At 73.7% G+C, this 57,671-nt stretch carries 40 protein-coding genes and 1 pseudogene (2 of these 41 running past the window's edge); 10 read left to right on the top strand and 31 right to left on the bottom strand.

The annotated features are described in order from the left end of the window. The 3 genes from AC5K6T_RS28335 to thyX all read right to left on the bottom strand — a co-directional run. Nucleotides 1-1,180, bottom strand: the 5' portion of a protein-coding gene (locus tag AC5K6T_RS28335; RefSeq protein ID WP_493213443.1) for a ribonuclease J. 506 nt of this gene lie to the left of the window's left edge; 1,180 of the gene's 1,686 nt are visible here — the first part of the coding sequence; the start codon lies at nt 1,178-1,180; its stop codon lies off the left edge, out of view. A 159-nt stretch (nt 1,181-1,339) separates the two neighbouring features. Further along, nucleotides 1,340-2,239 (bottom strand): 4-hydroxy-tetrahydrodipicolinate synthase, encoded by a 900-nt coding sequence (dapA, locus tag AC5K6T_RS28330; protein WP_493213441.1) that lies wholly within the window; start codon nt 2,237-2,239, stop codon nt 1,340-1,342. A 210-nt stretch (nt 2,240-2,449) separates the two neighbouring features. Then, on the bottom strand, nt 2,450-3,190 hold the full coding sequence (thyX, locus tag AC5K6T_RS28325) for an FAD-dependent thymidylate synthase (protein ID WP_493213440.1): 741 nt from the start codon (nt 3,188-3,190) through the stop codon (nt 2,450-2,452). A gap of 176 nt (nt 3,191-3,366) precedes the next feature. Here thyX and AC5K6T_RS28320 point away from each other — a divergent pair, with 176 nt between their 5' ends. Both AC5K6T_RS28320 and AC5K6T_RS28315 read left to right on the top strand, forming a co-directional pair. Continuing rightward, a complete protein-coding gene (locus tag AC5K6T_RS28320) occupies nt 3,367-3,603 on the top strand; it encodes a hypothetical protein (protein ID WP_493213438.1) in 237 nt (78 codons plus the stop codon). 91 nt (nt 3,604-3,694) lie between these two features. Then, nucleotides 3,695-4,249 (top strand): SCO5741 family PH domain-containing membrane protein, encoded by a 555-nt coding sequence (locus tag AC5K6T_RS28315; RefSeq protein WP_493213436.1) that lies wholly within the window; start codon nt 3,695-3,697, stop codon nt 4,247-4,249. A gap of 325 nt (nt 4,250-4,574) precedes the next feature. Here the strand turns inward: AC5K6T_RS28315 and AC5K6T_RS28310 are convergent, their stop codons facing one another. The 5 genes from AC5K6T_RS28310 to rpsO all read right to left on the bottom strand — a co-directional run bounded on the left by AC5K6T_RS28310 (nt 4,575) and on the right by rpsO (nt 10,160). Further along, on the bottom strand, nt 4,575-5,027 hold the full coding sequence (locus AC5K6T_RS28310; protein WP_493213434.1) for a tetratricopeptide repeat protein: 453 nt from the start codon (nt 5,025-5,027) through the stop codon (nt 4,575-4,577). An 18-nt stretch (nt 5,028-5,045) separates the two neighbouring features. Next, nucleotides 5,046-5,798 (bottom strand): 4-hydroxy-tetrahydrodipicolinate reductase, encoded by a 753-nt coding sequence (dapB, locus tag AC5K6T_RS28305; protein ID WP_493213432.1) that lies wholly within the window; start codon nt 5,796-5,798, stop codon nt 5,046-5,048. A 170-nt stretch (nt 5,799-5,968) separates the two neighbouring features. Then, a complete protein-coding gene (locus tag AC5K6T_RS28300) occupies nt 5,969-7,348 on the bottom strand; it encodes a M16 family metallopeptidase (RefSeq protein WP_493213431.1) in 1,380 nt (459 codons plus the stop codon). Beyond that, on the bottom strand, nt 7,345-9,564 hold the full coding sequence (locus tag AC5K6T_RS28295) for a polyribonucleotide nucleotidyltransferase (RefSeq protein ID WP_493213429.1): 2,220 nt from the start codon (nt 9,562-9,564) through the stop codon (nt 7,345-7,347). Before AC5K6T_RS28295 ends, AC5K6T_RS28300 begins: the two co-directional genes overlap by 4 nt. 308 nt (nt 9,565-9,872) lie before the next feature. Then, complete coding sequence (rpsO, locus tag AC5K6T_RS28290; protein WP_437072480.1) at nt 9,873-10,160, bottom strand: 30S ribosomal protein S15; 288 nt, start codon at nt 10,158-10,160, stop codon at nt 9,873-9,875. A 267-nt stretch (nt 10,161-10,427) separates the two neighbouring features. Here rpsO and AC5K6T_RS28285 point away from each other — a divergent pair, with 267 nt between their 5' ends. The 3 genes and pseudogenes from AC5K6T_RS28285 (at nt 10,428) to AC5K6T_RS28275 (ending at nt 16,231) form a co-directional block, all read left to right on the top strand. Further along, nucleotides 10,428-10,715 (top strand): DUF397 domain-containing protein, encoded by a 288-nt coding sequence (locus tag AC5K6T_RS28285; RefSeq protein WP_493213428.1) that lies wholly within the window; start codon nt 10,428-10,430, stop codon nt 10,713-10,715. Between the two features lie 1,148 nt (nt 10,716-11,863). Then, nucleotides 11,864-11,992: pseudogene (locus AC5K6T_RS28280) on the top strand (hypothetical protein); the annotation flags it as partial. Between the two features lie 1,974 nt (nt 11,993-13,966). Beyond that, nucleotides 13,967-16,231, top strand: coding sequence for a MinD/ParA family ATP-binding protein (locus AC5K6T_RS28275; RefSeq protein ID WP_493213510.1), 2,265 nt, complete (start codon nt 13,967-13,969; stop codon nt 16,229-16,231). 123 nt (nt 16,232-16,354) lie between these two features. Here AC5K6T_RS28275 and AC5K6T_RS28270 read toward each other — a convergent pair whose 3' ends face one another. From AC5K6T_RS28270 to rimP, 9 genes are all read right to left on the bottom strand, one after another. Beyond that, nucleotides 16,355-17,302, bottom strand: a complete 948-nt coding sequence (locus AC5K6T_RS28270; protein ID WP_493213426.1) for a bifunctional riboflavin kinase/FAD synthetase — start codon at nt 17,300-17,302, stop codon at nt 16,355-16,357. Between the two features lie 130 nt (nt 17,303-17,432). Next, nucleotides 17,433-22,352, bottom strand: coding sequence for a hypothetical protein (locus tag AC5K6T_RS28265; protein WP_493213425.1), 4,920 nt, complete (start codon nt 22,350-22,352; stop codon nt 17,433-17,435). 659 nt (nt 22,353-23,011) lie between these two features. After that, entirely contained in the window at nt 23,012-23,917 is a 906-nt protein-coding gene (gene truB, locus AC5K6T_RS28260; protein WP_493213423.1) for a tRNA pseudouridine(55) synthase TruB, read from the bottom strand. Beyond that, nucleotides 23,914-24,369 carry a 30S ribosome-binding factor RbfA gene (rbfA, locus tag AC5K6T_RS28255; RefSeq protein WP_493213421.1) on the bottom strand — a complete coding sequence of 152 codons (456 nt, stop codon included), beginning with the start codon at nt 24,367-24,369 and terminating at the stop codon, nt 23,914-23,916. Before rbfA ends, truB begins: the two co-directional genes overlap by 4 nt. A gap of 33 nt (nt 24,370-24,402) precedes the next feature. Next, a complete protein-coding gene (locus tag AC5K6T_RS28250; RefSeq protein ID WP_493213419.1) occupies nt 24,403-24,696 on the bottom strand; it encodes a DUF503 domain-containing protein in 294 nt (97 codons plus the stop codon). A gap of 132 nt (nt 24,697-24,828) precedes the next feature. Continuing rightward, a complete protein-coding gene (infB, locus tag AC5K6T_RS28245; RefSeq protein WP_493213417.1) occupies nt 24,829-27,861 on the bottom strand; it encodes a translation initiation factor IF-2 in 3,033 nt (1,010 codons plus the stop codon). Between the two features lie 145 nt (nt 27,862-28,006). Further along, nucleotides 28,007-28,303, bottom strand: coding sequence for a YlxR family protein (locus AC5K6T_RS28240; protein WP_493213416.1), 297 nt, complete (start codon nt 28,301-28,303; stop codon nt 28,007-28,009). A 90-nt stretch (nt 28,304-28,393) separates the two neighbouring features. Then, nucleotides 28,394-29,404, bottom strand: coding sequence for a transcription termination factor NusA (gene nusA / locus AC5K6T_RS28235; protein ID WP_493213415.1), 1,011 nt, complete (start codon nt 29,402-29,404; stop codon nt 28,394-28,396). A gap of 2 nt (nt 29,405-29,406) precedes the next feature. Beyond that, a complete protein-coding gene (gene rimP, locus AC5K6T_RS28230) occupies nt 29,407-29,916 on the bottom strand; it encodes a ribosome maturation factor RimP (protein WP_493213413.1) in 510 nt (169 codons plus the stop codon). Between the two features lie 414 nt (nt 29,917-30,330). Between rimP and AC5K6T_RS28225 the strand changes: the two genes are divergently transcribed. Genes AC5K6T_RS28225 through AC5K6T_RS28215 form a run of 3 tightly spaced genes read left to right on the top strand, consistent with a single transcriptional unit; the run spans nt 30,331 to nt 32,368 of the window. Beyond that, nucleotides 30,331-30,978, top strand: a complete 648-nt coding sequence (locus AC5K6T_RS28225; protein ID WP_493213411.1) for a hypothetical protein — start codon at nt 30,331-30,333, stop codon at nt 30,976-30,978. Next, entirely contained in the window at nt 30,975-31,436 is a 462-nt protein-coding gene (locus AC5K6T_RS28220; RefSeq protein ID WP_493213410.1) for a ferritin-like domain-containing protein, read from the top strand. Before AC5K6T_RS28225 ends, AC5K6T_RS28220 begins: the two co-directional genes overlap by 4 nt. 32 nt (nt 31,437-31,468) lie before the next feature. After that, nucleotides 31,469-32,368, top strand: a complete 900-nt coding sequence (locus AC5K6T_RS28215) for an aminoglycoside phosphotransferase family protein (RefSeq protein WP_493213408.1) — start codon at nt 31,469-31,471, stop codon at nt 32,366-32,368. Nucleotides 32,369-32,440: 72 nt separating this feature from the next. Here the strand turns inward: AC5K6T_RS28215 and AC5K6T_RS28210 are convergent, their stop codons facing one another. The 11 genes from AC5K6T_RS28210 to AC5K6T_RS28160 all read right to left on the bottom strand — a co-directional run bounded on the left by AC5K6T_RS28210 (nt 32,441) and on the right by AC5K6T_RS28160 (nt 50,816). Continuing rightward, nucleotides 32,441-34,141 carry a proline--tRNA ligase gene (locus tag AC5K6T_RS28210; protein WP_493213406.1) on the bottom strand — a complete coding sequence of 567 codons (1,701 nt, stop codon included), beginning with the start codon at nt 34,139-34,141 and terminating at the stop codon, nt 32,441-32,443. A gap of 483 nt (nt 34,142-34,624) precedes the next feature. Then, nucleotides 34,625-35,509 (bottom strand): IS982 family transposase, encoded by an 885-nt coding sequence (locus AC5K6T_RS28205; protein ID WP_493204867.1) that lies wholly within the window; start codon nt 35,507-35,509, stop codon nt 34,625-34,627. 62 nt (nt 35,510-35,571) lie between these two features. Beyond that, the gene (locus AC5K6T_RS28200) at nt 35,572-36,102 is read right to left on the bottom strand and encodes a GNAT family N-acetyltransferase (protein ID WP_493213405.1); all 531 of its coding nucleotides are present in this window, start codon (nt 36,100-36,102) and stop codon (nt 35,572-35,574) included. A 25-nt stretch (nt 36,103-36,127) separates the two neighbouring features. After that, complete coding sequence (locus tag AC5K6T_RS28195; protein WP_493213403.1) at nt 36,128-36,976, bottom strand: GNAT family N-acetyltransferase; 849 nt, start codon at nt 36,974-36,976, stop codon at nt 36,128-36,130. Between the two features lie 767 nt (nt 36,977-37,743). Next, nucleotides 37,744-38,901, bottom strand: a complete 1,158-nt coding sequence (ispG, locus tag AC5K6T_RS28190) for a flavodoxin-dependent (E)-4-hydroxy-3-methylbut-2-enyl-diphosphate synthase (RefSeq protein WP_493213402.1) — start codon at nt 38,899-38,901, stop codon at nt 37,744-37,746. A gap of 239 nt (nt 38,902-39,140) precedes the next feature. Further along, nucleotides 39,141-40,433 (bottom strand): M50 family metallopeptidase, encoded by a 1,293-nt coding sequence (locus tag AC5K6T_RS28185; RefSeq protein WP_493213508.1) that lies wholly within the window; start codon nt 40,431-40,433, stop codon nt 39,141-39,143. 8 nt (nt 40,434-40,441) lie between these two features. Then, the gene (gene dxr, locus AC5K6T_RS28180) at nt 40,442-41,716 is read right to left on the bottom strand and encodes a 1-deoxy-D-xylulose-5-phosphate reductoisomerase (protein WP_493213400.1); all 1,275 of its coding nucleotides are present in this window, start codon (nt 41,714-41,716) and stop codon (nt 40,442-40,444) included. 73 nt (nt 41,717-41,789) lie between these two features. Continuing rightward, nucleotides 41,790-43,721, bottom strand: coding sequence for an acyl-CoA dehydrogenase family protein (locus tag AC5K6T_RS28175; protein WP_493213398.1), 1,932 nt, complete (start codon nt 43,719-43,721; stop codon nt 41,790-41,792). A gap of 674 nt (nt 43,722-44,395) precedes the next feature. After that, nucleotides 44,396-45,841 (bottom strand): aldehyde dehydrogenase family protein, encoded by a 1,446-nt coding sequence (locus AC5K6T_RS28170; RefSeq protein WP_493213397.1) that lies wholly within the window; start codon nt 45,839-45,841, stop codon nt 44,396-44,398. A gap of 420 nt (nt 45,842-46,261) precedes the next feature. Further along, nucleotides 46,262-47,989 carry a PucR family transcriptional regulator gene (locus AC5K6T_RS28165; protein WP_493213395.1) on the bottom strand — a complete coding sequence of 576 codons (1,728 nt, stop codon included), beginning with the start codon at nt 47,987-47,989 and terminating at the stop codon, nt 46,262-46,264. 580 nt (nt 47,990-48,569) lie between these two features. Then, nucleotides 48,570-50,816, bottom strand: coding sequence for an ATP-binding protein (locus AC5K6T_RS28160; RefSeq protein WP_493213394.1), 2,247 nt, complete (start codon nt 50,814-50,816; stop codon nt 48,570-48,572). A gap of 260 nt (nt 50,817-51,076) precedes the next feature. Between AC5K6T_RS28160 and gabT the strand changes: the two genes are divergently transcribed. Both gabT and AC5K6T_RS28150 read left to right on the top strand, forming a co-directional pair. Beyond that, nucleotides 51,077-52,411 (top strand): 4-aminobutyrate--2-oxoglutarate transaminase, encoded by a 1,335-nt coding sequence (gabT, locus tag AC5K6T_RS28155; RefSeq protein WP_493213392.1) that lies wholly within the window; start codon nt 51,077-51,079, stop codon nt 52,409-52,411. A gap of 122 nt (nt 52,412-52,533) precedes the next feature. Then, on the top strand, nt 52,534-53,439 hold the full coding sequence (locus AC5K6T_RS28150; RefSeq protein ID WP_493213391.1) for a phosphatase PAP2 family protein: 906 nt from the start codon (nt 52,534-52,536) through the stop codon (nt 53,437-53,439). Between the two features lie 8 nt (nt 53,440-53,447). Here AC5K6T_RS28150 and AC5K6T_RS28145 read toward each other — a convergent pair whose 3' ends face one another. The 3 genes from AC5K6T_RS28145 to AC5K6T_RS28135 form a co-directional block, all read right to left on the bottom strand. After that, nucleotides 53,448-55,247: a chitinase gene (locus tag AC5K6T_RS28145; RefSeq protein ID WP_493213389.1), complete on the bottom strand. Its 1,800-nt coding sequence runs from the start codon at nt 55,245-55,247 to the stop codon at nt 53,448-53,450. 78 nt (nt 55,248-55,325) lie between these two features. Continuing rightward, on the bottom strand, nt 55,326-55,790 hold the full coding sequence (locus AC5K6T_RS28140; protein WP_493213387.1) for a hypothetical protein: 465 nt from the start codon (nt 55,788-55,790) through the stop codon (nt 55,326-55,328). Between the two features lie 609 nt (nt 55,791-56,399). Next, a protein-coding gene (locus tag AC5K6T_RS28135; protein WP_493213385.1) for an NAD(P)/FAD-dependent oxidoreductase crosses the window boundary here: on the bottom strand, nt 56,400-57,671 show its 3' portion. 156 nt of this gene lie beyond the right edge of the window; 1,272 of the gene's 1,428 nt are visible here — the last part of the coding sequence; the start codon falls outside the window, past its right edge; it ends in the stop codon at nt 56,400-56,402.

The raw sequence follows: 57,671 nt of genomic DNA, 5'->3' as shown, positions 1-57,671 counted from the left end.
TCTTCGGGCGGCAGATGTTGTAGAAGTACAGCAGCTCGCCCGCCGAGGCGTGGCCCGAGACGTGGACCTTGGCGTTGCCCTTGTGGACCACGTTGGCACCCCAGCGGGTGAGCCCGTTGATGACGCGGTAGACCGCGTTCTCGTTCCCGGGGATGAGGGACGACGCCAGGATGACCGTGTCGCCCTCGACGATCCGGATCTGGTGGTCGCGGTTCGCCATCCGGGACAGGGCGGCCATCGGTTCACCCTGGGAGCCCGTGCAGACCAGGACGACCTCGTGGTCCGGCAGGTCGTCCAGGGTCTTGACGTCCACCACGAGCCCCGGCGGCACCTTCAGATAGCCGAGGTCGCGGGCGATGCCCATGTTGCGGACCATCGAGCGGCCCACGAAGGCGACCCGGCGGCCGTACTCGTGGGCCGCGTCCAGGATCTGCTGGATGCGGTGCACATGGCTGGCGAAGCTCGCCACGATGATGCGCTTGCGGGCCCCGGCGAACACCTGGCGCAGCACGTTGGAGATGTCCCGCTCGTGCGGGGTGAAGCCCGGCACCTCCGCGTTGGTGGAGTCGGACAGCAGGAGGTCGATGCCCTCCTCGCTCAGCCGGGCGAACGCGTGCAGGTCCGTGAGCCGGTTGTCCAGCGGAAGCTGGTCCATCTTGAAGTCGCCCGTGTGGACGACCAGGCCGGCCGGGGTGCGGATGGCCACCGCCAGGGCGTCCGGGATGGAGTGGTTCACCGCGACGAACTCGCAGTCGAAGGGTCCCACGTGCTCGCGCTGCCCCTCGGCCACCTCAAGGGTGTAGGGGCGGATGCGGTGCTCCTGGAGCTTGGCCTCGATCAGGGCCAGGGTCAGCTTGGAGCCGATCAGCGGGATGTCCGGCTTCTCCCGCAGAAGGAACGGGACGCCGCCGATGTGGTCCTCGTGGCCATGGGTGAGGACGATGCCCTCGATGTCGTCGAGGCGGTCCCTGACGGACGAGAAGTCCGGCAGGATCAGATCGATTCCGGGCTGCTCCTCCTCGGGGAAGAGCACTCCACAGTCGACGATCAGGAGACGGCCGCCGTACTCGAAGACCGTCATGTTGCGGCCGATCTCGCCGAGGCCGCCCAGTGGGGTGACCCGCAGGCCGCCTTCGGGGAGGGGCGGGGGCGGGCTCAGTTCGGGGTGCGGATGACTCAAAAGACTCTCCTCAACCACACGCGCCACGTACCGGTGAGGCACGTGGCGCGCGTGACGTTCGTGCAGAAGCAGTTGTTGTTGCGTGGTGGTACGGGCACCGGTGGCCCGTTCTTCAGTTGTGAAGTTGTTGTGCGTGGTGCGGTCCCGCGAAGTCTGTTGTCAGAGCTGTACCCCGCCGGCGGCAAGATCGATCTTGAGTTGGGCGACCTCTTCCGGCGAGCACTCGACCATGGGGCCGCGCAGCGGGCCCGCGGGCAGGCCCTGGAGCGCGAGGGCGGCCTTGGTGGTCATCACGCCCTGGGTGCGGAACATGCCGGTGTAGACCGGGAGCAGCTTCTGGTGGATCTCCGTCGCCTTCTGGACGTCGCCCGAGGTGTAGGCGTCGATCAGGGCCCGCAGATCGGGCGTGACGAGGTGGCCGACGACCGACACGAAGCCGACCGCGCCCACGGAGAGCAGGGGCAGGTTGAGCATGTCGTCGCCGGAGTACCAGGCGAGGCCGGTGCGGGCGATGGCCCAGCTGGCACGGCCGAGGTCGCCCTTGGCGTCCTTGTTGGCGACGATCCTCGGATGCGCGGCGAGCCGGGCGATGGTCTCGGTCTCGACCGGGACGCCGCTGCGGCCGGGGATGTCGTACAGCATGACCGGCAGGCCGGTCGCGTCCGCGACGGCCGTGAAGTGCCGGTACAGGCCCTCCTGCGGGGGCTTGTTGTAGTACGGGGTGACCACCAGCAGGCCGTGTGCGCCGGCGCGCTCCGCGGCCCGGGCCAGCTCGACGCTGTGGTGGGTGTCGTTGGTGCCGACTCCGGCGACGACGTGGGCCCGGTCACCGACCGCCTCCAGCACGGCCCGCACGAGGTCCGATTTCTCCGCGTCGCTCGTGGTGGGGGACTCACCGGTGGTGCCGTTGATGATCAGGCCGTCGTTGCCTGCGTCCACCAGGTGGGTGGCGAGCCGCTGGGCGCCGTCGAGATCGAGCGCGCCGTCCGCCGTGAAAGGCGTGACCATGGCGGTGAGGACCCGCCCGAAGGGGGTCTGCGGAGTGGAGGTCGGAGCCATGGGTTACACGCTACTCGTTGCGCACGGCGCGGTCTGCCCGCAGGGTGCGGGAAAAGTCAGGACAAAGGCGGAGCCCGGCACTGCCTGCTCGGGGGTTCAGGCAGTGCCGGGTCCGTTTGATCAGGCTAGATGAACTTCTCCAAATGCCGCAATACGGACACTTCGCGCGACTGGCCCGCACATGTGTGCCGGGCGCGGGGACCGGTCGCGTTACGGGGCCACCCGGCCGTTGGCGTTGAAGGCCGCGTGGGTGAGCGGCATCAGCTTCGCCCACTCGGCCTCCATCTTCTCGCCCACCATCTCGATCTCCCGCTGCGGGAAGGACGGCACCCGGGCCAGCTCGTGCTGGGTGCGCAGACCGAGGAAGTGCATCAGGGAGCGGGCGTTGCAGGTGGCGTACATGGAGGAGAACAGGCCCACCGGGAGTACCGTGCGGGCCACCTCGCGGGCGACTCCGGCGTCGAGCATCTCCCGGTACGTCCGGTACGCCCGACGGTAGGAGTCCTCCATCGCCTCGGTGGCGAGCTTGTGCTGCTCGGGGGTGCCCTCGACGAACCGGTACTTGCCCGGGCGGCCCTCCTGGACCAGCTTGCGCGAGGTGTCGGGCACGTAGAACACGGGCTGCAGCTCGCGGTAGCGGCCCGACTCCTCGTTGTACGACCAGCCGACGCGGTGGCGCAGGAACTCCCGGAAGACGAAGATCGGGGCGCTGACGAGGAACGTCATGGAGTTGTGCTCGAACGGGCTGCCGTGCCGGTCCCGCATGAGGTAGTTGATCAGCCCCTTCGAACGCTCCGGGTCCTTCTGCAGCTCGTCCAGGGACTGCTCGCCGAGCGTGGAGACACGTGCGGCGAAGAGCACGTCGGTGTCGGCCGCGCTGTGCTTGACCAGCTCTACGGTCACATCGCTGCGGAAGTCGATCTGGAACTGGTCGTCGGGGGTGCTGTGCACGGTTCGGAGGGCCTTCCCGTCTCGTCGTGTGGCGACGCCACTCTACCCATGGGCGGGCCGGGCACCGGTGCACCGTGAGACCGTCAGAAAGATCGGGAAACCGGGCACCTTCCGGGCGGTTCGCTCGTCTGTATGAGTACCAATGGTGCGTTCCGTCCAGAAAGGAGCCCCGCCCCATGTTCCGCCGGAGTGAGCCCGTGCCCTTCGCCTTCCTCTCCGAGGCCGACCGGTTCCGCAGCAACGTCGTTCCCCCGCCCCCGCAGCGGGCTTCGGCCGGTCAGATAGCCGGGCGCTGGCTGCTGGGGACCACGATCGCCGGTGCGCTGGTGGGCGCCCTGGTCCTCGGGATGCCGGCGCTCTCGGTCGACGGCGGGGGCGGGACCGGGCAGTCCCAGGCGGCGTCGGACCGCTGACTCCATCCGGCCCCCCGAGAGTGGTGGGCGCGCACCGGGGTCGGTAGCCTCACCGGGCACTGCCCCTGCGTGGATCGAGTGAGGACCAGCCGTGCCCCTGCCCTTCCTGACGGCCGACCGTGCCTTCGAGGCGGCTGACGACGTAGCGCTGCCGTTCGACGACCGTGACCGCTGGCGGCGCCCCTACCGGCCCGGTCCCTGGCGCGTCGCCTCGGCGGCGATCGGGCTGATGCTCGCCTCGTTCGTCCTGTTCGCGGCCGTCATCATCGCCGTGACCGGCTCCGTCGGCGGCGCGGGGACCGTCTTCGGCTTCGCCGCGGTGATCATCGCGGCGGCTCTGCGGCTGCTGCGGATGGGCGTGTGGGTGAGCGCCCGGGGGCTGCGCCTGGTGGGCTTCTTCGTCACGCGCACGGTCGGCTGGGAGCGGGTCGGCTCGGTCCGTACGACGCAGCAGCCGGTGCGCTGGCTCGGCCTGCCGCGCACCGTACAGGGCCAGGCGCTGGTGCTGGAGTGCCGCAACCGGTCCGGCGGCGGGCTGCCGCCGATGCTGACCACGCACAACGCCGACTTCCTCGGCCGCTTCGAGGCGTTCGACCGGGCGGCCGACACGCTTGAGGCATGGGCCGCGGAGTACCGCCGGGACTGAGCCCGGCCACCGGCCGTCACCGGTGAGCGCCCGTACGGACGGAAGGGGCCGGCACAGCTCGTCGGCACCTTCCCCTTCCGTCCTCACACGGCGTGAGCAGATGCCGCGACGTGGCCGGCGCCGTGACCGGCGAGGTGTGCCGGAACGCCGTCACGTCCGGCGCACGGTGCATCGCAGGGCAGCGCGTCACGCGCGTACCGGACGTACGTGACCGGACCTACGTGACCGGACCTACGTACGCGGGAGGTGAGACGACGCGGCGAGGCGCCGGGCCGGACGGCGCGAGCCGGTCATCCCCTCCGGTGCCGACGCTGGTAGTGCCTGGTCAGGTCGGTGCGGGACGGCCGTCATGCAGGGCGATGGCCCGCTGCATGGCCTTGCGGGCGCGGGGGGTGTCACGAGCGTCGTGGTAGGCGACGGCGAGCCGGAACCAGGTGCGCCAGTCGTCGGGCCTGGCTTCCGTCTCCGCCTTGCGACGGGTGAACACCTCGTCGGCGGAATCGCGGTCGACACGGCCGCTGGGAGTCCGCCGCAGTTCGTCGACGGGGAGGCCGCCCTCGGCGTCGAGCTCGGCGGCCAGAGCGTTGGCCCGCCGCACGAACTGCGTGTTCTTCCACAGGAACCACACGCCGATCACCGGCAGGATCAGTACCGCCACGCCGAACGTGACGGTCAGCAGCGTGCCTGCCTGGATCAGCAGCACACCCCGGCTGCCGACCAGGACGAAGTAGACGACCAGGACGGCGGCCGTGACAGCGTAGGAGATCTTCGCGCGCATCGTCGTACGGTCTCCGGGTCAGCCCAGGTCCAGGAAGTGCTCCAGGCCGAAGGTGAGGCCCGGAGTCGTCACCACCCGGCGGGCGGCGAGCAGGATGCCCGGCATGAAGCTGCTGTGGTGCAGGGAGTCGTGGCGGACGGTGAGCGTCTCGCCCTCACCGCCGAGGAGGACCTCCTGGTGGGCCAGCAGGCCGCGGAGCCGGACCGCGTGCACCGGGACGCCGTCGACGCTGGCACCGCGGGCGCCGTCCAGCGCGGTCGCCGTGGCGTCCGGTGCGGGGGCGGTGCCCGCGGCCCGGCGGGCCTCGGCGATCAGCTGGGCGGTGCGCGTGGCGGTGCCGCTCGGCGCATCCACCTTGTTCGGGTGATGCAGCTCGATGACCTCGACCGACTCGAAGTAGGGCGCGGCGATCTGGGCGAACTTCATGGTGAGCACGGCCCCGATGGAGAAGTTCGGGGCGATGAGCACGCCGGTCCCCGGCGCGGACTCCAGCCAGCCGTTCAGCCGGGCCAGCCGGTCCTCTGTCCAGCCCGTGGTACCGACGACGGCGTGGATGCCGTGCCCGACGCAGTACTCGAGGTTGGCCATCACCGAGTCCGGTGTGGTCAGCTCGACGGCGACCTGGGCGTCGGACTCCGTCAGGGCGTCCAGCCGGTCGCCGCGGCCGAGGGCGGCGACCAGCTCCATGTCCTTTGCGGACTCGACCGCCCGCACCGCCTCGGAGCCGATCCGGCCCTGGGCGCCGAGGACCGCCACGCGCAGCTTGCTCATCGTCTTCTGCTTCCTTGTCTCGGATGGTCCGGGTGTCGGGATGGTCCGGGTGTCGGGAGGTCCGGAGGCCGGGATGGTCCGGATGGTCCGGCTGTCGGCTGGTGCGAGTGTCGGCTGGTGCGGGTGTCGGCTGGTGCGGAGCTCCGGGGGCGGTCGGGTCAGGCCACGGGTCAGGCCACGGTCTCGTGCAGCCGGGCCGCCTGCCTGTCCTTGAGCGGGCCGATGACCGACAGGGAGGGCCGCTGTCCGAGGACGGCGCGGGCGACGTCGCGGACGTCGTCGGGGGTGACCGCCGCGATCCGGGCGAGCATGTCGTCGACCGACATCTGCTCACCCCAGCACAGTTCGCTCTTGCCGATACGGTTCATCAGCGCGCCGGTGTCCTCCAGACCCAGGACGGTGGAGCCGCGCAGCTGTCCGATGGCCCGGTCGATCTCGTCGTCGGTGAGGCCGTGCTGGGCGACATGGTCGAGCTCGTCGCGGCAGATCCGGAGCACGTCGTGCACCTGCGACGGACGGCAGCCGGCGTAGACGCCGAACAGGCCGCAGTCGGCGAAGCCTGAAGTGTAGGAGTACACGCTGTAGGCCAGGCCGCGCTTCTCGCGGACCTCCTGGAACAGGCGGGAGGACATACCGCCGCCCAGTGCGGTGTTGAGCACCCCGAGCGCCCAGCGGCGTTCGTCGGTGCGGGCCAGGCCCGGCATGCCGAGGACGACGTGGGCCTGTTCGGTGCGGCGGCCGAGGAGTTCGACGCGGCCCGCGGCGCGGATGGCGCGCCGTCCGTCGCGGGGGGCGACGGGCCGGGCCTCCGGGTCGCGGACGGCGCCGGCCCCCTCGAAGGCGGCGCGGACCTGCCGGACGACCTTGTGGTGGTCGACGTTGCCGGCGCAGGCCACGACCAGGTGGGTGGGGTCGTAGTGCTTGCGGTAGAAGCGGCGGATGCGGTCGGCGGTGAGGGCGTTGACCGTGTCGACGGTACCGAGGACGGGCCGGCCGAGGGGGTTGTCGCCGAACATGGTGTGCGCGAACAGGTCGTGCACGCAGTCGCCCGGGTCGTCCTCGGTCATGGCGATCTCCTCGAGGATCGCGCCGCGCTCGACGTTGACGTCCTCCTCGAGGATGAGGGAGCCGGTGAGCATGTCGCAGACCACGTCGATGGCGAGCGGCAGGTCGCTGTCGAGCACGCGCGCGTAGTAGCACGTGTACTCCTTCGCGGTGAAGGCGTTCATCTCGCCGCCGACGGCGTCCAGGGCCGCGGAGATGTCGAGTGCACTGCGCCGGGTCGTGCCCTTGAAGAGCAGGTGCTCCAGGTAGTGCGTGGCGCCGTTCAGGGCGGGGGTCTCGTCGCGGGAGCCGACATGGGCCCAGATGCCGAAGGTCGCGGAGCGCACCGAGGGCAGGGTCTCGGTGACGACGCGCAGGCCGCCGGGCAGGGTCGTCTTGCGGACGGTGCCGATGCCGTTGGTGCCCCTGATGAGGGTTTGGGTACGGGCGACGGCCCGCGCCTCCGGGGAGGTGCGGGCCGTCGCCGTGGTGCTACGAGACGTCACTTGTCGGTGTCGTCCTTCTTGTCCTCGGAGCCTTCCTCGCCCTCGATCACGGGGATGAGGGAGAGCTTTCCGCGGGAGTCGATCTCGGCGATCTCGACCTGGACCTTCTGGCCCACACCGAGGACGTCCTCGACGTTCTCCACGCGCTTGCCGCCGGCGAGCTTGCGGATCTGCGAGATGTGCAGCAGACCGTCCTTGCCGGGCAGCAGCGAGACGAACGCACCGAAGGTCGTGGTCTTGACGACCGTGCCCAGGTAGCGCTCGCCGACCTCGGGCATCGTCGGGTTGGCGATGCCGTTGATCGTGGCGCGGGCGGCCTCGGCGGCCGGGCCGTCGGCGGCACCGATGTAGATGGTGCCGTCGTCCTCGATGGTGATCTCGGCGCCGGTGTCCTCCTGGATCTGGTTGATCATCTTGCCCTTGGGGCCGATGACCTCGCCGATCTTGTCGACGGGGATCTTCACGGTGATGATCCGCGGCGCGTTGGGGGACATCTCGTCGGGCCGGTCGATGGCCTCCATCATCACGTCGAGGATGTGGAGACGGGCGTCGCGGGCCTGCTTGAGGGCCGCGGCCAGGACGGAGGCCGGGATGCCGTCCAGCTTGGTGTCGAGTTGGAGGGCGGTCACGAACTCCTTGGTGCCGGCGACCTTGAAGTCCATGTCGCCGAAGGCGTCCTCCGCACCGAGGATGTCGGTGAGGGTGACGTAGTGCGTCTCGCCGTCGATCTCCTGGGAGATCAGGCCCATCGCGATACCGGCGACGGGGGCCTTCAGCGGCACACCGGCGTTCAGCAGCGACATGGTGGAGGCGCAGACCGAGCCCATGGACGTCGAGCCGTTCGAGCTGAGCGCCTCGGAGACCTGGCGGATCGCGTAGGGGAACTCCTCGCGGGTCGGCAGGACCGGGACCAGGGCGCGCTCGGCGAGGGCGCCGTGGCCGATCTCGCGGCGCTTCGGGGAGCCGACGCGACCGGTCTCGCCGGTGGAGTACGGCGGGAAGTTGTAGTTGTGCATGTAGCGCTTGCGGGTCACCGGGGAGAGGGTGTCCAGCTGCTGCTCCATGCGGAGCATGTTGAGCGTGGTGACGCCCAGGATCTGGGTCTCGCCACGCTCGAACACGGCGGAACCGTGCACGCGAGGGATGGCCTCGACCTCGGCGGCGAGCGTACGGATGTCCGTGACGCCACGGCCGTCGATGCGCTTCTTCTCCTTGATCACGCGCTCGCGGACCAGCTGCTTGGTGAGCGAGCGGTACGCGGCGGAGATCTCCTTCTCGCGGCCCTCGAACTCCGGCAGGAGCTTCTCGGCGGCGAGCGCCTTGACGCGGTCCAGCTCGGCCTCGCGCTCCTGCTTGCCGGCGATGGTGAGGGCCTGGGCGAGCTCGGGCCTGACCGCGGCGGTCAGGGCCTCGAGGACGTCGTCCTGGTGGTCCAGGAAGATCGGGAACTCCGCGGTCGGCTTGGCGGCCTTCGCGGCGAGGTCGGCCTGGGCCTTGCAGAGCACCTTGATGAAGGGCTTGGCGGCCTCCAGGCCGGCGGCGACGACCTCCTCGGTCGGGGCCTCGGAGCCGCCCTCGACCAGCTTGATCGTGTGGTCGGTGGCCTCGGCCTCGACCATCATGATCGCGACGTCGCCGTCCTCCAGGGTGCGGCCCGCGACGACCATGTCGAAGACGGCGTCCTCGAGCTCGGTGTGCGTCGGGAAGGCCACCCACTGGCCGCGGATCAGCGCGACGCGGACGCCGCCGATCGGGCCGGAGAAGGGCAGTCCGGCCAGCTGCGTGGACGCTGAGGCGGCGTTGATCGCCACCACGTCGTACAGGTGGTCGGGGTTGAGGGCCATGATCGTGGCGACGACCTGGATCTCGTTGCGCAGGCCCTTCTTGAAGGACGGACGCAGCGGGCGGTCGATCAGGCGGCAGGTGAGGATCGCGTCCTCGGAGGGGCGGCCCTCACGGCGGAAGAAGCTGCCGGGGATCTTGCCCGCGGCGTACATCCGCTCCTCGACGTCCACCGTCAGGGGGAAGAAGTCGAGCTGGTCCTTGGGGTTCTTCGATGCTGTGGTGGCCGACAGCACCATGGTGTCGTCGTCCAGGTACGCGACGGCGGAGCCGGCGGCCTGCTTGGCCAGGCGGCCCGTCTCGAAGCGGATGGTGCGGGTGCCGAAGGAGCCGTTGTCGATGACGGCTTCGGCGTAGTGGGTCTCGTTCTCCACCAGCGTTTTCTCCTCGTCTTCGTCCCGTGGCTGCCCGTGTGGCAGGGGGACGATGGCGGAGAAGCGCGCCGTGCGGTGCGGGCCGGTCTTCGATCGAAGCACCCGGGGCTCGCTTCCCCCCGGGGGCCACTACCGAGGACCGGCGGCGGCTAGGTGCGCTTCTCCTCGTCTCGTCTTGTCATGCTGTGCCGCGCGTAACGCGTCGTGCTACCACACTACAAAGGGGTGGTGACAGTCCGCACGTTTCCGCACGTACGGCAAAGGGAGCGGTCCCGATCTTTCCCGGGAACCGCTCCCTTCACGGCGTCCTACTTGGCGCCCGCCGCACCGCGGCGGATGCCGAGGCGGTCGACCAGCGCACGGAAGCGCTGGATGTCCTTCTTGGCCAGGTACTGCAGCAGCCGGCGGCGCTGACCGACCAGGATCAGCAGACCACGGCGGGAGTGGTGGTCGTGCTTGTGGGCCTTGAGGTGCTCGGTCAGGTCGGAGATCCGACGCGACAGCAGAGCGACCTGGACCTCGGGGGAGCCGGTGTCACCCTCCTTGGTACCGAACTCGGCGATGATCTGCTTCTTCGTAGCGGCGTCGAGCGACACGCGTACTCCTCATGGTCTGAGATGAGCCACCGAGTGCCCCCGGTCTTCGTCTCGGGGAAGCTTCCACAACTCGGGAGGCGGGGATCCGCTGGGCGCGGCCTCCAGAGCGCTCGGCTCCGGGGGCGCGTACACATACGGCCGTCACACAGAGTACCAGCCGCCGGTGGGCGCCTGCGCCGGAGGCCTGGAACCGCCTTCCACGCGCGCGTGCGGCCACTAGGGTGACCTGCGGGATCATACGCACGTCGGAAGAGGGGTCGCCTGGGCATGGCGGAGGAACTGGACGCGGCCGTGAAGGCACGCAAGGAGCGGGAGCGCGACGAGCTGTACGCCCTCGACATCTCCGGGGTCGAGTGGCAGAGCGCGCCCGGCACGGAGGAGCACGAGGAGCGCGTGGAGATCGCCCACCTCCCGGGGGGAGCCGTGGCCATGCGGTCGTCGCTCGACCACGGCACGGTGCTGCGATACACGGAGGCGGAGTGGCGGGCCTTCGTGCTGGGCGCCCGGGACGGAGAGTTCGACCTGGAGCCGGCTCCGGGCGAGGGCGGGGCCTGACCCGCCCGGCCGGCCGGGACGCCCGGCCGGCGTCCCGGAACCGCGCGGCCCCGGGTCGCGCGGCCCTCGGGAGTGCACGCGGGGGCGTGCCTGGCGGGTACGCGCGCAGCCGTTGCGCGCGCATACGGGGCGGCCGCCCGGGCGGCACCGCGCTGCGGCGGGTGCCGCCGGCCGTGGCGGCCGCCCCGTTGCCCTGCCCTGCGGCCCACCCTGACCGCTGCCCGCCCCTGACCACTGCCGGTGAGACACCGTGATCGCCGCTCCGGCCTCGACTCGGACGGCGCCGGTCGGTCTCGCGCTGCTCCCGGAGCCCGGCCGGCGCCCGCCGTGCTCCGGCGCCCTCACGGAGCCTCACCGCACGCGAAGCACGGTTCGTCCTGGGCCATGGCCGTGCACCGGCGCGTGCCGGTACGGGTGCCGGCCGCTGCGGTGGGTGCCGCCGGGGCGAAGGTGACGAGGGCCGCGGGTGCGGTGCGGGGATCCCGCGGGGGCGTGGTACGGAAATGAGGACGCTGATGCTTCCGCCGACCGGCCCGGGTTCCCCGACTGCCGCGAGGCGCGGCCGCACCTGCCGCCTGCCCGCACCCGTCCTTGATGCGCCGCGACCGCGAGATCCGGAGCCCGCCGAGCACGTGGGGCCTGAGACGACGCGGCGTGCGTCGAGGGCGCGTGCCTCAAGAGGTCCCGGCCAAGGTGGCTCGGGGGAGGAGCGAAACGCGGCGGGCGCGGTGCGTGGCTCAACGATTCCAGGAAGAGGAGGGCACCGCCTTCCGGGGCCTCGTCCTGCCCTCCCGCCCTCTTCGCCGTCCCGGCGTACGTGTCCTTTCGTTCCCGTACAAGGGTGTTGGCCAAGTCTTCCTGCTGTTCAGGCTGTTCAGGCTGTTCACGGGCATCGGCGGCCGTGTCCGACCGGACGGGTCCACGGTGGCGGACGTGAACACGACGTCGGGGCCGGGGATCTGACGTGGTGGCCGGGCACCCGGGTACGGACGGGCCTGCCGGGACGCGGCAAGCGGTGACTAGGCTGGGTGCGGGCGTGGCGTCAGAACCCGTGGGGCGGGTCTCGGCGTCCCAGGGGGGAGGGCCGGACGGTTCCGGACGACCTCGGTCGGCCTCGGACGACCCCGAAGGACTTCGGAAGACGAGACATGGTCGCCCCGGCACGACACACGGGGAAGACCGCACCAGGAGGAACTGTGAGCAGCGATCGGGACGGGATCCGCGGGGGCTGGGCGACGCCCGGCGACGACCAGCCCGACGCGGAGTCAGCAGTCGAGACCACGGGCGAGTTCAGCATCGACTTCGCGCCGCCCGCCTGGTATACGCAGCACGCGCAGACGGACGCGACGGACGCGACGGACGCGACGGACGCGACGGACGCGACGGACGCGACGGACGCGACGGACGCGACGGACGCGACGGACGCGACGGACCCGGCGGACCCGGCGGACGCGACGGACCCAGCGGACGCGACGGACGCGACGGACGCGACGGGCGCAACAGACCCGGCGGACGCGACGGAGTCGGCGGAGTCGGCGGACGCAACGGAGTCGGTAGGGGCGGCGGGGGCGGTGGAGCAGGGGTCCCGCCGGGAGGCGGGCGCCGTGGGCGCCCCGGGTGGCACCGGTGCCGCGGGCACCGTCGCAGCCGGGAGCGCGGCGGCCGGGCCGGCCCCTGAGGCCGGTCCGAGTGCCGGGCCCGGGGCCGATCCGGGGTCGGGCGCCGCTTCGCTTCCTCCCGTACCGCCGGTTCCGGGAGCGCCGTTCACACCGCCGGTGCCCGCACCCGGGGCGCCCTTCACGCCGCCGCTCGCACCTCCCGCCCTCGATCGGGGCGCGCCGTACACGCCGCCTGGGGCCACGCCCGGCGTGCCGTTCACGCCGCCCGCACCCGTCGTGTCCTTCACCCCGCCGTCGGTCACACCGCCCGCACCGGAGGTGCCGTACACGCAGCCGCCCGCCCCTGCATCGGAAGCACCCTCCGCGCCCCCCAGGCCCGAGGCTCAGCCCCCGGCTGCCGGAGGCCCCGTCGCCGTGCCCCGGCTTCCGGCAGGGAGCGGGTTCGAGCCGTACCCGCCGCGGCCCGAGGTCACGGAGGCGACCGCCGGGAACTCCGCGTCCCCGAGCGTGCCGCCGGGCTTCGGTGCGCACCCCTCGGCCACGCAGGGCGGGGCGCCGGAGCAGGAGACCGATGACCGCGAGAGCGGCGTCACCCTCCGTTTCTCCTCCGCCGCGCTGCGGCGGGAGATCGCGGAACGTACCGCCGCCGACACCCAGACGGCCGCGGGCACCGACGCCGACGGGCAGGACCCGGTCGGAGCCGCCCAGCCGCACGACGGCTCCCCGGAGCGCGGGGAGCCGCAGAGCGCTCCGGACGACGGCGCGCCGCACGGCAGCCCCGGCCCTCGCGACGTCCCTGGAGCGCGAAGCGTCCCGGAGGGCGTCAGAGAGGACGACTCCGCGGACAGTTCCCCCCACGACCCCGGTTCAGCGAGCAGCGCGGCGACCACCGGCTCCTCGGACGGCGAGCGGGCTCCGGAGAGCCTCGGGGACACCGCCGAGACATCAGCAGGAGACCGGGACGCCGTGCCGGGCGACGCCCACGCGGCGTCCGGCGCGACGTCCGGAGCGGCGTCCGGAGCGGCGTCCGGAGCGGCGTCCGGCACGGACGACAGGTCCGCGCCGGACGAGGAAGGCGCGCCCTGTGCGGCCTACGGAGCCGACGGGGCGAGCCCCGTGTTCAGCGACGCCGCGACGGACGCCGTGGACGCCGTGGATGCCGAGAGCCACGCCAACGGCGCGGACGAGCAGGCCGCCGGTGGGCCGCCCGCGGCCGGGGACACCCCTGCCGGCGCCGTCGGCGGGCCCGAAGGCAGGGCCGCTGCCCTCCCGGACGAACCGCGGGACGGCCCGCCGCGTGACCCGGCGCTGCCGGCCGATGCCCCGGGGAGCGTGGAGCCCTCCGCCTGCGTACCCGTCGCCGCGACGTCCGCGGGATCTGCCGGCCCCGCTTCCGCCGAGGCCGGGTCGTCGGAACCGTACGACGCGGTGCCGTACGGCGCCGTACCGCAGAACGTCGTAGCCCAGGACGGGCCCGTGCCGGCCACCGACCCGCAGGCAGCGCCGGCGGCCCCGGCCATGCCCTCGGACCCCGCCATGCCTTCGGACCCGCCCCCGCAGGCCATGCCTCCGCAGGCCGCAGAGCCGCCGGACGCCGGCCCCCGCCGCCCTGCGCCGGGGCTCCCCGCCGGCATGCCCGGCATCTCGCCCCCCGAGTGGGCGCCGGCAGTTGCACGAAGCGAGGCCCCGGGCGTGCCTCCTGCGGCGCATCCGCCGTACCAGCCGACCGCGCCCGCACCGGCCGCGCAGTGGCCCGCGCAGCCCGGGGCGGGACCTCAGCCGCCCGTGTCCGACCGACCGGTGCCGCCGCAGCCGACGTCCGTCGCGCAGCACCCACCGGGCGGGCCCGCACAGCCTCCGGTCCAGCCTGGCGGTCACGGTTTCCCCCAGGGCCAGGCCCCGGTGGGCACCCCCGCACCGTCGCAACCGGTCCAGCCGCAGGCGGCACCCCGGCAGCCCGCCCAGCCGCAGGCGTCGCAGCCCGCGCCCGCGGACTGGAACCAGCCGCCCGGTCCCGCGTCGTCCGCGTCTCAGCAGCAGTCACAACCGGGGTACGGCTTCCCGCAGCAGCCCGCGCCTCCGGGTTCGCCGGGCTACGGCTTCCCGCCGCCCGCGCCCGTGCCCGGGGCCCACGGTGGACACGGCTTCCCGCAGTCCGGTGCCCCTGCGGCTGCGGGCCCGCAGCCGCAGGTTCCCGCACAGCAGGCCGCCCCCTCCCCCGCCGGCCCGCCGGACGGCCCCGGCCCGACCGGCTCCGGGGCCGCCTCGCCTCATCCCGGGGTGCAGCCGGGCGGCTACGGCTTCCCCCCGGGCCAGGGCCGGCCCGAGGTTCAGGACCGGGCTCCTTCGGATGTCCCCCCGCCGCCGTACCCGGCCCAGCCGCAGACGCCCGTCCCGGCGCCGCGTGCCGCCACGCCGCCGGAGCAGGCGTCGGCAACGTCCCACCAGCACCCGGCCCAGCCGCAGCCCCCCGTACCCGGCTACACCCACGGGCAGCCTCAGGCGCAGCCCCACCCGGACCCGCAGCGGAACGGCCCCGACCAGCAGCCGCACGTCCAGCCCCCGGCCGACCCGCGTCTGGGCAGCGCCTGGCCGCAGCCGATACAGCACGACCAGCGCCAGCCGACCGACCCCGGCGCCGCGCCGCTGGGCTACACCGCGGCCGTCGAGCTGTCCTCGGACCGCCTGCTCAACACCCGGCGGCAGAAGGCGAAGAGCAGCCGCCCGGCCGCCGCCTCGTCCCGCTTCAGGTTCGGCGGGAAGAAGGAGGAGGCGGAGCGGCAGCGGAAGCTGCAGCTGATCCGCACACCGGTCCTGTCCTGCTACCGGATCGCGGTGATCAGCCTCAAGGGCGGGGTGGGCAAGACGACCACCACCACCGCGCTCGGTGCCACGCTCGCCAGCGAGCGGCAGGACAAGATCCTCGCGATCGACGCCAATCCGGACGCCGGCACCCTCGGGCGGCGCGTACGACGGGAGACCGGGGCGACGATCCGCGACCTGGTGCAGGCGATCCCGTACCTCAACTCGTACATGGACATCAGGCGGTTCACCTCGCAGGCGCCGTCCGGTCTGGAGATCATCGCCAACGACGTCGACCCGGCCGTGTCCACCACGTTCAACGACGAGGACTACCGACGCGCGATCGACGTCCTGGGCAAGCAGTATCCGGTCATCCTCACGGACTCCGGCACGGGCCTGCTCTACAGCGCCATGCGGGGCGTGCTGGACCTCGCCGACCAGTTGATCATCATCTCGACGCCGTCGGTCGACGGTGCGTCGAGCGCCAGCACCACGCTGGACTGGCTGTCCGCACACGGGTACGCCGACCTGGTGTCCCGTTCCCTCACCGTGATCTCCGGCGTGCGCGAGACCGGCAAGATGATCAAGGTGGACGACATCGTGTCGCACTTCGAGACGCGGTGCCGCGGCGTCGTCGTCGTGCCGTTCGACGAGCATCTCGCCGCCGGTGCCGAGGTCGACCTCGACATGATGCGGCCGAAGGTGCGGGAGGCGTACTTCCATCTCGCCGCGCTGGTCGCCGAGGACTTCACGCGGCACCAGCAGGCGCACGGCCTGTGGACCAACGACGGCAACCCCCCGCCGGTCGCCGCCCCGCCGCTGCCCGGCCAGCACCTGCCCGGCCAGCCGTACGCCCAGCAGCCGCCCGCGAGCGCGCCGTACCCGGCTCCGCCGCAGCAGCCGTACCCCCCGCAGGCACAGCCTGGCGGCCAGCAGCAGCCGCCTCAGGTGCCGCATCAGCCACAGGCGCCCCGGTACGGTCAGCCGCACCCGCCCCAGCAGCCCCCGTCACAACCGCAGCCTCCCACGCAGCCGCACCCGGGACAGGCTCACCCGCAGCAGCCGCACCCGCCCCGGCAGCCTCCGCAGCAGTAGGCAGGAACGCGAAGGGCGGCCGGTGCCCGCGAGGGACCGGCCGCCCTTCGGCGTCCTGGGAGAGGCACGGACGCACCGGCCCGGCCACGGGACGGGCGCGCGACGCACCCGCCGGACCGCGGGCTACTCCGCGGCCGCGATCAGCTCCCGGCACTTCTTCACATCGGCCGCCATCTGTTCCAGCAGCCCGTCCAGGGAGTCGAACTTGGCCTGACCGCGCACGAACGCCAGGAAGTCGACGGCGACGTGCAGCCCGTACAGGTCGAGCCCGACGCGGTCGATGGCATACGCCTCGACGGTGCGCTCGGTGCCGTCGAACTGCGGGTTGGTACCGACCGACACGGCGGCCGGCATCACCTCGCCCTGAGCGTGCAGCCAGCCGGCGTAGACGCCGTCCGCCGGGATCGCGGTGTGCGGGAGGGTCTCGACGTTGGCCGTCGGGAAGCCCAGTTCACGGCCGCGCTGCGCGCCGCGCACCACGACGCCTTCCACCCGGTGCGGCCGGCCCAGGATCTCGGCGGCACCCTCCACGTCCCCTGCGGCGACCAGACGCCGCGTCAGGGTCGAGGAGAAGGGCTCCCCGTCGCCCGCGCTGCCGCTGACGTACAGGTCGACGGTCTCGACGGCGAAGTCGTACGTCTCGCCCTGCTCGGCGAGGAAGGCGAGGTCACCGGCGGCCTTGTGTCCGAAGCGGAAGTTGGGCCCTTCGACGACGGCCTGGGCGTGCAGCTTCTCCACCAGGACCTTGACGACGAACTCGGCCGGCGAGAGCTTCGAGAACTCGGCCGTGAACGGCAGGATCAGCACCGCGTCCACGCCGAGTTCCGCGACCAGCTCGGCACGCCGATGGTGCGGCGCGAGCAGCGGGGGGTGGCTGCCGGGACGGACGACCTCGCTGGGGTGCGGGTCGAAGGTGACGACGACGCTGGGCAGACCCAGTGCGCGGGCCCGCTCGACGGCGTGCTTGATGATCAGTTGGTGCCCGCGGTGGACTCCGTCGTAGGAGCCGATGGTGACGACGCTGCGCCCCCAGTCCTGGGGGATGTCCTCCAAGCCACGCCAGCGCTGCACTGTGACCGCTCCTCGAACCCGTGTCTGACTCTTACGGATACCTCTTGTGCAGGTCTAAGGGTGCCATGCCGGGTCGCCGTCTCCGGCACCGGCATCGGTGCTGTGACGGTTCGCACGTGAACACGGCTGCTCACCGGCTGCTCACCGGGGACGATGCGTGGGCGACGCTCTCCGCGAGGCTCTCGATCATGCGGCGGGAGCTGGGGCCGATCACCGCGGACCAGTCCTGGTTCCCGTCGGTGAGCCAGCCGCTGACCCGGGCGGCGAAGCCGGGCAGACGGCGGCCGAGGTCGACAAGGGCACGGTCGTAGCGCGTGGCACCTTCGGGTGTGCGGACGCAGACCATGCCGACGCGGTGGACGAGGTCGCGCATGTCGCCGTCGTCGACGTGGCCGCCGTCGTCGACGCGGCCGCCGTCGCGGCCGTGGGTGGCCGCGGCGCGCAACAGGGCTTCGAGGACGGCAGGTTCCTGCTCGCGGTCCAGGAGGAACCTGCGCAGCTCGGCGCGCAGGGGGCGGGAGGCGGGCTCCCCGGGGGCGCCGACCACTCCGGCGAGGGCGGCCCGGACCGGCTCGGGGCCGCCGCCCAGCAGACCGGTGAGCAGTGGAAGCAGGACCGCCCGCACCTCGGGCCCCCGTTCCAGGCGCCGCGCGGCGTACGCGGCCAGGTCCGCGGCGGTCTCGGGCCGACGCTCGGCGACGTCCCGCACCAGAGCGGCCACACGGTCGGCCAGACCGGGGGTGGCGGCGTCGGCGAGGGAGCACAACGCCTGCGCGACGTCCTCGGCCGGACCGGGCGGCGGGCCCACCGCCGCCCCGGCGGCCGCGCCGGGTCCACCGCGCCCCTCCGCCTCGCCCGCCCGGTCCGGCCGCGGGATCCGAGTGTCTCCACGGCTCTGAGGGCTCTGAGGGCTCTGAGGGCTCTGAGGGCTTTGGGCAGTCTGTGTGATCTGGAAGGGGTGAGCCGTCGATGTCGTCGGCACCGCTTCTGTGCCGGCGCCTCCTGCACCGGGGCCGTCCACGGCGAGGTCCACGGCGACGCAGCCCCGGCCGGTGGCCCCGTCGGAATCGGAGCACCGTACGTGCACTCTCCCGCCGTCCCCGCCGTCCCCGCCGTCCCCGCCGCCCCCGCCGTCGTGCGACCACTCCGTCTCGTCCACCGGGCCGCCCCCGCCCGCTCCGGCGACGGCGCCCGGTGCCGGGGTGGTGGACGCCGCCGCGCCGCTGGGGCGTCCGCCACCGGCCCCCAGGCGCGTCCGGAAGGCGGCGAGAACCGACTCCGGGTGGGTCGGCAGCGCGGCGAGGACGGCGTGCGGCGGAAGGTGCGGGTCTCCGGCGGCGAAGTGGTGCAGCGCCTGTGGCAGATGCTCGGCCCGGGTGCGGGGGTCGCGGACCAGCAGACCGAGTGCGCCGCCGTGCAGCGCGCGGTCGGCGGTCCGGTCGAGCAGGGCCAGGGCGGCGTAGCGCAGCAGGGCGCGATCGGCGTCGGTGCGGACGTGCGGGGCGGCGCGCAGCCCGTGTACGACGGCTGCGGAGCGACGGGCGGGCCGCGGGTCGCGCGCCCACCGGTCGACGGCGCGGCACACCGCTGAGGTTTCCTCCTCGGCCAGTACGGCGAGCAACTCATCGGCGCGTCGGTGCGCGACGTCGACGAGCACTTCGGTGAGGTCGTCCAGTGCCTGGTGCCGGTGCGTGTGCAGCAGAGCCTGCGCGGCCGTCGCCACGGTGGCGTACGGGGTCGCGGGCAACGGCCGCTCGTCGTCGAACCACCGTGCCAGGTGAGGCTGTACGGCGGGCGCGTCGGCGGCGAGCAGCCGGGCCGCGGTGTCCAGGTAGCGGTCACCGGCGCCACGGGAGCTCCCCTCGCACGGTGCCGGGTCGGCGAGGACCAGGCGGCGCAGGAGGTCGAAGCGGTCGGCGTCGGCGACCGGCAGAGCGGCCCAGAACCGGGGCCCGAACTCCCCCGGCACCGGCCGGTTCCGGCCCGGCCGGTCCACTACGACGGCGGCGAGCAGCCGCAGCACCGGGATGAAGGGAGTGGCGTCCGGGACGCGCGTGAGCACCCCGGCGAGAAGGCGCGCGGCCCACCACGAGTCCGGGTCGGCGTCGAGGGCACGGGCCAGCTCGTCGAGTCTGTCGGCCAGTCGGCCCGCTCCTTCGTGGCGGGTCAGGAGCAGCAGCGCATGGACGACAGGGCCGATGCGGTGGCGCGGTACCGGCACCGGTACCGGCACCGGATGCGCGGTGACGGGTGTGCGGCTGCGGTGCACCAGAGCGCGCAGGGCCTCGTCCAGGTCGAGGTGCAGACCCTGGATCCAGTCGGCGATCTCCTCGTGGGAGAACCGGTATCCGTCTCCGGCCGGCACGAGAAGGCCCTCGGTGAGTACGGCGGAGGCCCAGCCGGTACCGCCGCCGAGCCGCGTGGGGGCGGGGCCCCACGGGAAGACCTCCTCGAAGGACTCCCGGTCCAGCCCGCCCTGTCCGGGGCCGAGGCAGCGTCGGGCCGCCTCGTGGACCTGCCCGGCCACCCGCGCGGCCAGGCGGCGCACCGCGGTGCCCCGCAGGCCGTTCTCGGCGGCGAGGCGGACGGCGACGCGCAGGCACATCAGGTCGAGCCAGGCGGCGAAGACGTCGTAGCGGTCGGCCGGCGGCATCACCGCGTCCGGCAGTGCGGCCCGTACCTCGGACAGCAGGCGCAGGGTCAGCGGATGACGGGCGTCGGCCGCGGCGAGTGCTCCCTCGGGGATGCCGTACCGCTCGCGCGCCCGGCGGGCTTCGCCGTGGGAGAGGTCGCCGAGACGGAGACAGGGCGCGGAGCCTGACTCCTGAAGGGGCGTGACAGGTACGCCGTCCGCGGGTTCCGTGCCGCCTCCTCGCGCCCGTGGGGACGCCGCGCCCGGTCCGGGCTCGCGACCGGGAGCCGCCCCCTCGCCGGGTCCCCGCCCCTCCTCGTGCGACGGAGGCTCCTGCCGCCGCCCCGGCTCATGACGGGGTCCCGGCGCCCCGCGCACGGCCGAAGGCCGGCGCGAACCGGCTGCCTCACCGTACGACGACTCGTGCCGTCTCCCCAGCGACTCGTCACACGCCTCCCCCGGCCCGACCGTCTCCCCCGGCCCCGCAGTCCCCGCCGTCCCCTCCGGCCCCGCCGTCTGCTCGGGCTCCGACGCCTCAACAACCGCCGCCGCCCCCGGGACAGACGCCTCTTCGCACGGCGACGGCGCCGGGCCCCGCCCCCTCGTCGCAGCCCCTTCCCGTGCCCGTGCGTCCGCCCGTGCCCGTCGCGGCTGCGGTGTCCCCGCCTGCTGTGGCACCCTCGCCCGCGGCGGCGGCTGCGGCTGCGGCTGCGGCTGCGGCTGCGGCTGCGCGGATGCGGCGGCTCGGGGCGCGGATGCGTCCGCGCTCGGCGCCGGCTCCTGACCGGCGCTCTCCGCCGCCGGCGGTGCGCCGGACGGCTGTGGGTCGCCCGACGGCGCACGGTAGCGCCCCGCTCCAGGCGACGGCGCACCGTGCGACCACGTACCGGGCGACCACGCACCGGGCGACGCAGCGGAGCCGCCGTACAGCAGGGCGGGCGGGAACTCGGCCCCGGCACTCTCCCAGTACTCCGCCCGGCAGGCCACCACGAGCCGGGCTCCCGCCTCGCGCAGCCAGTCGGCCGTGCCCTCGGTCCAGGCCGGAAGCCGGTGGGCCAGGACGGGCGGCATCTCCTCGGGGCCGTCGAGCAGGAGCAGCAGCGGCCGGCCCGCCGCCCCGGCGACCCGGGCCACGCGGTCGGGCGCGGCATCCGCGGGGCCGGCGGGGAGGTTCGTGTTGGAGGCGCGCAGGATACGGGCCGCCCGCATCAGCGTACGGCGGACCGCGTCGGCGGCAGAGGCGTCCTCGTCGCGCAGGTCGGCGCCCCGCAGCCACAGCGTGGGGGCGGGCTCGGGGCCGCGGTACCGACGGGCGGCGAGCGCGGCCAGTTCCGTCGTACGGCCGCTGCCCGGAGCCCCGACGAGGCCGAGAACGGCGGCCGGGCCGCGGGTGAACGCGTCGAACTCAGCGGCCGTGCCGGGCCGTTCGACGGGCTCCACGGTACTGCCGGGTCCTCCGGTGCCCCAGAGACCGCCCAGGTGGCCGGCGAGGGCCTCGGGCGGGCCGTCGGAGCCGACGGAGGTGGCGGTGAGTTCGAGGACTCCCGCGAGGTTGAGGTCGCTGCCGTAGGCGGGCACGGTCGCCGCGTTGCGGGCGAGCAGCTCGCCGAGGGGGCCGTCCGGGGCGGGCCGCAGCGGAACGGCGAAGCCCGTGTCCCGGCCGCCGTACCGCTGGGCCGTGCCGAGCACGCCGATCACCGTGCCCGTCGCGGCGTCCAGCACGGGTCCGCCCGCCGCTCCCCCGCCCAGCCGCAGCGCGTCCCGGCCGGCCGTGCCCATCGCCAGTTCCAGCACGCCGCCCGGGACGTGGCGACGCCCCGCGGCGGCGCGGGCGGCGGGATCTCCGGTTGGGTAGCCGGTGGCGGGGTCGGCCGGGTCCGTCGCCGGCGTCGTCCCCAGAACGCGTGCTTCGCGCCAGCGTCCCGCAGCGAACCTCACGTACGTCCCGGAGGCGATGTCGTCCCGCACGGTGACCGGGAGCGGGTCCACGCCGAGCCCGTCGGTGCGGACGAGCGCGAGGCCCAGGAGGGGCAGCAGGGTGATGTCGTCGGCTCCGGCCAGGCAGGTGTGCTCGCCCGTCGCGCGCAGCAGCACCTCGGTCAGGCCGTGGACGGTCTGGTGGCCGGTGATCAGGGTCCCGTGATGGTCGGCGAGGAAGCCGAGCCCGCGGGGTCGTCCGGCGCGGTCGTGCACCTGGACGAGCACGTCGTCGCGGGCGGTGCCGGGAGCCGGGGGTGCGTGCCCTTCCTCGGTCCACGGCGCGCCCTCTGCGGCGAGCCCCCCTGCCCGCCCGCCGACGAGTCCCTCGGGCCCGTCCGCGCCGTACGCCGCGGGCGTCCGCGCCCGTCCCCCTGCGCCGTACGTCGTACGGGTGGCCCCGTCCGGCGCGGCGGCGGCCCGCCGGCCCTCTGACGCCATGGTCGAACCTCCCGCCTCGCGCGCGTGCTGCCGGGCCCGACGGTAGGGGCGACGTGATCGGGAGGACAGATCACATGGTGAACGCGCCCCCTCGCACTCCCTCGGTTCACTCCGAGCGCCTGCCCGGACGGGTGATTGAACGAGGGCGGCTGGACAGACCCTAGGCGTGGGGGAAACCGAGGGGGGACCGTGGAGCGGCGGCAGGGTTTCTCATGGCCGCCGCTCCACGGACAGGCACCGCTCCACTGTCGAGGTGGGGCAGAGGCCCCCGAAGGCCTGGGGAACCGGCACGGACGGACGGAGGCACAGGGCTGTGGTCCCGTCCGCGGCCTGCCGCGCGATCCAGCCGTGGACCGGCCGCAGCCCCCGGAACCGCAGCCGGAACCCGCAGCCGGAACCCGCGGTCGCAGCCCCCGGGCCTCCCGCGGCGCCCGCCCCACGGGCCCGAGGAGCCCATCGGCGGCTCGCAGCCGCCCGCGCGCCGGACCCGGACGTCCGGCACGAAGCGCCGGGCCCCGGGCGACAAGCCCGCGACGCCGGTCTCCGGCGCCGGGTACAGCTCCTGGGTACAGCTCCCGGTCCGTGCCGCCGGGCTCTACGAGCCCGTCCGGACTCCGGCGACCCGATATCAGCCCGCAGAGCGGGCCAGCCCGGCCCGCTCAGCCGAAGACGGCCAGGCTCTTCGCCTTGCCCTTGTGCGCCTCCACGAGTGCGAGGAAGCGGCCCTCCGGGTCGAACACGGCGACGGCACCGACGCCCGCGTACTCGTCGGGCATCTCCAGCCGTACACCGTTGCCGAGCAGGCGGGCCCGCCTGGTGTCGATGTCCCAGCGCGGGAACGCGGCCGCGGCGGCGTCGGCGACCGGCATGACGGTCAGCTCCTGCTGGAGCTGGTCGAGGGTCCTGGCCGCGTCCAGTTTGTAGGGGCCGACGCGGGTGCGGCGCAGTGCGGTGAGGTGGCCGCCGACGCCCAGGTCGGCGCCCAGGTCGCGGGCCAGGGCGCGGATGTAGGTGCCGGAGGAGCAGACGACGGACACGATGAGATCGACGACCGGAGTGCCGTCGTCGGCGACCGCCGCACGCATGTCGTGCACCGCGAAGGAGGAGACCGTGACAGGGCGGGCGGGGATGTGGAAGTCCTCACCCTCGCGGGCCCGCTTGTAGGAGCGCACACCGTCGATCTTGATGGCGCTGACCTTGGACGGCACCTGCATGATGTCGCCGGTCAGCTTCGCGACGCCGGCGTCGAGCGCCTCTGGGGTGATCCCGGAGGCGTCGGCGGACGAGGTGATGTCGCCCTCGGCGTCGTCGGTGACCGTGTTCTGGCCGAGCCGGATCGTGCCGAGGTACTCCTTCTCGGTGAGGGCGAGGTGCCCGAGAAGTTTGGTGGCCCGCTGGACGCCGAGCACGAGAACACCGGTCGCCATGGGGTCGAGGGTGCCGGCGTGGCCGACGCGGCGGGTCCGGGCGATGCCGCGCATCTTGGCGACCACGTCGTGGGAGGTGAAGCCCGACGGCTTGTCGACGATGACGAGGCCGTCGGGCGTGGTGTGCTGCTGGCTCATTCGGCGGCGTCGTCCGTCTCGTCGTCCTCGTCGCCCGGCTTGCGGTAGGGGTCCGCCTCACCGGCGTACGCGGCACCCGCGGACGCCTCGCGGACCTTGGCGTCGGACTGCCGGGCCCGGTCGAGGAGGTCCTCGATGGTACGGGCGTTGTCCGGCAGGGCGTCCGCGACGAAGGCGAGGGTCGGCGTGAACTTCACCCCGGCCGCGCGCCCGACCTCGGAGCGCAGGATGCCCTTGGCGCTCTCCAGGCCGGCCGCGGCGGCCTTGCGCTCCTCGTCGTCTCCGTACACGGTGTAGAAGACGGTCGCCTCCCGCAGATCCCCGGTCACCCGGGTGTCCGTGATGGTGACGTGCGAGCCGAGCCGCGGGTCCTTGATCCCGCGCTGGAGCTTCTGGGCCACCACCTCTCGGATGAGGTCCGCCAGCCTTTTAGCCCGCGCGTTGTCGGCCACTTGTCCGTCTCCTTAAGTGTCTTGCTTCTTGCTTCAGTCTTCGTCGCTGTGGAGCCTGCGTCGAACCGAGAGCAGTTCCACCTCGGGCCGCGCGGCGACCAGCCGCTCACAGCGGTCCAGCACCTCGCCGAGGTGTCCCGCGTCCCCGGAGACGCAGGCGAGCCCGATCACGGCCCTGCGGTGGAGGTCCTGGTGGTCGGTCTCGGCCGCGCTCACCGCGTACTTGCGCTGGAGCTCGGCGACGATCGGTCGGACCAGGGAGCGCTTCTCCTTGAGCGAGTGGACGTCGCCGAGGAGCAGATCGAAGGACAGGGTCCCCACAAACATGTGTGTCCGGATGTCCCGCCGGTTCGGGGTACGGGCGCCTCAGAGCGGCGCCGATACGGGAACCGTACACGCAACGGCCGGGGCCGATCGACGGAAATTCCTTCCGCCGACCGGCCCCAGTCGCGTGTCGGATCAGGCGCGCGGCTTCTCGCGCATCTCGTACGTCGCGATGACGTCGTCGACCTTGATGTCGTTGAAGTTCCCGAGGTTGATACCGCCCTCGAAGCCTTCGCGGATCTCGGTGACGTCGTCCTTGAAGCGACGCAGACCCTCGATCGTGAGGTTCTCCGCGACGACCTTGCCGTCGCGGATGAGGCGCGCCTTGGTGTTGCGCTTGACCTCGCCCGACCGGATGAGCACACCGGCGATGTTGCCCAGCTTGGACGACTTGAAGACCTCGCGGATCTCCGCCGTGCCGAGCTCGACCTCCTCGTACTCCGGCTTGAGCATGCCCTTGAGGGCCGCCTCGATCTCCTCGATCGCCTGGTAGATGACCGAGTAGTAGCGGACGTCCACGCCCTCGCGCTCGGCCATCTGCTGCGCACGCCCGGCGGCGCGCACGTTGAAGCCGATCACGATGGCGTCCGAGCCCATCGCCAGGTCGATGTCGGACTCCGTGACCGCACCGACGCCGCGGTGCAGGACGCGGATGTCGACCTCTTCGCCGACGTCCAGCTGGAGCAGGGAGGACTCCAGGGCCTCCACGGAGCCGGACGCGTCGCCCTTGATGATGAGGTTGAGCTGCTGGACCTCGCCGGCCTTGAGCACCTTGTCCAGGTCCTCCAGGGAGACACGGCGCGTGCGCTTGGCGAACGCCGCGTTGCGCTCGCGGGCGGCACGCTTCTCCGCGATCTGGCGGGCCGTACGGTCCTCCTCGACCACGATGAAGTTGTCGCCGGCGCCCGGGACGTTGGTCAGACCGAGGACCTGGACCGGCGTGGAGGGGCCGGCCTCGGCGACGTTCTGGCCGTTGTCGTCGAGCATGGCGCGGACCCGGCCGTACGCGTCGCCGACCACCATGGTGTCGCCGACCCGCAGCGTGCCTCGCTGCACCAGGACCGTGGCGACCGCACCGCGGCCGCGGTCCAGGCGGGACTCGATCGCGATGCCCTGCGCGTCCTGGTTCGGGTTGGCCCGGAGGTCCAGGGCGGCGTCGGCGGTGAGGACGACGGCCTCCAGGAGGCTGTCGATGTGCAGACCCTGCTTGGCGGAGATGTCGACGAACATGGTGTCGCCGCCGTACTCCTCGGCCACCAGGCCGTACTCGGTCAGCTGACCGCGCACCTTGGTCGGGTCCGCGCCCTCGACGTCGATCTTGTTGACCGCGACCACGATCGGCACACCGGCCGCCTTGGCGTGGTTCAGGGCCTCGACCGTCTGCGGCATCACACCGTCGTTGGCCGCGACCACGAGGATCGCGATGTCCGTCGACTTGGCACCGCGGGCACGCATGGCGGTGAACGCCTCGTGACCCGGGGTGTCGATGAAGGTGATGCGACGCTCGTCGCCGTTGACCCCGGTCGCGACCTGGTAGGCACCGATGTGCTGGGTGATGCCGCCGGCCTCGCCCGCGATGACGTTGGTCTTGCGGATGGCGTCGAGCAGGCGGGTCTTACCGTGGTCGACGTGACCCATGACGGTCACGACCGGCGGACGGACGACCAGGTCCTCCTCGTCGCCCTCGTCCTCGCCGAACTCCAGGTCGAAGGACTCGAGCAGCTCGCGGTCCTCCTCCTCCGGGCTGACGATCTGAACGGTGTAGTTCATCTCGCCGGCGAGGAGCTGGAGGGTCTCGTCGGAGACGGACTGGGTCGCGGTGACCATCTCGCCGAGGTTCATCATGACCGCGACGAGGGACGCCGGGTTGGCGTTGATCTTCTCCGCGAAGTCGGTGAGCGACGCGCCGCGGGAGAGACGGATGGTCTCGCCGTTGCCGCGCGGCAGCATCACGCCGCCGACGCTCGGGGCCTGCATGGCCTCGTACTCCTGGCGACGCTGCCGCTTCGACTTGCGGCCGCGGCGCGCCGGACCACCCGGACGGCCGAAGGCGCCCTGCGTGCCGCCGCGGCCACCGGGGCCGCCGGGACGGCCGCCGAAGCCGGGACGGCCACCGCCGCCACCGCCGGGACCACCGCCGAAGCCGCCGCCACCGGGACGGCCGGCGAAACCGCCGCCGCCACCCGGACGGGCTCCGCCGCCACCGCCGGGACGGCCGGCGAAGCCGCCGCCGCCGGGACGACCGCCGCCGCCGGGACGACCGGCACCGCCGGGACCGCGACCGCCGCCGGGGCCGGGACGCGGGCCGGCAGCGGGACGCTGCGGCATCATGCCGGGGTTCGGACGCGGACCGCCGGGGCCGCCGCCGGGACGGGGGCCGCCCTGCGGACGCGGCATCGAACCCGGGGACGGGCGCTGACCGCCCGGAGCCTGCGGACGGGGACCGCCGCCCTGGCCGCCGGGGGCCTGCGGACGGGGACCCGCACCGGGGGCACCGGGGCCGGGCGCCGGACGGGAGCCGCCCTGCGGGCGCGGGGCCTGCGGGCGCGCCATACCGGCGTTGCCGCCGGAGGTGAAGGGGTTGTTGCCCGGTCGCGGACCGGACGGACGGGCACCCGGACGCGGGGCCTGGCCGCCGGAGCGCTGTCCTCCGCCCTGACCCGGACGGGGCGCCTGGCCCTGGCCGGGAGCCGGACGGCCGCCCGGCTTGGGGGCGCCCGGACGCGCACCGGGGCGCGGGGCCTGAGTCGGCGCGGGGCCGGCCTGGGCGGCCGGCGGAGCGGTGAACTCCGGGGCGGCCGGGGCCGGGCGCGGCGCGGGCTTCGGGCCCGGCGTCGGGCGCGGGCCGGGGGTGACCGGCGCGGGAGCCGCCGGAGCGGCGGGCGCCTGCGCGGCGGGCTTGGGTGCCGGCTTCGGCGCAGCCGGACGGGCCGCCTGCGCTGGGGAGGGCGCGGCGGGCTTGGGGGCGGCCTTCTTCGGCGCGGACGGCCTGGCGGGCTTGCCGCCGCCACCGCCCTGGAAGGCGTCTGTCAGTTTGCGTACAACGGGCGCCTCGATCGTCGAGGACGCCGATCGGACGAATTCACCGAGTTCCTGGAGCTTGGCCATGACGACCTTGCTCTCCACGCCGAACTCCTTGGCGAGTTCGTAGACCCGGACCTTAGCCACTTCGCTCCTTTGAGGTCCGGGTTGCGGCCGGACCGTCGCTAGTTCATGGGCGTACTCATCGCGTACTCATCGAGTGCTCATCGCAATCTCGACCTGCTTTCGACTCGCGAGGTACCAGGCCGCACGGGGTTCCGTACGGCGCGTCTTACGGTGTTGCCTGCTCGGCAACGATCGTCCGCTCCACGTATCGGCGCAACGCCTTTGTGTCGAGCGCTCCCGGGGCGCGCAGTGCCCGCGTGAACGCCCGTCTGCGTACCGCCTGGTCGAGACAGACGAGGGCGGGGTGCACATAAGCACCCCGGCCGGGCAGCGTACCGCGTGGATCGGGGACACATTCGCCCTTGATCGCCACGATGCGCAGCAGACCGGTCTTGGCCGCCCGCTCCCGGCACCCCACACAGGTGCGCTCAGGGCATGCCCGGGCATGCGTCCGGCCAGACACGGCTAAGTCTACCTCCCCGTGGCGACCCCACCCTTCCGGGGCGAGAATCGAACGGCTGTTGTCGTGATCTCAGCGGCACACGGCCGGGATCTATTCCCCGGCCTGTCCGGCGGCCTGCTCATCGGCCTGCTCGGTGTCGGGGCGGATGTCGATCCGCCAGCCGGTCAGCCGGGCCGCCAGCCGCGCGTTCTGACCTTCCTTGCCGATCGCCAGCGACAGCTGGTAGTCGGGCACGGTCACCCGCGCCGAGCGGGCCGCCAGGTCCACGACCTCGACCTTGGAGACGCGGGCCGGGGACAGCGCGTTGGCGACCATCTCCGCCGGGTCGTCCGACCAGTCGACGATGTCGATCTTCTCGCCGTTCAGTTCGCCCATCACGTTGCGCACCCGGCCGCCCATGGGGCCGATGCAGGCGCCCTTGGCGTTCAGGCCCGCGCGGGTGGACCGTACGGCGATCTTGGTGCGGTGGCCGGCCTCGCGGGCGATGGCGGCGATCTCCACCGAGCCGTCGGCGATCTCCGGCACCTCCAGGGCGAAGAGCTTCTTCACCAGATTGGGGTGGGTGCGCGAGAGGGTGACGGACGGACCGCGCACGCCCTTCGCCACCCGGACGACGTACGAGCGCAGTCGCAGGCCGTGCGAGTAGGTCTCGCCCGGCACCTGCTCCTGCACCGGCAGGATCGCCTCCAGCTTGCCGATGTCGACGAGCACGTTCTTCGGGTCGCGGCCCTGCTGGACCACGCCGGTGACGATGTCGCCCTCGCGGCCCGCGTACTCGCCGAGCGTGGCGTCGTCCTCCGCGTCGCGCAGTCGCTGAAGAATCACCTGCTTGGCGGTGGTCGCGGCGATGCGGCCGAAGCCGGACGGGGTGTCGTCGAACTCTCGGGACTCCTGCCCCGCTTCGAGGTCCTCGGGGTCCTCCTTCGCCCACACGGTCACATGGCCGGTCTCCCGGTTCAGCTCCACGCGCGCGTGGCGGCGGCTTCCCTCGGTGCGGTGGTAGGCGATGAGGAGGGCCGACTCGATCGCCTCGACCAGCAGGTCGAAGGAGATCTCCTTCTCCCGCACCAAGCCCCGCAGGGCGCTCATGTCGATGTCCACGGCTACGCCTCCTCCTCTTCCTTCATGTCCTTCTTGTCCTTGCGGTTGAACTCGACCTGCACGCGGGCCTTCGCGATCTCGGGGAAACCGAGCCGGCGACGGGTGGCCTTGCGGCCCTTCACGCCGGGCACTTCCACGTCCAGGCCGTCCTCGTCCACGGCGAGGATCCGGGCGACGACGTCACCGCCCTCGGTGAGCTGGAACTTCACGAGCCGGTCGACGGCGCGGGCGTAGTGCCGGTGCTCGGTGAGCGCGCGTTCCGCGCCGGGGGTGCCGACCTCCAGGTCGTAGGCCGCGTCGCCCATCGCGTCGGTCTCGTCGAGCTTCGCCGAGAGCGCGCGGCTCACATCGGCGACGGCGTCCAGGTCGGCGCCTTCGTCGGAGTCGACGACCACACGGAGCACACGCTTGCGTCCGACCGAGTCCACGGCGATCTCTTCGAGATCGAGGCCCTGAGAGGTGACGAGGGGCTCCAGAAGTTCTCGCAGCCTCTCGCTCTGGGTGGTGCTCATCCGGGTGACTCCTCGGCCGCGTGTGCTGTTGTGGGATGGGTCGCGTGTCTGGTCAAAGGGTATCGGGTCGCGGAGGGTGTTGCCGTCCACCCGTGCCCGCGGCAGCCGGTGGGCCCGGCGGGTCCGGACCCGGACGCGGGCGCGCATGGGCGGGCCGTGCGGGCCCGGGAGCGCTGGACCGGGAGGGCTGGACCGGGAGGGCTGGACCGGGAGCGCTGGACCGGGAGGGCGGGGCCGGGGAGCGCGGGGCTGCCCCGGGGTCCCCGGCGCGGTGCCGCGGGGGTTCCGGGACTGCGGCGCAGGAGGGGCCGCCGAGCCGGTGACGCGCGCCGGGGACCGGCGCGGGTACCGTGATCACCGGCGGGACCGCGTGGCCCCGCCCATCTGTTCGCCCGAGTCCCGAGGACGTCTGCCGTGCCGCTTCCCTCGCCGCCGCGCAAGCCCGCGGGTCCGCACCGGAGATCCGTCCTGTTCGCCTCGGCCGCCGGCGGGCTGCTCGCCGCGGGCTGCTCCGCCGGTACCGGTGGACGGGACGGGGCCGCGAGCGGCAGCCCCTCGCCGACCGAGCGGGCCCGCGCACGGGCCGCCGCGGACTCGGCAGGCCTGACGGCGCACTACGACGCCGTCCTCGCGGCGCACCCGGCACTGGCGGACCGGATCGGCGTGCTGCGCGAGGAGACCGCACAGCACTCCACGGCGTTCGGCGGCGTGCGGCGCCCGGCAGGGTCCTCGGCGCCGCCGTCCACGCCGCGAGCGGGCTCCGCCGCGCCGTCGGGGACCGGCTCCGGAGCGCCGTCGGTCACGGATCCGGGGGCGCCGCCGGGCCCGGTCTCCGAGACGCCGCCCGGAGCGCAGGCGCCGTCCGCCTCCATGACGGTTCCGGCGAGCGAGAAGGAGGCTCTGGCGGAGCTGGCCGCCGCGGAGCGGACGCTGGCGGACCGGCGGGCCGCGCAGCTGGCGGGGCTGCCCGGCGAGCTGGCCCGGCTGCTGGCCTCGGTGGCCGCGGCGGGCGCCGCGCACGCCTATCTGCTGACCCGGCTGCCGACGGAGGGCGACGCATGACCGAGCCGACGAACGGGCCCGGCCTGACCGCCCTGCAGGCGGCCCTGTCCGCCGAACACGCCGCGGTGTACGGCTACGGCGTGGTGGGAGCCCGGGTCCGGGAGGAACGCCGCGGCGAGGCCCGCGCGGCCTACGACGCCCACCGCGCGCGGCGCGACGCGCTGGTGCGGGAGGTGCGCGAGCTGGGCGGCACGCCGGCCGCGGCGTCGCCCGGTTACGCGCTGCCGTTCCCGGTGACCGACTCGGCGTCCGCGGTGCGGCTCGCCGGCGAGCTGGAGGAGCGCGTCGCGGGCGTCTACTCGGACCTGGTGCGGGCCGCCGACGGCGAACGCCGGGCCGACGCCGCGCGGGCGCTGCGGGAGGCAGCGGTGCGCGCGGCCCGCTGGCGCGGCGGGAGCGTAGCCTTCCCTGGGCTCGCGGAGCGGGCGGCACCGCTCCCGGCGTCGCCCTCCGCCTGACGGACCAAGGACACGGGAAGGACGACTCGCGCATGGCTTTCGAACCGCCGCGGCGCCTGGTCAGGGCTCTCGGTGAGAGCGCGCCGGACGGTGACGACTGGCTGGAGAAGCTGCCCGAGGCCCTGCGTCAGGCCCTCGCGCTACGCGAGTTGACCGTGGAACGGGTGCAGGTACCGGGCGGCCGCAGCAGTCTGGTGGTACTGGTACGGCGGGCCGACGGCACTCCCGCCGTGCTGAAGCTGGCCCCGCCCAGGGCACGGCCGGAGAGCGAGCGGGCCGCACTGGCGCACTGGGCCGGACGGGGCGCCGTACTGCTGGCCGGGGACGCGGCGGCGGAGGGAGAGCTGCTGCTGGAGCGGCTGCATCCGGAAGTGTCGGTACGGTCGCTTCCGGAGGCGAAGGCGCTGCTGGAGGCGGCGGGCACGCTGCGCCGGCTGTGGGTGGAGCCGCCGGAGGGGACCGTGTTCGAGACGGTCGCCGAGCGGACCGGGCGGCAGGCCCGCGCCATGCGGGCGGGCGCGGACGCCGACCAGGAGCTGGTTCCGCTGGTCGACACGGCGCTCGCGGTGCGTGCGGAGCTGCTGGCGGCGCCTCCCGAACACCGGCTGCTGCACGGCACGTTCCGGCAGTCCAAGGTGCTCGCCGGGGACCGGACGCCGTGGCTGGCGGTGGGGCCGGACCCGGTGGTCGGCGAGTGCGCCTTCGACCTGGCCCGGCTGGTGCGGGACCGCGTGGAGGACCTGATCGCGGCCCCGTCGGGGGCGGCGACGACGCGGCGGCGGGTGAAGCGGCTCGCCGAGTCGCTGGAGGTGGATCAGGAGCGGCTGCGGGGGTGGACCCTGTTCCGGGCGGTGGAGTCCGGGGTACGGGCGCGCAGGGTCGGCCGGCCGCGCGACGCGGAGCTGCTGCTGGAGTTCGCGGGCTGGCTGTGAGGCGCGGCGGGTGCGGGCCCGGCGGGGCCCGCACCTCGCGGTGTCCGGCGGCGCGGACGGGTGGCGCGGGGCTCAGGCGGTGAGGCGCGCGACGGCCTCCTCGACCGTCAGCTCCTCGCGCTCGCCCGTGCGGCGGTCCTTGAGTTCGACGACGCCCTCGCCCGCGCGGCGTCCGGCGACCAGGATCGCGGGCACGCCGATCAGCTCGGAGTCGGTGAACTTCACGCCCGGCGACACCCCGGCGCGGTCGTCCACCAGGACGCGCAGGCCGGCCGCGGCGAGCTCGTCGGAGACGTCCAGGGCCAGTTCGGTCTGCAGGGCCTTGCCCGCGGCGACGACGTGCACGTCGGCCGGGGCGACCTCGGAGGGCCAGCACAGGCCCTTGTCGTCGGCGGTCTGCTCGGCGAGGGCGGCGACCGCGCGGGAGACGCCGATGCCGTAGGAGCCCATGGTGACGCGGACCGGCTTGCCGTTCTGGCCCAGGACGTCGAGCTTGAGGGCATCGGTGTACTTGCGGCCCAGCTGGAAGATGTGGCCGATCTCGATGGCGCGGTCCAGGGTCAGGCCGGTTCCGCACCGGGGGCAGGGGTCGCCGTCCTGGACGACCACGACGTCGACGTGGGCGTCGACCTCGAAGTCGCGGCCGGCGACCACGTTCTTCGCGTGCATGCCGGCCTTGTTGGCGCCGGTGATCCACGCGGTGCCGGGGGCGACGCGCGGGTCGGCGAGATAGCGGACCTTCTCCAGGCCCTGCGGGCCGACGTAGCCGCGGACCAGGTCGGGGCGCTCGGCGAAGTCGGCCTCGGTGACCATCTCGACGGTGGCCGGGGCGAAGTGCGCCTCGACCTTGCCGAGGTCGACCTCGCGGTCACCGGGGACGCCCACCGCGACGATCTCGCCGTCGACCTTCACGAGGAGGTTCTTCAGCGTGGCGGATGCCGGGACGCCGAGGGACGCGGCGAGGGTCTCGATGGTGGGGGTGTCCGGGGTGGGGATCTCCTCCGCGGCGGGCACGGCGGAGCCGTCCACCGGGGTCAGCGGGAAGGTGATCGCCTCGGTGTTCGCCGCGAAGTCGCAGTTCGGACAGTCCGCGAAGGTGTCCTCCCCGGCCTCGGCCGGAGCCAGGAACTCCTCCGACTTCGAGCCGCCCATGGCGCCGGCGGTGGCGGCGCAGATGCGGTAGTCCAGGCCGAGCCGCTCGAACACGCGCTGGTACGCCTGGCGGTGCAGGGCGTAGGAGTGGGCGAGGCCCCCGTCCGCCAGATCGAAGGAGTACGAGTCCTTCATCAGGAACTCCCGGCCACGCAGGATGCCTGCGCGCGGGCGGGCCTCGTCGCGGAACTTGGTCTGGATCTGGTAGAGGATGACCGGCAGGTCCTTGTAGGAGGAGGCCTGGTCCTTCACGAGGAGGGTGAAGATCTCCTCGTGCGTGGGGCCGAGCAGGTAGTCGCCGCCCTTGCGGTCGTTGAGCCGGAACAGTTCCTGGCCGTACTCGTCCCAGCGGCCGGTGGCCTCGTACGGCTCGCGCGGCAGCAGCGCGGGAAGCAGTACTTCCTGGGCTCCGATGGCGTCCATCTCCTCGCGGACGATGCGCTCGACGTTGGCGAGGACCTTCTTGCCGAGGGGCAGCCAGCTCCAGATGCCGGCGGCGGTGCGGCGGACATAGCCGGCGCGCACGAGCAGCTTGTGACTGAGGACCTCGGCGTCCGCCGGGTCGTCGCGCAGCGTCTTCGCCATCAACTGGGACATGCGCTGGACCGGTGCGTTGGCCATGGTTCTCGTACTCCTGCCGGTAAGGGTGGTGGCTGGTGCTGTGGCCGGAAGGGCCTGCCGGGAGGACGCGGCGTCCGGTGCGGTGCAATCGCACGGCGGAGCGTCATCCGCGCACGGGACGTGCCCGGGTGGTGCGACAACGCGGCGGGGGCACCGTGCCGGGCGTCGCGAGCCGGTGAACCCTTCCGGCCACAGCACTAGGAGGTTAGCCGGGGGGTGGGGGGCTGCGGAAATCGATTGGAGGTGCTGTCCGGACGCCGGGGCCGGGCAGCGTCGCACACCGGCGCGGGAGCGGGGGAGGTCTACGGTGCATGCGCCGTGGTCACCGGCCGAAGGCCGCGGCGGGCATCCGGCCGGAAGCCCTCGTCCTGGCCGTGTGCGGGCCTTCGGCGGTGCGGCGCGTGGGCCCCGCCGACGGGTGCGGGGCGTGCCCGATGCCGTGACGGGGCGCGCCGTCGCCCTAGATGAATGAGTCCGATGTCTTCAGTGGTCGTAGGCGATCAGTGATCGTTTGACTGGGGCGCCGGTGGTCCAGTTGTGCCAGATGCCGGCGGCGAGGGCGAGGAGTCGTTGTCCGGTGCGGGCGAAGACTCCGGCCGGGGTTCTGCCACCGTGGTGTTCGAGGCTGAGCTGGCCCTTGAGGGTGTCGATGACGGCTTCGATCCACTGCCGGACCCGGGCGATCTTGCCGTGCCGGACCGGCTCGTCCTTCCGGTCGGGCCGCACGAGGTGGGCTCCGAGGCGCTCGCTGACGAAGGTTTCGAACTCCTTCCCGGCGAAGCCCTTGTCGGCGAGGATCACCTGGCCCTGGCGGACGAGGTGGTGGTCGCGTTCCAGCAGCGCCGCCATCACCTCGCGTTCGCCGATCTTCGGGTTGGCCAGGCACCAGGTGACGGGCATGCCCTCGGCGGTGGTGACCAGGTAGAGGCGCAGGCCCCAGAAGAAACGGGAGTGGCTGCGGCAGTATCCGTAGCTGCCGTGCCCGGCCAGGGCGGAGCGTTTGACGGTCTCGCGGGAGGCCGCGCAGGGCAGCGGGGTGGAGTCGATCAGCCGCAGGTCGTCGTGCCAGGTCGGGACCTGCCGGGCCAGTGCCTCGATCACCTGGCTGATCAGCGGACCTGCGGCGTTCAGGCGCTTGTTGTAGGCGGACTGCTGGGGCAGATAGCGGAACAGGTGCCCCAGCCGGGCGTGGGCGAAGCGGATCCAGTGCCGGGCCGAGGGGAAACCGAGCAGGACCTGGGCGACGGCCAGGCACAGCAGTTCGGCGTCCGTCAGTTTCGGAGGTCGCCCGATCCGGCGACAAGGCGCCACGTGGTCGTCGATGAACACGTACAGTGCCGCAAGAAGGGCGTCCAGGTTTGTCTTCACACACTGACCAACGGGCGCCCTTCGCCATGGTCGCGACCAGCACGGACATCGGACTCATTCATCTAGCGGCGGCGCAGCGGCAGCGGGGCGCCCATCACGGCGTACGGCTTCGGCGCGCTGGGGAAGATCACGCGGCGGGCCAGGTCGACATAGCCGAGGGAGTGGTAGAGGCCTCGGGCCGGGCTGTCGGTGTCGATGGCCGACAGGATGCTGCGGGGCTGGCCGGAGGTGTCCGTGATGCGGGTGATCAGAGCACGGCCGATCCCGCGGTTCTGGTAGGCGGGGTGGACGTGCAGCTCGGTGATCACGAAGGAGTCGTCGAGCCAGCCGTCGGTGCCCTGGGCGCGGAGGTAGGGCTCGACGACGGTGGACCACCAGTGGGTGCGGTCGTTGGGCATGCCGTACACGAACCCGGCCAGTCCGCCGTCGGTGAGGGCGCCGAGCGCCCGTGCCCCCGGGCAGGTCATGTGGCGCAGGACGATCTGGCGGCGCACCGCCACCTCGTCCGCGTCCAGGCCGAAGGCCACGGCCTGGACCGCCAGGGCCTCGTCCACGTGGGAGGAGAGGTCCAGGGGGGTGATGGCGAGGTCCATGCCCGGAGCCTACAAGGGGGGTGCGTCAGAACAGCACGCTCATGAACGCGCCCACCTCTTCGAAGCCGACGCTCCGGTAGGTCCTGCGGGCGGCGGTGTTGAAGTCGTTGACGTAGAGGCTGACCACGGGGGCGACGTCAGCGAGGGCGAAGCGCAGGACCGCGGCCATGCCGGGGGCGGCGAGGCCCTTGCCGCGGTACTCGGGGGCGACCCAGACGCCCTGGATCTGGCAGGCACTGTCCGTGGCCGCGCCGATCTCCGCCTTGAAGACGACCTTGCCGTACTCGTCGATGCGGGCGAAGGAACGGCCGGAGCCGACGAGTTCGGCGACCCGGGCCTGGTAGAGGAGCCCGCCGTCGCCCGCGAGCGGGGAGACGCCCACCTCCTCGGTGAACATGGCCACACAGGCCGGCATGATCGTCTCCATCTCGTCCTTGCGGACACGGCGGACGTACGGGTCCGGCGCGATGTCGGCGGGGAGCCGGTCGGTGATCATCAGTGGCTGGCGGGTGCGGATGTCGCGGGCGGGGCCCCAGTGCGGTTCGAGCAGGCTCCACAGCTCGGCGGTGGACTCGGCTGGGCCGACGATGGAGGAGCAGCGGCGGCCGGCCCGGCGGGCGCGGTCGGCGAAGGCGCGGACGGCGCGCGGCGTGGCGCAGATCGGCACGAGGTTGGCGCCCGCGTAGCACAGGGACGTGAGCATGCCGTCCTCGTACCAGCCCCACATCTCGCCGCCGAGGCGCCAGGGGTCCAGGCCGGCGACGTGTACGCGGGAGGTCACGAAGGCGTTCGTGACCGGCTCGCGGTTCAGGACGGCGAGCGCGGCATCCAGGTCGCTCGGTTCGAGCACCCGCGAGGTGGTCTGGGTCAACACGTACGGGGCCTCACGCTGGGATTCCGCTGATCCTCCGCACTATAGCCCCGCGGACCTGGCCGCGCCCCGCCCCGCCCGCCCTGCCCGGTCGGCCGGGCAGGGCGGGCCGTCCGTCCGCTCACGGCGGGACCGGGCGGCGCCGGCCCGTGGACGGGGCGCACCGGCACGGGGCGGGGCAGGCGAGAGGCGGGGCCCGATCGGAGCGGAAGGCCGATGCGGCGGGTCGTCGTCGGGCGGGAGGCCGGCCTGTCGTGGTCAGGGGCGACTGCCTCGGGTGAGCGCCCCGCCCGCCCGCGCCTGCGTCGAGCGGCGGGGGCAGGCGGGGCTGCGGCCCGGGCACGTGCGGCGGCGCGAGGGGACGGGCACGCGGCCGGGCGGACGGTGCCGGGCGGCGCGGGGCGGCGCGACACGGCGCGACACGGCGCGACACGGGGCGGCGCGACACGGCGCGACACGGGGCGGCGCGACACGGCGCGACACGGGGCGGCACGGCACGGCGCGACACGGCACGGCACGGCGCGGCACGGCGCGGCACAGCACGGCACGGCGCGGCACAGCACGGCACGGCGCGGCACAGCACGGCACGGCGCGGCACAGCACGGCACGGCGCGGCACAGCACGGCACGGCGCGGCACGGCGCGGCACGGCGCGACACGGCACGGCGCGGCCGGAGGTGAGGCGGGCCGGACCGGTGCCAGGCGGACGGTGCCGGGCGGGCCGGCGCGCGGCCGGGCGACGAGACCTCCCGGGCCGCGCGCTCGCGAGGCTCAGCCCGCGACGGAGACCGAGGGCTCGCCGGAGGTCACGCCGTCCTGCTCCATCTGCTCGGCCAGCTTCATGGCCTCCTCGATGAGGGTCTCCACGATCTTCGACTCGGGGACGGTCTTGATGACCTCGCCCTTGACGAAGATCTGCCCCTTGCCGTTGCCGGAGGCGACACCGAGGTCGGCCTCGCGGGCCTCGCCCGGCCCGTTGACCACGCAGCCCATGACCGCCACCCGCAGCGGGACGTCCATACCCGTGAGACCGGCGGTCACCTCCTCCGCGAGCTTGTACACGTCGACCTGGGCGCGGCCGCAGGACGGACAGGAGACGATCTCCAGACCACGCTCCCTGAGGTTCAGCGACTCCAGGATCTGGATACCGACCTTGACCTCCTCGGCCGGCGGCGCGCTCAGCGAGACACGGATGGTGTCGCCGATACCCTCGGAGAGCAGCGCGCCGAACGCCACGGCCGACTTCACCGTGCCCTGGAAGGCCGGGCCGGCCTCGGTGACGCCCAGGTGCAGGGGATAGTCGCACCGGGCGGCGAGCTGCCGGTAGGCCTCGATCATCACCACCGGGTCGTTGTGCTTGACCGAGATCTTGATGTCGTGGAAACCGTGCTCCTCGAACAGCGACGCCTCCCACAGCGCCGACTCCACCAGGGCCTGAGGCGTGGCCCTGCCGTACTTCTCCAGCAGCCGCCGGTCCAGAGAACCGGCGTTGACCCCGATCCGGATCGGGGTGCCGTGGTCCTTCGCGGCCCTGGCGATCTCCCTGACCTGGTCGTCGAACTTCTTGATGTTGCCCGGGTTGACGCGCACGGCCGCACAGCCGGCCTCGATCGCGGCGAACACGTACTTGGGCTGGAAATGGATGTCCGCGATCACCGGGATCTGCGACTTGCGGGCGATCGTCGCCAGCGCGTCCGCGTCGTCCTGCGTGGGACACGCCACCCGTACGATCTGGCAGCCCGACGCCGTCAGCTCGGCGATCTGCTGGAGCGTGGCACCGATGTCGGAGGTCCGCGTCGTCGTCATGGACTGCACCGACACCGGCGCGTCACCGCCGACCGCCACGGAGCCGACCTGGATCCGCCGGCTCTTGCGCCGCTCGGCGAGCTTGGTCGGAACGGACGGCGTACCGAGAGAAATAGCAGTCATCTGCTGTGCAACCCCAAGTCGTGGATCAAGGTCCGGACCCGTGTCTGCGGCGGGCTCCAGGCTTCGAGATTACGGCACACGGCGCGCACCGATCACCTCGCGCCTGCGAACCGCCCGATGGAAGGCGGCCGGACACCGAGGGTGTCCGGCCGCCGTGAACCGGAGGTGACGGGGGGTCGTCCGGCTCGTTCCCGCCCCGCGCCCCGGTGGGCGGGCGGCGGGAACGGGGCGAGCGGTCCCTACGAGATGCGAACCGGGTTGACCAGGTCCGCGACCAGCACCAGCAGGGTGAAGCAGACGAAGACCCCGGCGACCACGTAGGCGACCGGCATCAGCTTCGCCACGTCGAAGGGGCCGGGGTCCGGGCGGCGCAGCACCCGGGCGGTGTTGCGGCGCAGCGACTCCCACAGGGCGCCCGCGATGTGGCCTCCGTCCAGGGGCAGCAGCGGGAGCATGTTGAACAGGAAGAGGGAGAGGTTGAACCCGGCCAGCAGGAACACGAACATGGCGAGCTGCTGGGAGGCCGGGATGTCGAGGGTGGCGATCTCACCGCCGACGCGGGCGGCGCCGACGATGCCGACCGGGGAGTCGGCCTCGCGCGGGCCGTCGCCGAACGCGGCGTCCCACAGGGCGGGCACCTTGGACGGCAGGGCGACGAGGGAGTCGACGGCGTCGCCGACGCGGTCGCCCATCCAGGTCAGGGAGTCGCCGAAGCCCAGCGTGACGACGCCGTCGGCGGCACTGAAGCCGAGGAAGCCCGCCTTGACGTACTCGCCCTGGACGTAGGCCCCGGCGGAGTCCTTCTTCGCGACGAGGTTGGTGGCGATCTCGGCGTGCAGCGTGACCTCGCGGCCGTCCCGGTCGACGACGACGGCGACGTCCTTGCCCGCGCTGTCACGGATGAGGTCGGACAGGGTGTTCCAGTCGTCGGTGCGCACGCCGTCGAAGGCGACGATCCTGTCCCCGGCCTTCATGCCGGCGGCGGAGGCCGGCGAGGCCGGGTCGGACTTCTCACACGTGTCGCGTTTCTCGGTCTGCGCGATGACGCACGGGGAGACGGAGCTGACGGTGGTGGTCTGCTGGGTGATGCCGAACCCCATCAGCACGGTGAGGAACAGTCCGAAGGCGAGCACCAGGTTCATGAAGGGGCCCGCGAACATCACGACGACCCGCTTCCACGGCTTGCGGGTGTAGAAGAGGCGGCTGTCGTCGCCCGGCTGGAGTTCCTCGTAGGCGGCCGAGCGGGCGTCCTCGATCATGCCGCGCCAGGGTGAGGTGGAGCGGGCCTCCAGCCGGCCGTCGGGGCCGGGCGGGAACATGCCGATCATGCGGATGTAGCCGCCGAACGGGATCGCCTTGATGCCGTACTCGGTCTCGCCCTTGTTCCGCGACCAGAGGGTGGGGCCGAAGCCCACCATGTACTGCGGCACGCGGATGCCGAACAGCTTGGCCGTGGAGAGGTGGCCCAGCTCGTGCCATGCGATCGAGAAGAGCAGGCCGACCGCGAAGACCACTATGCCGAGGATGAACATCAGGGTCGTCATGCACGGGCCTCCGCCGTCTGTGCCGTCTGTGCCTTCTGCGCCGTCAGTTCCCGGGCTCGTGCCCGTGCCCAGGTCTCCGCTTCGAGGACGTCCGACACGGTCAGTGAAGTTCCCGTGTCCGGGATGCCGTGCTCCTCGACGACCCGGGTGACAGTCTCCATGATCCCGTTGAAGGGCAGCGCGCCGGACCGGAAGGCCTCCACGCACTCCTCGTTGGCGGCATTGAACACCGCCGGAGCCGTGCCCGCGATCTCGCCGACGTGCCGGGCGAGGTTCACCGAGGGGAAGGCCTCGTTGTCGAGCGGGAAGAACTCCCAGGTGGAGGCCTTGCTCCAGTCGAAGGCGGGCGCGGCGTCGGGGACGCGCTCCGGCCAGCCCAGACCGATGGCGATCGGGCCGCGCATGTCGGGGGGCGTGGCCTGCGCCAGAGTCGATCCGTCCGTGAACTCCACCATCGAGTGAACATACGACTGAGGGTGGACGACGACCTCAATACGGTCGAAGGGAAGGTCGTAGAGCAGGTGCGCCTCGATGACCTCCAGGCCCTTGTTGACCAGGGTGGCGGAGTTGATCGTGATCACCGGGCCCATCGCCCAGGTCGGGTGGGCGAGGGCGTCCTGGACGGTGACGTGCGCGAGCTGGTCCCTGGTACGGCCGCGGAAGGGGCCTCCGGAGGCGGTGACGACGAGTCTGCGGACGTCGGCGCGGGTGCCCGCGGCGAGCGCCTGGAAGAGGGCGGCGTGCTCGGAGTCGACGGGGATGATCTGGCCGGGCTTGGCACGCTCCTTGACGAGCGGGCCGCCCACGATGAGCGACTCCTTGTTGGCGAGCGCGAGGGTACGGCCCGCCTCCAGGGCCGCGAGGGTGGGGGCGAGTCCGATGGAGCCGGTGATGCCGTTGAGGACGGTGTGGCTCTCGGAGGCGGCGAGGTGGGTGGCGGCGTGGGGCCCGGCCAGGATCTCGGGGAGCGGCTCACCGGTGCCGTACGCGACGGCCAGGGCCTCGCGCAGGGCGGGGACGGCGTCCTCGCGGGCCACGGCGACGGTCCGCACCCGCAGCTGCCTCGCCTGCTCGGCGAGGAGGTCGACCCGGCCGCCGTTCGCGGACAGGCCGGTCACCCGGAACCGGTCGGGGTTGCGCAGGACGAGGTCGACGGCCTGCGTGCCGATGGATCCGGTGGAGCCGAGGAGGACGAGGTCCTTCGGCCCGGCTGCGGCCACGGGGTCGTAGACGAGGTGCGGGTCCGCGAGGGGGGCTGGGCTGTCGCTCATGCCCCCATTGTGGCCGCAAGCGCCGGCACCGCGGACGGGGTGTCCCCCTCGCGGGGCGACACGCCCGGTTTCCTCATCTGATGGTGCGGTGCACGTTCTCCCGGGTGGCCGGGCCCGGGGCCGCGTCGGCGATCCAGGGGCCGTCCCCGGACGGATCGACGATGCCCTCCTCCAGCCAGGTGTGGCGCCCCTCCAGGACGCTCCTGACGACCGTGCGGTCCAGGTCGTCGGTGTTGGTCCACAGGCGGTCGAAGAGCTCGTCCACCCGGATGCGGGCCTGGCGGCAGAAGGCGTCGGCGAGCTCGTAGGCCTCGCGGCCGTGCTCGCCGCGGCGGCGCAGGAGTTCGGCGCGGACACAGGCGGCACTCATGGCGAAGAGTTCGGCGCCGATGTCGACGACCCGGCCGAGGAAGCCCTGCTTGGTCTCCATGCGGCCCTGCCAGCGGGACATGCCGTAGAAGGTGCTGCGGGCGAGCTTGCGGGCGTGCCGCTCCACCTGGCGCAGGTGCACGGAGAGGTCCACCTCGTGCCGGAAGTCGGCGTACGCGGTGGGGAGCTGGCCGGGTCCGGCGACCAGCCTGGGCAGCCACCTGGCGTAGAACACGCCCGCCTTCGCGCCGGCCCGCGCCTTGTCGCCGAGCGAGGCGTCGGGGTCGATGAGGCCGCCGGCGACGCGCAGGTGGGCGTCCACGGCCTCGCGTGCGATGAGCAGGTGCATGATCTCGGTGGAGCCTTCGAAGATGCGGTTGATGCGCAGGTCGCGCAGGAGTTGCTCGGCGGGGACGGCGCGTTCTCCGCGGGCGCGCAGCGAATCCGCGGTCTCGAAGCCGCGGCCGCCGCGGATCTGGACCAGTTCGTCGGCCATCAGGCAGGCCATCTCGGAGCCGTAGAGCTTGGCGAGGGCGGCCTCGATGCGGATGTCGTTGCGGTCCTCGTCGGCCATCTGCGAGGACAGGTCCAGGACCGCCTCCAGGGCGAAGGTGGTCGCCGCGATGAAGCTGATCTTGGAGCCGACGGCTTCGTGCAGGGCGACCGGCCGGCCCCACTGCTCGCGCACCCCGGACCACTCGCGGGCGATCTTCAGGGCCCACTTGCCGGCGCCGACGCACATGGCGGGCAGGGACAGCCGGCCGGTGTTGAGGGTGGTGAGGGCGATCTTGAGGCCGGCGCCTTCGGGGCCGATGCGGTTCGCGGCGGGCACCCGGACCCGGTGGAAGCGGGTGACGCCGTTCTCGATGCCGCGCAGGCCCATGAAGGCGTTGCGGTTCTCCACGGTGATGCCGTCGGAGGCGGCCTCCACCACGAAGGCGGTGATGCCGCCGCGGTGGCCCTCGGACTCCGGGACCCGGGCCATCACGACCAGGAGGTCGGCGACGACCCCGTTGGTGGTCCACAGTTTCACCCCGTCGAGGACGTACTCGTCGCCCTCGGGCACGGCCGTGGTGGCGAGCCGGGCGGGGTCGGAGCCGACGTCGGGCTCGGTGAGGAGGAACGCGGAGATGTCCGTGCGGGCGCAGCGCGGCAGGAAGGCGTCCTTCTGCTCCTGGGTGCCGAACATCTTCAGGGGCTGCGGTACGCCGATGGACTGATGGGCGCTGAGCAGCGCGCCCAGGGCCGGGCTGACGGAGCCGACCAGGGCGAGGGCCTTGTTGTAGTAGACCTGGGTGAGGCCGAGGCCGCCGTACTCGGAGCCGATCTTCATGCCGAGCGCGCCGAGTTCCTTGAGGCCGTGGACGACCTCGTCGGGGATCCGGGCGTCGCGTTCGATGGCGGCCGGGTCGACCTTCGTCTCGCAGAAGTCGCGCAGCCGGGCGAGGAACTCCTCGCCGCGCCGGACGTCGTCGTCGGCGGGCAGGGGGTGCGGGTGGACGAGGTCGAGGCGCAGGCGCCCGAGGAACAGCTCCTTGGCGAAGCTCGGCTTGCGCCAGTCCTGTTCCCGGGCGGCCTCGGCGACCTGGCGGGCCTCGCGCTCGGAGACGGTGCGGGCGGGCGGTGCTGCGGACATGAGGGTCACCTCGCCGCGGTGAGGGGTCTGGGGGACCGTGCGTTACCGATCGGTGCTACCGGAACGTATGTACCTGAAACCGGATGCCTCCACCAGTCCTCGCGCGCGTACGGCCGCCGACCAGCCGGTCGTACGTGCGCGAGGGGGCCGTCGCGCTGGCCGCGTCGTTGAACCGGTGGAGATCCGGTCGTACGCCCGCGAGGGGGCCGTCGGCGCGGCGGGGCCGTCGGCAGGTGCCGCAGCCCCGGTTCTGCCGCCCGCGCCTGGTGCACGGCGGCCAGTGGGCTGCTGCGACCTGCCGGCCGGGTTCCGCCGCACGCGCGCGTGGTGAGCGGCCGGGAGAACCGTGAGAACCGGGAGGACCGGGAGGACCGGGAGGACCGGGAGGACCGGGAGGACCGGGAGGACCGGGAGGACCGGGAGGACCGGGGGTGGACTTCCCCTGGTCCCCGGGAGCCGGCACGGGCCCGCTGTCACGGCGTCGCCGGCCGGTCCCGCCGGCTCCGGCACGGGCGGCGCGCCGTCGCCGTGCCGTCCACGAGGTCGGTCGACGGCGCCGTCCGGGTACGCGGCCGGGGAGGGCGGCGCTGCCCGAGGGGCGTCCGGGTACGGGACGGGCCGGCGGCCGGAGCCCCCGCACAGTGGGCTCCGGCCGCCGGGTTCTCCGGGTGGGGTCAGAGGGCGAGGCCGGTGAGGACCAGGACGCGCTCGTAGGTGTAGTCGTCCATGGCGTACTTCACGCCCTCGCGGCCGACGCCGGACTGCTTGGCGCCGCCGTAGGGCATCTGGTCGGCGCGGTAGGACGGGACGTCGCCGACGATCACGCCGCCGACCTCCAGGGCCCGGTGCGCGCGGAAGGCGGTCTGCAGGTCGTGCGTGAAGACGCCCGCCTGGAGGCCGAACTTGGAGTCGTTGACGGCGGCGAACGCCTCCGCCTCGCCGTCGGCCCGGTGCAGGCTGAGGACCGGGCCGAAGACCTCCTCGGTGGCGAGGGCGACACCCTCGGGCAGGTCGGCGAGCACGGTCGGGGCGACGGTGGCGCCCTCGCGGGTGCCGCCGGTGAGGAGCTTGGCCCCGGCCTGCACGGCCTCGTTCACCCAGGACTCGACGCGCCGGGCGGCGTCCTCGCTGACCAGCGGGCCCACATCGGTGGCGTCGGCCGCCGGGTCGCCGGTGACCTGAGCCTCGACGGCGGCGACGACCTTCTCGGCCAGCCGGTCGTAGACGGAGGCGTCGGCGATGACACGCTGCACGGAGATGCAGGACTGGCCCGCCTGGTAGTTGGAGAACGTGGCGATGCGGGCCGCCGCCCAGTCCAGGTCGGCCTCGGAGGACCAGTCGCCGAGGACGACGGCGGCGGCGTTGCCGCCCAGCTCCAGGGTGCAGTGCTTGTGCGGCACGGAGCGCTGGATGGCGTAGCCGACGGTGTCGGAGCCGGTGAAGGAGATGACCGGCAGGCGCTCGTCCTGGACGAGGGCGGGCATCGCCTCGTTCGGGACCGTCAGCACCGACCAGGAACCGGCCGGCAGGTCCGTCTCGGCGAGCAGCTCGCCCAGGACCAGACCGGACAGCGGGGTGGCGGGGGCCGGCTTGAGGATGATCGGCGCGCCGACGGCGATGGCCGGGGCGATCTTGTGGGCGCACAGGTTCAGCGGGAAGTTGAACGGCGCGATGCCGAGCACGACGCCCTTGGGGAACCGGCGGGTCAGGCCGAGCCGGCCGACACCGCCCGCGTCGGTGTCCAGACGCTGGGCCTCGCCGCCGTTGAAGCGGCGGGCCTCCTCGGCCGCGAAGCGGAAGACGGACACGGCGCGCCCGACCTCGCCGCGCGCCCACTTGACCGGCTTGCCGTTCTCGGCGGAGATCAGCTGGGCGATCTCCTCGGTGCGCTCGGCCAGCCGCCGCGACACGTGGTCCAGGGCGGCGGCGCGGACGTGCGCCGGTGTGGCGGCGAACTCGTCGAGCACCGCGTGCGCGGCGGCGACGGCCTCCTCGACCTGCGCCTCGGTCGGGACGCTGACCGTGCCGACGAGACGGCCGTCGTACGGATTGGTCACGTCGAAGGTGTCCGTGCCGGTGGCCTGACGGCCGGCGAGCCAGAAGGCGTGGGTGGCGGTCATTCGAGTCCCGGCCCTTCCGCGAGGAGGAGTGCGTGCGTCACGTGGTCCACCGTAGGCGGGGGGCGACGGGCGCGGGCTTGTCCGATCCGTAGCAGTCGGCGGGACGGGTGCTCCGCTTTGGCGGTCCTGTCGGGACCGGTGCCGGTGCCGGTGCCGCGACGGGCGCCGTCGGACCGTGCGGAGTTCCCCTACCGGACGTCCCCGGGGCCTTCGGACAGTGCGGCGAGCGCGCCCCGGAGGCGACCGGACACCACCGGACACCACCGGGCGTCTCCGGGCGTCTCCGGGCGTCTCCGGGCGCCTCCGGATGCCTCCGGAGCGGCCGCCGTCTTCGCCGTGCACCCGGATCCGGCGCCCTGCTCCAGCCCTTCGGTTCCTCGGCTTCGGTCCGCTGCTCCGACGAGGCCCTCGGCCGCGCGCTCAGTCCGGCGCGGTCGCCTTGAGGGCCAGCCACAGTTCCATGCGGACGTCCGGATCGTCCAGGGAGCGGCCGAGGATCTCCTCGACCCGGCGCATCCGGTAGCGCAGGGTGTGCCGGTGAACGCCGAGGTCGGCGGCGGCCGCGTCCCACTGGCCGTGCCGGGACAGCCAGGCCCGCAGCGAGGCGACGAGGTCGCCGCGGCCGGTGGCGTCGTGCTCGCGCAGGGCGCGCAGCAGTCCGTCGGCGAACGCGCGCACGGCGTCGTCGGCCAGCAGCGGCAGCACCGATCCTGCGGCGAGCTGTTCGTGCCCGACGAGGACACGGCCTCGTCTGCGGGCCACCGAGAGGGCCTGCTCGGCCTGCTTGTAGGCGGCGGCCGCCGCGATCGGGCCGGCGGGGGCGGACAGCCCGATGACGAGGTCCTCGCCGTCCCCGGGACCCGCCTCGCGCCCGGCGGCGGACCGGACGTGCCCTGACGCCTCGTGCGGCGACACGTCGCGTCCGGCCTGCTCGCGCACCGGCTCGCGCATCAGCTCGCGTCCGGCTGATCCACCGCGTGCGCCGGGGGCGCCGGGGGCGGTGTAGTCGGCGCCGTCCGCGCGGAGCGCCTCCCGGTCCGCCGCATGATCGAGGCACGCGGCGGCGGCCGCGCCGCCGTCCGCGGCCAGCACCACCAGCCGCTCCCCGTCCGGGACCGCCAGCACCGACTCCCCGGACCGGGCGGCAGCCGACTCCACCCGTTCGGCGAGCGCACCGAGCGCCTCGGCGCGCTCCGCGGCGGGCCCCGCGCACTCGGCGACGGCGACCCGGAACGGGGCGTCGAGCAGCTGCCCGTACAGATCCCCGGCGACCGCGCGGGCGTGGTCGGGTTCACCGGCCAGCAGCATGCGCAGCACGGCCGCGTCGATGCGCTGCTCCGCGGCCTGCAGCGAGCGGGAGCGCTCGGTGGTGAGGGTGAGCAGGGCGATGGCCGAGTGGACGGCGTAGCGCTCGGCGGTGCCCAGTGGGGCGGCGGTGCCGACCGCGAGGGCACCGCGGGGGCGTCGGCCGGTGCCGATGGAGTGCAGTTCGACCCGGTCCTCGTGCTCGGGTCCGCCGACCACGGAACTGGCGGGCGCGGGCCGCTCGCGCAGCCGCTCCACGTCCGCGACCAGGCGCGCGGCGCGCCGGCCCGACCACTCCGGCGCGGCCGCGACGACGGCGCCGGAGGCGTCGTAGAGCGCGGCCCACCCGTCGAGCTGGGCGGCGAGCGCGCCGAGCAGGCCCTCGGGGCCGTCGCCGAGCGCCTGCCGGGTCAGTTCGCGCTGGGCGGCGAATCCGGCGGTGACCGCGCGGTACTGGTCGGCGGCGATCGCGGCGGACACGGCCTTGGTGATGGCGAGGAAGGGGGTGCGGCGGGGCACCTCCAGCAGCGGCAGGTCCTCCTCGGCGCAGGCGTCGGCGAGGGCGGCGGGAATCTCGTCGTAGTTGACGCCGACCGCGAAGCCCAGTCCGACGACGCCCGCACCGACCAGCCTCCGCACGTAGCGGCGCATCGCCTCGGGGTCCTCGGCATCCAGCTTCAGCGCGGTGACCAGCAGCAGCTCACCGCCCTCCATGTAGGGCACGGGGTCGGCGAGTTCGCTGACGTGGGCCCAGCGCACGGGCACGTCCAGGCGGTCCCCGCCCGCCCTCACAGCCAGCTTGAGCGCGGAGTGGTGGACGAGCGAGGCGAGCGTGGGGGGCATGGGGCCTTCAGGTGTCCTTCTGGTGCGGGGCGGCGTGCGGGGCGAGGGTGCGGGGCGAGGGTGCGGGGTGAGGGTGCGGGGCAGGGGGCGCCTCAGGTGGGGCAGGGCCCGATCACTTGGCCGCCGCGTATGAACGGCCTTCGCCAATTCTGCCTCACCGTACGATGCCCCGGGTGCGGATGGGCCGGGTCGGGGACGGGGCGCCGTGCGGCCGTGCCCAGCCCTCACAGCGCACGGCACGACGCGGCCTCGGCCCTCGGGGTGCGCTGGGCAGGACCCGGTCCGGCCCGACGGCGCCGCCGGGCACACACGCCCCGACCGGGCCCGCCGGCCTGGCGCACGGTGTGCGACCGGCTCCGGCCCCGCGCGGTGCGGGCCGGACGAGGGGCGCCGCACGCCCCACGCCCCGGCTTCCGCCCGGCACTCGCCCCGCCCCGACGCCCGACGCCCGGCAGACGGCAGACGGCGTGCCGATCGAGGCAGCCCCTGAGACACGTACCGCCCCGTCCCGTGCGACGCCCCGCGCGGGGCGGGCTCGGCCGCGGCGGACGCCGGCGCCGAGGGCCGCCCGCGCTCGGCCTCAGCCGCGCAGGTCCACCAGCAGCGGCGGCGCGTGCTCCCCCCTCACTGTGGTCAGGGACAGCACCGCGTGCCCCGGCGGCACCGCGTGCGCCAGCTCCGACGCGGACCAGCGTTCGCGTTCGACCTGGCGGACCGTGACGGCCCGGGCGGTGGGTGCCTTGCCGGTGATGACCCGGCGCAGCATGTGCACGGCCTTGCCGGCCGGGGTCTCGGCGATGATCTGCCGGTCGGTGACGTCCCGGGCTTCGATCCACTCCTTGCCCCACACCTCGGCGAAGTCCTGCCCGTCCCACGGGGTGAGCCCGGACAGGGCCATGCGGCAGCCGGTCGCGCCGAGCAGCGGTCCGCGCAGCGGCCGCGGCACGTCGTCGAGGGTGCGCAGGGTCAGCACCACGCCGGCGTTCGCCGACCGCAGCCGCTGGATGCCGCGGACGGCTTCGGGGGTGACGACCCCGGTGGCGTCGTCCAGCACGAGACAGGCGAACAGCGAGCGGTCCTCCCGTACCGCCGTGCTGGCGGTGAACTGGGCGAGAACCAGCCGCGCCAGTATCCGGGAGGCGTCGGCGTGGCCGCGTTCGGGCAGGTCGATGCGGACCCGTACGGGATGGTCGAGGGCCTTGCAGGAGAAGGGCCGGGTCTGGCCGGAGGTGTCGAAGAAGCCGGCGAAGGCGGGGCGGTCGAGCAGGGCGATCCGGTCCGCGAGGGTCGCCCCGGGGTCGCCGGGCTGCCGGAGCTGACGTTCGCGCGCGTCGAGTTCACGCAGCAGGGACTCCTGTCCCGACTCGGTCAGAGCGCGGCGCAGTTCGGCCAGCGGGGCCGGGTCACCGTCCAGGAGCCCGCGCAGTTCGGGGACGCCCGGGAAACGGCCGTGCACGGCCCTGAAGGGGCCCAGCAGCTGCGCGAGCACGGTGGTGGCGCGGCGGCTGTCGCCGCCCGGGTGCGGGTCGGCGAGGTCGCCGGCGAGCGCCTCGGCGAGCACGGCGGCCGCCTCGTCGGGGTCGGTGGTGCCGCCGTACAGGTCGAGGTCGTGGACGGACTCGGGGTTGCCGATGCGGACGACGACGTCGAAGGCGTCGGCCGGGCCGAGCCCCGCGCCGGCGGCGCCGACCGCGACGACGGCGGCGCGCCCGGCGAGGGCGTGCAGGCACAGCGACTCGGTGAGCGGCCGCACCAGACTGCCGGTCTTGCCGGAGCCGGCCGGACCGACAGCCACCAGCGAGGTGCCCAGCAGGCCGGGGTCGAGGGCGAGACCGGTGCCGCGGTAGGCGTAGGGGTTGCGGGGGTCGTCGGCGGTGGTGCCGAGCCGTACCTGGCCGGTGACGAGGTCGTGGCGGGCGTGGCGGGCGGGCAGGTCGCGGTCGCCGGAGGGATGCGGGCAGGCGGCGGCGCCGTCCCTGAGGACGGTGCCGGTGAACGCGTCGAGCGGGAACCGGCCGGTGCGCACGCCCTGCCAGGCGCGGCTGATCCGGGCGTGGTCGACGTCCCGCATGAGCCCGGTGCGGGCGTCGCCGGCGAGCCGCTCCGCGGCCGGATCCGCCCCGGCGGCGCGCAGCTGCGGCCACTGGGCGGGGTCCTCCTCGGCGGCCGGGGCGGGCTGCTCGGGTTCGCGGCGGCGCAGGTGCGGGGCGGCGAAGCGGCGCCACACCTCGCCCCACCGTCCCAGCCGCCCCACCCCGAGCATGATCAGCAGGGCGATGAGAAGGGTGTACCCGTTGTAGAGGACGGCGTTGCCGACGCGGCTGTCGCTGCCGAGCCAGGAGTCGGGGGCGAGGAGTTCCAGCGGCAGTATCCACCAGCCGCCGAGGTAGCCGTTCTGCAGCAGGGACCACAGCAGCCAGCCGACGAGGAAGGCGATCAGTGCGCCGCTGAGGAGCTGGCGGGCGGGCACCTGTTCGGGTTCCTCGGCGGCACGGGGCCGGTGGCCGAGCCGCCACACGCCCGGGGCGGCGTCCGGGCGGGGGGTGCGCAGCCAGGCGAGGAATCCCGAGCCGTCGGTGCGCGGCGGGGCCGCGGGCATCGGAGGCAGCCCGGGCGGGACCGCGGGCGCCTGCGCGGCAGCCGCGGGCGGCTCGGGCGGGGCCTGGGCCGCCTCCCGGGCGAACGGGGCCCTGCCGTCGGCCGGCGGCGTCTGCACGGCGGCCGGGGACGGCTCGGGGGGCGCCGGGGGGATCTCGGGGGGCGCTGCCGGACGCGGCACCGGACCGGCCTGGGTGCCCCGTGCGTCCTGGGTCCCGTCGCTGTTCATCGCCCTTGCCCCCTGACCAGCCGTTCGGTCCGTCATCAGCGGTCAATCTAACGCTCTCTCCAGGGCAGTTCACCGCTGCCGGGCCGGGGACGCGCCAGCCGGTCTCCCCACCTGCGCCGGAGCGCCTCAGCGGACTCTATGTCCACGGCGGACAACGACGCGCGGCGAAAACGCCCACATGGAGCATGCCCAGCCCTCGCCGCCCGCCCTAGCCTGCGACAAAAGAAGGAAAGTGTCCGCAAGACCCCCCAGGAGCCCTCATGACCGCAGTTCCACAGGAGCGCCGCGTCGTCACCGCCATCCCCGGCCCGAAGTCGCAGGAGCTTCAGGCCCGCCGTGTCGCCACGGTGGCCCAGGGCGTGGGTTCGGTGCTGCCCGTGTTCACCGCGCGCGCCGGCGGCGGCATCATCGAGGACGTCGACGGCAACCGCCTGATCGACTTCGGCTCCGGCATCGCCGTCACCTCCGTGGGGGCCTCCGCGGAGGCCGTCGTGCGCCGCGCGAGCGCCCAGCTCGCCGACTTCACGCACACCTGTTTCATGGTCACCCCCTACGAGGGCTACGTGGAGGTCGCCGAGGCCCTCGCCGAACTCACCCCGGGCGACCACGCCAAGAAGACCGCGCTGTTCAACTCCGGCGCCGAGGCCGTCGAGAACGCTGTCAAGATCGCCCGCTCGTACACCAGGCGCCAGGCGGTCGTCGTGTTCGACCACGGCTACCACGGCCGGACGAACCTGACGATGGCGCTGACCGCGAAGAACATGCCGTACAAGCACGGCTTCGGCCCGTTCGCGCCGGAGGTGTACCGCGTGCCGGTCGCCTACGGCTACCGCTGGCCGACCGGCCCGCAGAACGCGGGTCCCGAGGCCGCCAAGCAGGCCATCGACCAGATGTCCAAGCAGGTCGGCGCGGAGAACATCGCCGCGATCATCATCGAGCCCGTGCTGGGCGAGGGCGGCTTCATCGAGCCGGCCAAGGGCTTCCTGCCGGAGATCGTGAAGTTCGCCAACGACAACGGCATCGTGTTCGTCGCGGACGAGATCCAGTCCGGCTTCTGCCGCACCGGCCAGTGGTTCGCCTGCGAGGACGAGGGCATCGTCCCGGACCTGATCACCACGGCCAAGGGCATCGCGGGCGGACTGCCGCTGGCGGCCGTGACCGGCCGCGCCGAGATCATGGACGCCGCGCATGCGGGCGGCCTGGGCGGCACCTACGGCGGCAACCCGGTGGCCTGTGCCGGTGCGCTGGGCGCCATCGAGACGATGAAGGAGCTGGACCTCAACACCGCGGCGAGGAACATCGAGGCGGTCATGAAGGCCCGCCTCACCGCCATGGCCGAGAAGTTCGAGATCATCGGCGACATCCGCGGCCGCGGCGCCATGATCGCGATCGAGCTGGTGAAGGACCGCACGACCAAGGAGCCGAACCCGGAGGCGACCGCCGCGCTCGCCAAGGCCTGCCACGCCGAGGGCCTGCTGGTCCTGACCTGTGGCACCTACGGCAACGTCCTGCGCTTCCTGCCGCCGCTGGTGATCGGCGACGACCTGCTGAACGAGGGCCTGGACATCATCGAGCAGGCGTTCTCGCGCATCTGAGCGAGCGGACCGCACCTCCGACGGGCCGCTCCGGCAGACCGTGTGAAGAAGGTGTGCGGGGTGGATGGCAGGACACCGTTCCGGCTGTGCTCGCCCCGCCGCCTGACGTAGGTTCGTGCCGGATGAGAGATACACCCCGCCCGTGGGGCACCGCGGGCGATGCCGGTCCGGAGCTTCCCCCGCTCCGACCTGCTCGTGCCTTCGCGCACAACGACGGAGCCTCCAGCTCCGGGTCTCCTCACCGATCGGACGGTCGCCCGCCCCAGACCCCCCGGGGCGCGCGGCGTTCCGGTCCGGCCGGCCGCCCCGGAACCACCCCCCCTGTTCCCGGGCGGCCGGCCCTCCCTCTGCTGCTCGTCCTGCCCGCCGCACTGTTCGGCCTGATCACCTGGCAGGTGCTGGCGGACGGCCCGCTGGTCGGCCTCGACGAGCGGATCAGCCGGGCGCTGGTCCGCCCCGACCGCCTCTCCGAGCTGCTCGCGGACCTCGGCAACGCACAGGTCGCGCTGCCCGTCCTGGCGGTGGCGGCGGCGTACGCCTCCTGGCGGGCGCGCCGCGCCCACGCCGCCCGCTGGTGGCTGCCGGGTGCGGCGGCGGTGCCGCTGATGGCTCTGGTGCCCGCCCTGGTCGTGCCCGTGAAGGCGCTGACCGACCGCGCGGGCACCCCGGCGGTACCGCCGGCCACCGGCTACTTCCCCTCCGGGCACACCGCCACCGCGGCCGTCGCCTACGGCGCCGCGGCCCTGCTCCTCCTTCCCTGGCTTCCCGGGCGTGACCGGCCTCCCGGGCGTCCACGGCCGCCTGGTCGTCCTCGGCCCGCCCGGCTCCCGGCCGCAGCCGCTCGGCGCACCGTCGCGGCGGTGTACGCCGCACTCGTCCTCGGCGTGTCCTTCGGGCTGGTCCGGCGCGGCTGGCACTGGCCGCTGGACGTGGTGGCCAGCTGGTGCCTGTCCGCGGTGCTGCTGACCGGGTACGCGCTGCTCCTCAGCCGAAGCAGCCGCCGGCGAAGTGGCCGTCAGCCGAAGTGAAGCGGCCGTCAGCCGAAGTAGCCGTCGAACGTCCGCTGGAACTCCCAGTCCGCGAAGCGGTCCCAGTTGACCGACCACGTCATCAGTCCGCGCAGCGCGGGCCAGGTGCCGTGGGTGGTGTACGCACCGCAGCCGGTCTTCTTGGTCAGGCAGTCCAGGCTCTTGACCACCTCGGCGGGGGAGACGTGGCCGTTGCCCGCGTGGACCGAGGCGGGCATGCCGATGGCGACCTGGCCGGGCCGGAGCGGCGGGAACACCCTGCCGGTGTCACCCGCCACCGGGAAGCCGGTGAGCAGCATGTCGGTCATGGCGATGTGGAAGTCGGCCCCGCCCATGGAGTGGTACTGGTCGTCCAGGCCCATGATCGGGCCGGAGTTGTAGTCCTGGACGTGGAGCAGGGTCAGGTCGTCGCGCAGGGCGTGGATGACCGGGAGGTAGGCCCCGCAGCGGGGATCCTGTCCGCCCCACCTGCCCGTGCCGTAGAACTGGTAGCCCATCTGCACGAAGAACGTCTCCGGAGCCATGGTCAGCACGAACGAGTCGCCGTAGCGGGCCTTGAGGGTCTTCAGCGCGGAGATCAGGTGGACGATCACCGGTGTCGTGGGGTTGCGGAAGTCGGTGTCGCCGGCGTCCAGGGACAGCGAGTGCCCCTCGAAGTCGATGTCGAGGCCGTCCAGGCCGTACTCGTCGATGATCTTCGAGACGGACGACACGAAGGTGTCGCGAGCGGCGGCGGTGGTGAGCCGGACCTGCCCGTTCTGCCCGCCGACGGAGATCAGCACCTTCTTGCCGGCGGCCTGCTTCGCCCTGACGGCGGCCTTGAACTCGGCGTCGCTCTCCACGCCGGGGCATTCGTTCACCGGGCAGCGATGGAAGCGGATGTCGCCGGAGGTGACCGAGGTGGGCTCGCCGAAGGCGAGATCGATGACGTCCCAGCTGTCCGGTACGTCGGCCAGGCGGGTGTAGCCGGAGCCGTTGGCGAAGGTGGTGTGGAGGTAGCCGACGAGGGCGTGCGGGGGGAGGCCGGAGGAGTCGCCGCCCCCACCGCCCCCCTGGGTGGTGGCGGTGACCGCTGCCGAGCGGGCCGACTCCCCCGCGTCGTTGAGGGCGCTGACCTGGAAGGAGTAGGCCGTGGCGGGGGTCAGTCCGGTGACGGTGGCGCAGGTGCCGGTCACCGTCCGGACCCTGGTGCCGTCGCGGTGCACGGCGTAGCCGCTGGCGTCGGGGACGGGCGACCAGGACAGGGCGACAGCGTTGGAGGTGACGGTGCCCACCGTCAGGCCGGTGGGTGCGGCAGGCGGCTGCCCGGGGGCTCCGCCGGGGCCGACGAGGGAGATGTCGTCGGCGTGGTAGGCACCGGTGCCGTACCAGCCGTGGGTGTAGACGGTGACACGGGTGGTGGCGGGCCCGGTGCGGAAGGTGGTCGTCAGGCGCTGCCAGTCGGGGGCGGACCCGGTCCAGGTGGAGACGTCGGTGGTGCCGGTGCCGCTCGCGCCGAGGTGGACGTACGAGCCGCGGACGTAGCCCGACAGGGTGTACTGCGCGTCCGGCCGGACGGTGACCGTCTGCGAGCAGCGCGCGTTGTCGCTGCCGGCCGGGGTGGCCTCCAGGGCGCGGCTGCCGCTGCGCACGGGTGAGGTGACGGTCGTCGCGGCCGTACAGGTCCAGCCGTCGAGGCCGGCCTCGAAGCCGCCGTTGCGCGCGAGGTCGGCGTCGGCCGCACGGGCGGCCGACGAGAGCGCGGTGAGGCCGGGTACGGCAAGTACCGCGGCCGTGAGAAGAGCGACCAGTGGTCTGGAGCGGTCCACAAGTACCTCCGGGCAGGGGGAGATTGGAGGGTGGAACGCTGCCAGCTTGGTCCAGACCAATTAAGTGGTCAAGACCTCTCACGGCGACTCGTCCCCCTCCCGGTCGCGGGCCAGCACCGCCGCCGCCTCGTGCATCGCCAGCTCCAGCAGCGCCGGGTCGGTGAGCGTGCCCGAGCCGTCCGGCGGCACCAGCCAGCGCACGCCGCCGGTGGAGCGGCCCGGGTACGGCACCACGATCCAGGCTCCGGCTCCGGCCGAGCGGATGCCGGTGCCGATCCAGCGGGCGGCCGTGCCCGGCGGGACCAGGAACCCCACCCGGTGGCCCGCGACGTCGGCCAGCACCGGCCCGGGACGGTCGAGGATGCGGGTGAGCACGTCGAGGGTGGGGTAGCCGAGTCCGCCCGGCAGGATCAGCACGTCCCAGGCCTTGCCGGCGGGCAGCAGGGTGACCCCGCGGGGGTTGCGCTCCCACTCCCAGCGGCAGGCGCCGGGATCCGGCGCGACGGACACCAGCCACTCCACCGCGGTCTTCGCCCCAGCCATGAATGGACCTCCCTCTCTCGTGCACGCGGATCGCGTCACGAGAGAGACGGGAGCCCCCGCCGAGCGTTACGCGGGTTGGGGCGACGACTTCCGAGCGTCCGTCATCCGGCGCCCTGCGCCCTCCGCCTCCCCCTGCGCCCTCCGCCGTCGGCCGCCCGCCCTGCGCCCGCTTCCCGGTGTCCGCGCCGTCCGCCGTCCGCCGTCCGCCCTGGCGCCCACCGTCTGTCGTCCACGCGGTCCGTGGTCCGTGGTCCGCGGTCCGTGGTCCGCGGTCCGCGGTCCGCGGTCCGCGGTCCGTGGTCCGTGGTCCGCGATCCGCGATCCCGGCGCTCTTCCACGCCCGTGCCTCCCCCGGATGCAGCGGGCCTCCGGACGGCCCGGCCCGGCGGAGCGGACGGGGCGGGCAGGGCGGGCCCGTGCGCGGCAGGGCCGCCCCCGGTGACGCGGGGGGGGGCGGCCCTGGCGGAGTCCGCGGCGGGCCGGCGGCGAGTGCACCGGCAGGTGCGCCGACGGGGCTCAGCGGCAAGTACGGCGCCGGGTACAACGGCAGGTGCGGCGACGGGCGGCCGCGACGCGTACCGCGGCGGATCAGACGCGTACCACGGCGGATCAGCTGTCGAAGCCGAGGCCCAGGCGGTCCATCGTCCGCAGCCACAGGTTGCGCCGCCCGCCCTGCGCGTCCGCGCGGGCCAGTGACCACTTGGTCAGGGCGATTCCGGTCCATGCGAACGGCTCCGGCGGGAACGGCAGCGGCTTGCGCCGGACCATCTCCAGCTCCGTCCGCTCGGTGCGCTCCCCCGCCAGCAGGTCCAGCATCACATCGGCACCGAACCGCGTCGCGCCCACGCCCAGCCCGGTGTAGCCGGCCGCGTAGGCCACCCTGCCCCGGTGGGCGGTGCCGAAGAACGCCGAGAAGCGCGAGCAGGTGTCGATGGCCCCGCCCCAGGCGTGGGTGAAGCGCACCCCCTCCAGCTGCGGGAAGCAGGTGAAGAAGTGCTCGGCGAGCCGGGCGTAGGTCTCCGGCCGGTCGTCGTACTCGGCCCGGACCCGGCCGCCGTAGGGGTAGATCGCGTCGTAGCCGCCCCACAGGATGCGGTTGTCGGCGCTCAGGCGGAAGTAGTGGAACTGGTTGGCGCTGTCCCCGAGCCCCTGCCGGTTGCGCCAGCCGACCGAGGCGAGTTGCGCGGTGCTGAGCGGCTCGGTCATCAGCGCGTAGTCGTAGACCGGCACGGTGAACGACCGCACCCGCCTGACCAGGCTGGGGAAGACGTTGGTGCCGAGCGCGACCGCGCGCGCGCGGACCTGCCCGTAGGGGGTGCGCACCGCCATGCCGGCCCCGTACGGCTTCAGGGACAGCGCGGGCGTGTGCTCGTAGACGCGGACGCCGAGCTGGGCGCAGGCCCGCTTCAGGCCCCACACCAGCTTGGCCGGGTGCAGCATCGCCACGCCACGCCGGTCGTACAGGCCCGCCTGGAAGGTCGGCGAGTCGACCTGCTCGCGCACCGCGTCGGCGTCGAGGAACTCCACTCCGTCGGCCAGGCCTCGGCGGGTCGTCTCCTCGTGCCAGTCGCGCAGCTCCCGCGCCTGGTACGGCTCGGTCGCCACGTCGATCTCACCGGTGCGCTCGAACTCGCAGTCGAGGGAGTAGCGGGCGACCGCCTTCTCGATCTCGTCGAGGTTGCGGGCGCCCAGCTCCTGCAGCGTGTGGATCTCGTCCGGCCAGCGGCTCAGCCCGTTGGCCAGGCCGTGGGTGAGGGAGGCGGCGCAGAACCCGCCGTTGCGCCCCGAGGCGGCCCAGCCCACCTCGCGGCCTTCCAGCAGGACGACGTCCCGTCCGGGGTCGCGCTCCTTGGCCAGCAGCGCCGTCCACAGCCCGCTGTA

The sequence above is a fragment of the Streptomyces sp. B8-7 genome, assembly GCF_058833805.1.
This window is presented reverse-complemented; position numbering and strand designations above follow the sequence as displayed.

Excerpts from the sequence above, each read along its gene's own strand:
- dapA (WP_493213441.1), bottom strand. The coding sequence starts at position 2,239 with ATGGCTCCGACCTCCACTCCGCAGACCCCCTTCGGGCGGGTCCTCACC.
- AC5K6T_RS28320 (WP_493213438.1), top strand. The coding sequence starts at position 3,367 with ATGTTCCGCCGGAGTGAGCCCGTGCCCTTCGCCTTCCTCTCCGAGGCC.
- AC5K6T_RS28310 (WP_493213434.1), bottom strand. The coding sequence starts at position 5,027 with ATGCGCGCGAAGATCTCCTACGCTGTCACGGCCGCCGTCCTGGTCGTC.
- dapB (WP_493213432.1), bottom strand. The coding sequence starts at position 5,798 with ATGAGCAAGCTGCGCGTGGCGGTCCTCGGCGCCCAGGGCCGGATCGGC.
- AC5K6T_RS28285 (WP_493213428.1), top strand. The coding sequence starts at position 10,428 with ATGGCGGAGGAACTGGACGCGGCCGTGAAGGCACGCAAGGAGCGGGAG.
- AC5K6T_RS28275 (WP_493213510.1), top strand. The coding sequence starts at position 13,967 with ATGCCCGGCATCTCGCCCCCCGAGTGGGCGCCGGCAGTTGCACGAAGC.
- AC5K6T_RS28265 (WP_493213425.1), bottom strand. The coding sequence starts at position 22,352 with ATGGCGTCAGAGGGCCGGCGGGCCGCCGCCGCGCCGGACGGGGCCACC.
- truB (WP_493213423.1), bottom strand. The coding sequence starts at position 23,917 with ATGAGCCAGCAGCACACCACGCCCGACGGCCTCGTCATCGTCGACAAG.
- AC5K6T_RS28250 (WP_493213419.1), bottom strand. The coding sequence starts at position 24,696 with ATGTTTGTGGGGACCCTGTCCTTCGATCTGCTCCTCGGCGACGTCCAC.
- rimP (WP_493213413.1), bottom strand. The coding sequence starts at position 29,916 with ATGAGCACCACCCAGAGCGAGAGGCTGCGAGAACTTCTGGAGCCCCTC.
- AC5K6T_RS28220 (WP_493213410.1), top strand. The coding sequence starts at position 30,975 with ATGACCGAGCCGACGAACGGGCCCGGCCTGACCGCCCTGCAGGCGGCC.
- AC5K6T_RS28215 (WP_493213408.1), top strand. The coding sequence starts at position 31,469 with ATGGCTTTCGAACCGCCGCGGCGCCTGGTCAGGGCTCTCGGTGAGAGC.
- AC5K6T_RS28210 (WP_493213406.1), bottom strand. The coding sequence starts at position 34,141 with ATGGCCAACGCACCGGTCCAGCGCATGTCCCAGTTGATGGCGAAGACG.
- AC5K6T_RS28200 (WP_493213405.1), bottom strand. The coding sequence starts at position 36,102 with ATGGACCTCGCCATCACCCCCCTGGACCTCTCCTCCCACGTGGACGAG.
- ispG (WP_493213402.1), bottom strand. The coding sequence starts at position 38,901 with ATGACTGCTATTTCTCTCGGTACGCCGTCCGTTCCGACCAAGCTCGCC.
- AC5K6T_RS28185 (WP_493213508.1), bottom strand. The coding sequence starts at position 40,433 with ATGTTCATCCTCGGCATAGTGGTCTTCGCGGTCGGCCTGCTCTTCTCG.
- dxr (WP_493213400.1), bottom strand. The coding sequence starts at position 41,716 with ATGAGCGACAGCCCAGCCCCCCTCGCGGACCCGCACCTCGTCTACGAC.
- AC5K6T_RS28175 (WP_493213398.1), bottom strand. The coding sequence starts at position 43,721 with ATGTCCGCAGCACCGCCCGCCCGCACCGTCTCCGAGCGCGAGGCCCGC.
- AC5K6T_RS28170 (WP_493213397.1), bottom strand. The coding sequence starts at position 45,841 with ATGACCGCCACCCACGCCTTCTGGCTCGCCGGCCGTCAGGCCACCGGC.
- AC5K6T_RS28165 (WP_493213395.1), bottom strand. The coding sequence starts at position 47,989 with ATGCCCCCCACGCTCGCCTCGCTCGTCCACCACTCCGCGCTCAAGCTG.
- AC5K6T_RS28160 (WP_493213394.1), bottom strand. The coding sequence starts at position 50,816 with ATGAACAGCGACGGGACCCAGGACGCACGGGGCACCCAGGCCGGTCCG.
- gabT (WP_493213392.1), top strand. The coding sequence starts at position 51,077 with ATGACCGCAGTTCCACAGGAGCGCCGCGTCGTCACCGCCATCCCCGGC.
- AC5K6T_RS28150 (WP_493213391.1), top strand. The coding sequence starts at position 52,534 with ATGAGAGATACACCCCGCCCGTGGGGCACCGCGGGCGATGCCGGTCCG.
- AC5K6T_RS28140 (WP_493213387.1), bottom strand. The coding sequence starts at position 55,790 with ATGGCTGGGGCGAAGACCGCGGTGGAGTGGCTGGTGTCCGTCGCGCCG.